The 54,353-nt window shown below is 44.6% G+C and carries 28 protein-coding genes and 1 tRNA gene; 18 read left to right on the forward strand and 11 right to left on the reverse strand.

Annotated features, from left to right (window positions below; genetic code table 11):
- The 4 genes from ACIQ6T_RS06560 to ACIQ6T_RS06575 form a co-directional block, all read right to left on the reverse strand.
- Positions 1-24,415 (reverse strand): cadherin-like domain-containing protein (locus tag ACIQ6T_RS06560; RefSeq protein ID WP_395785111.1); only part of this gene is annotated, 24,415 nt, incomplete at its 3' end.
- Between the two features lie 133 nt (positions 24,416-24,548).
- Complete coding sequence (locus ACIQ6T_RS06565) at positions 24,549-25,721, reverse strand: helix-turn-helix domain-containing protein (protein WP_395785112.1); 1,173 nt, start codon at positions 25,719-25,721, stop codon at positions 24,549-24,551.
- A gap of 88 nt (positions 25,722-25,809) precedes the next feature.
- Entirely contained in the window at positions 25,810-26,985 is a 1,176-nt protein-coding gene (locus tag ACIQ6T_RS06570; protein WP_395785113.1) for a helix-turn-helix domain-containing protein, read from the reverse strand.
- Between the two features lie 206 nt (positions 26,986-27,191).
- A complete protein-coding gene (locus ACIQ6T_RS06575) occupies positions 27,192-27,407 on the reverse strand; it encodes a hypothetical protein (protein ID WP_395785114.1) in 216 nt (71 codons plus the stop codon).
- Positions 27,408-27,688: 281 nt separating this feature from the next.
- Between ACIQ6T_RS06575 and mscL the strand changes: the two genes are divergently transcribed.
- Positions 27,689-28,069: a large conductance mechanosensitive channel protein MscL gene (gene mscL, locus ACIQ6T_RS06580; protein WP_395785115.1), complete on the forward strand. Its 381-nt coding sequence runs from the start codon at positions 27,689-27,691 to the stop codon at positions 28,067-28,069.
- Here mscL and ACIQ6T_RS06585 read toward each other — a convergent pair.
- From ACIQ6T_RS06585 to ACIQ6T_RS06595, 3 genes are read right to left on the reverse strand one after another with little or no spacing between them, the layout of a single operon-like run.
- A complete protein-coding gene (locus tag ACIQ6T_RS06585) occupies positions 28,066-29,568 on the reverse strand; it encodes a GH3 auxin-responsive promoter family protein (protein WP_395785116.1) in 1,503 nt (500 codons plus the stop codon). The two genes, mscL and ACIQ6T_RS06585, sit on opposite strands and share 4 nt — an antisense overlap.
- 5 nt (positions 29,569-29,573) lie before the next feature.
- Entirely contained in the window at positions 29,574-30,260 is a 687-nt protein-coding gene (locus ACIQ6T_RS06590; protein WP_395785117.1) for a tetratricopeptide repeat protein, read from the reverse strand.
- A gap of 11 nt (positions 30,261-30,271) precedes the next feature.
- Positions 30,272-31,687: a DEAD/DEAH box helicase gene (locus tag ACIQ6T_RS06595; protein WP_395785118.1), complete on the reverse strand. Its 1,416-nt coding sequence runs from the start codon at positions 31,685-31,687 to the stop codon at positions 30,272-30,274.
- A gap of 93 nt (positions 31,688-31,780) precedes the next feature.
- Here ACIQ6T_RS06595 and ACIQ6T_RS06600 point away from each other — a divergent pair, with 93 nt between their 5' ends.
- The 3 genes from ACIQ6T_RS06600 to ACIQ6T_RS06610 are packed head-to-tail and all read left to right on the forward strand — an operon-like array spanning position 31,781 to position 34,804.
- The gene (locus ACIQ6T_RS06600; protein WP_395785119.1) at positions 31,781-32,971 is read left to right on the forward strand and encodes a chloride channel protein; all 1,191 of its coding nucleotides are present in this window, start codon (positions 31,781-31,783) and stop codon (positions 32,969-32,971) included.
- The gene (locus ACIQ6T_RS06605) at positions 32,971-34,161 is read left to right on the forward strand and encodes a M14 family zinc carboxypeptidase (protein ID WP_395785120.1); all 1,191 of its coding nucleotides are present in this window, start codon (positions 32,971-32,973) and stop codon (positions 34,159-34,161) included. The genes ACIQ6T_RS06600 and ACIQ6T_RS06605 overlap by 1 nt, the downstream gene beginning before the upstream one ends.
- Positions 34,162-34,168: 7 nt before the next feature.
- Positions 34,169-34,804 (forward strand): NeuD/PglB/VioB family sugar acetyltransferase, encoded by a 636-nt coding sequence (locus tag ACIQ6T_RS06610; protein WP_395785121.1) that lies wholly within the window; start codon positions 34,169-34,171, stop codon positions 34,802-34,804.
- On the opposite strand, the gene ACIQ6T_RS06615 is transcribed toward ACIQ6T_RS06610, so the two are convergent.
- Together ACIQ6T_RS06615 and lipB are read right to left on the reverse strand one after the other, a co-directional pair.
- Complete coding sequence (locus ACIQ6T_RS06615) at positions 34,799-35,560, reverse strand: 3'-5' exonuclease (protein ID WP_395785122.1); 762 nt, start codon at positions 35,558-35,560, stop codon at positions 34,799-34,801. The genes ACIQ6T_RS06610 and ACIQ6T_RS06615 overlap by 6 nt on opposite strands.
- Positions 35,529-36,263 carry a lipoyl(octanoyl) transferase LipB gene (gene lipB, locus ACIQ6T_RS06620; protein ID WP_395785123.1) on the reverse strand — a complete coding sequence of 245 codons (735 nt, stop codon included), beginning with the start codon at positions 36,261-36,263 and terminating at the stop codon, positions 35,529-35,531. Before lipB ends, ACIQ6T_RS06615 begins: the two co-directional genes overlap by 32 nt.
- A gap of 70 nt (positions 36,264-36,333) precedes the next feature.
- Between lipB and ACIQ6T_RS06625 the strand changes: the two genes are divergently transcribed.
- The 10 genes from ACIQ6T_RS06625 (at position 36,334) to ACIQ6T_RS06670 (ending at position 48,333) form a co-directional block, all read left to right on the forward strand.
- Positions 36,334-36,687 carry a YraN family protein gene (locus ACIQ6T_RS06625; protein WP_395785124.1) on the forward strand — a complete coding sequence of 118 codons (354 nt, stop codon included), beginning with the start codon at positions 36,334-36,336 and terminating at the stop codon, positions 36,685-36,687.
- Between the two features lie 22 nt (positions 36,688-36,709).
- A complete protein-coding gene (gene ybeY, locus ACIQ6T_RS06630) occupies positions 36,710-37,123 on the forward strand; it encodes an rRNA maturation RNase YbeY (RefSeq protein ID WP_395785125.1) in 414 nt (137 codons plus the stop codon).
- A gap of 64 nt (positions 37,124-37,187) precedes the next feature.
- Entirely contained in the window at positions 37,188-39,047 is a 1,860-nt protein-coding gene (gene mnmG / locus ACIQ6T_RS06635; protein ID WP_395785138.1) for a tRNA uridine-5-carboxymethylaminomethyl(34) synthesis enzyme MnmG, read from the forward strand.
- Between the two features lies 1 nt (position 39,048).
- Positions 39,049-39,933 carry a class I SAM-dependent methyltransferase gene (locus ACIQ6T_RS06640; protein ID WP_395785126.1) on the forward strand — a complete coding sequence of 295 codons (885 nt, stop codon included), beginning with the start codon at positions 39,049-39,051 and terminating at the stop codon, positions 39,931-39,933.
- Positions 39,926-41,557, forward strand: a complete 1,632-nt coding sequence (locus tag ACIQ6T_RS06645; protein ID WP_395785127.1) for an Ig-like domain-containing domain — start codon at positions 39,926-39,928, stop codon at positions 41,555-41,557. The genes ACIQ6T_RS06640 and ACIQ6T_RS06645 overlap by 8 nt, the downstream gene beginning before the upstream one ends.
- Before the next feature lie 482 nt (positions 41,558-42,039).
- Positions 42,040-43,818 (forward strand): AMP-dependent synthetase/ligase, encoded by a 1,779-nt coding sequence (locus tag ACIQ6T_RS06650; RefSeq protein ID WP_395785128.1) that lies wholly within the window; start codon positions 42,040-42,042, stop codon positions 43,816-43,818.
- A gap of 96 nt (positions 43,819-43,914) precedes the next feature.
- Complete coding sequence (gene gmd / locus ACIQ6T_RS06655; RefSeq protein ID WP_395785129.1) at positions 43,915-44,988, forward strand: GDP-mannose 4,6-dehydratase; 1,074 nt, start codon at positions 43,915-43,917, stop codon at positions 44,986-44,988.
- A 2-nt stretch (positions 44,989-44,990) separates the two neighbouring features.
- Positions 44,991-46,244, forward strand: coding sequence for a nucleotide sugar dehydrogenase (locus ACIQ6T_RS06660; RefSeq protein WP_395785130.1), 1,254 nt, complete (start codon positions 44,991-44,993; stop codon positions 46,242-46,244).
- Between the two features lie 3 nt (positions 46,245-46,247).
- Positions 46,248-46,730 carry a UpxY family transcription antiterminator gene (locus ACIQ6T_RS06665; protein ID WP_395785131.1) on the forward strand — a complete coding sequence of 161 codons (483 nt, stop codon included), beginning with the start codon at positions 46,248-46,250 and terminating at the stop codon, positions 46,728-46,730.
- Positions 46,731-46,890: 160 nt separating this feature from the next.
- Positions 46,891-48,333 carry a capsule assembly Wzi family protein gene (locus ACIQ6T_RS06670; RefSeq protein WP_395785132.1) on the forward strand — a complete coding sequence of 481 codons (1,443 nt, stop codon included), beginning with the start codon at positions 46,891-46,893 and terminating at the stop codon, positions 48,331-48,333.
- Position 48,334: 1 nt separating this feature from the next.
- Here ACIQ6T_RS06670 and ACIQ6T_RS06675 read toward each other — a convergent pair whose 3' ends face one another.
- Positions 48,335-49,570, reverse strand: coding sequence for a nucleoside recognition domain-containing protein (locus tag ACIQ6T_RS06675; protein ID WP_395785133.1), 1,236 nt, complete (start codon positions 49,568-49,570; stop codon positions 48,335-48,337).
- 46 nt (positions 49,571-49,616) lie between these two features.
- Between ACIQ6T_RS06675 and ACIQ6T_RS06680 the strand changes: the two genes are divergently transcribed.
- The 4 genes from ACIQ6T_RS06680 to ACIQ6T_RS06695 all read left to right on the forward strand — a co-directional run bounded on the left by ACIQ6T_RS06680 (position 49,617) and on the right by ACIQ6T_RS06695 (position 53,473).
- Entirely contained in the window at positions 49,617-50,285 is a 669-nt protein-coding gene (locus ACIQ6T_RS06680; protein ID WP_395785134.1) for a M15 family metallopeptidase, read from the forward strand.
- A gap of 92 nt (positions 50,286-50,377) precedes the next feature.
- Positions 50,378-51,832 (forward strand): TolC family protein, encoded by a 1,455-nt coding sequence (locus ACIQ6T_RS06685; RefSeq protein ID WP_395785135.1) that lies wholly within the window; start codon positions 50,378-50,380, stop codon positions 51,830-51,832.
- A 111-nt stretch (positions 51,833-51,943) separates the two neighbouring features.
- Positions 51,944-53,323, forward strand: coding sequence for an efflux RND transporter periplasmic adaptor subunit (locus ACIQ6T_RS06690; protein ID WP_395785136.1), 1,380 nt, complete (start codon positions 51,944-51,946; stop codon positions 53,321-53,323).
- 76 nt (positions 53,324-53,399) lie between these two features.
- A tRNA-Asn gene (locus tag ACIQ6T_RS06695) sits at positions 53,400-53,473 on the forward strand.
- 155 nt (positions 53,474-53,628) lie between these two features.
- Here the strand turns inward: ACIQ6T_RS06695 and ACIQ6T_RS06700 are convergent.
- The gene (locus ACIQ6T_RS06700) at positions 53,629-54,309 is read right to left on the reverse strand and encodes an ATP-binding cassette domain-containing protein (RefSeq protein ID WP_395785137.1); all 681 of its coding nucleotides are present in this window, start codon (positions 54,307-54,309) and stop codon (positions 53,629-53,631) included.
- Positions 54,310-54,353 lie beyond the last annotated feature (44 nt).

The raw sequence follows: 54,353 nt of genomic DNA on the forward strand, positions 1-54,353 counted from the left end.
CGCAATCTCCCAACCCATTTCCATTCATATCGATATTCGCACAATCCACGATTCCATCTGAATTCACGTCCGTTGCTGCGCGGAATTTAGAATTCCCTTCGGCACTATCTACAATACCGTCTCCATCAGAATCTTTATCTAAATAATTTGGAATACCATCGCCATCCATATCGCCGATGTACTCCCGTTTATCGGTGATACCATCATTATCAGAATCTAAGTCCAAATAATCCGCATCGCCATCGCCGTCTGAATCGCGATTTTTCTCATAGCTATCATTAATGCCATCGCCATCTGAATCCTCATCCAAGTAATTTGGAATACCATCCCCGTCAAAATCTTGACAGGTCGGACCGCCACCAAAGCACTCAAAACTATTCGAAATGCCATCATAATCGCAATCCGCGTTTTGGAAGAATTTGTATTGTGGCGTACTTATCGCTGGTACGGAACCCACTAATCCACCCACGCAGAAATCCAATGGACTTGGATCCGTTCCGTTTGGATTTCCGTCGCCATCGCAGTCGTAATTCAACCAAACCGAAGTCGCATTTGCGATCACTTGGCTGGCTGGATTGTAGCTACACCCACTCGTTGGATCTGTGCCATCTGTCCGTTCAACTGCATTCGTAACGCCATCACCGTCGCAGTCGGCGGCCAACCAAGCCGCGGAAGGAACCAGTTTTTGATTCGCGGAATTTAAGCTACATGCATCGGTTGGGTCGGTGCCATCGATCGCCTCTTGCCCATTGCTAACGCCGTCACCGTCGCAATCCGCGGCAGGATTGGATGGGTCGCAAACTTCAATGGTCACAGTTGCTGTGGCACAAACATTCGTTACCGTATTACAAACTTGATAGATCAGCGTCACCGTTCCGCCTTCAGAAGGGGCTGGAACATACGTCATCACACCAGTCAACGCATTGAAGGTAGCCGTTCCTGCTGCTGTTCCGCCTGCTGCACGCGTGATGCTGATCGATGCGCCAGGTAAGTAATCATCATTGGTCAAGATGTTGCCTGAAATGATTCCGGTCGAACTCGACTGAAGCGCATCGTTTTTGGCAACAGGTGTCAATTTATTTGGATCCGTTGCATTTGGATTTCCGTCACCGTCGCAGTCGGCGGCGAGCCAAGCTGCGGAAGGTGTCAATGTCTGATGTGCGATCACAAACGCACACGGATCCGTTGGGCTTGTCCCATCTGCGCGTTCCATGGCATCGGATACGCCATCCCCGTCCGAATCTAAATCGCGGAAATCTGGAATACCATCGCCATCCGCATCTGTTACGGTTGATCCGGTACCTTGTTCATTGGCATCTAAAATTCCATCCCCATCGGAGTCCACATCGCGGTAATCCGGAAGTCCGTCGCCGTCCGTATCCACCGTTCCTTCTATCGCATCACGCAATCCATCGTTATCTGAATCGAGATCTTTGTAGTCAGGAGTCCCGTCGCCATCCGTATCGCGCGTGGTTTCAATTCGGTCGGTGATGCCATCGCCGTCGGAATCCGTATCGCGGTAATTTGGTATGCCGTCACCGTCGGTATCAATATTTCCTTCCACGTTATCTGGAATGCCATCATTATCGGCATCTGTCTCGCGGTAGTCTGGAATATTGTCGCCATCGGTGTCGCGTGGTACGTTGCCGTTTGGTCCTCTTTCAACGCTATCCAAAAGTCCATCACCATCGGAATCTGTATCGTATGGATCTAGGCCGCCGGTGCCGTCGGTGTTAGGTGCGGTATATCCGCCATTTGCGTCAACTGGAATTCCAGTCGCATCTACGGATCCATCCACCAAACCATCGCCATTGAAATCAAGGCCGTTGGCTTCGCGGACATCTTTGATGCCATCACCATCTGAATCAAGGTCATAGCGGTTCGGTGTCCCATCGCCATCGGTATCGCAGTTAAGTGAGGCAGGGGAACAAGCCGCATTTTCCACACTGTCTAAAATACCATCGTTATCTACATCTAAGTCCGACGTGTCTAATACGCCATCGTTATCAAAGTCTAACGGACAGCCTGCTAAGGAAGCAGAACCAGGTGTTAGCCGACAAATATCAGCGCCGTCCAGTACGCTATCCTCATCCGAATCCGTATCTCGGAAATCGGGCAATCCATCTCTGTCAGTGTCCACTGGCGTTGCGCCCGATCCTTTTTCGTTAGCATCCGTCACGCCATCCCCATCGGAATCTACATCGAGGTAATCTGGATTTGCATCGCCATCTGTATTCGTTACTCCTTCAATTTGATCCGAAATACCATCACCATCAGAATCTGGATCGAGGTAATTTGGAATGGTATCTCCATCAGGATCACCACGCAATTCGGTAGCGTCCGGAATCCCATCCGCATCGGAATCGATATCACGGAAGTTTGGAATGCCATCGCCGTCGGTATCTACAGTTCCTTCAATCGCGTCTGTGATGCCGTCACCGTCGGAATCTAAGTCTTTATAATCCGGCGTGTTGTCATTATCGGTATCAATGGTCCCCTCGATACGATCTGAAATACCATCGCCGTCGGAATCTGGGTCTAGGTAATCTGGCAACGCATCGTTATCGGTATTGACTGTTCCTTCGATGGCGTCAGTGATACCATCGCCATCCGAATCTAGATCTCGGAAGTTGGCAATACCATCGCCATCCGCATCGGCACTGCCTTCTGTCGCATCTGGAATACCGTCTGCATCAGAATCCAGATCTAGGTAATCCGGAATCGCGTCTCCATCTGTATCGCGGGTTCCTTCGATTAAATCGGAGATGCCGTCGCCGTCTGAATCTGGGTCGCGGTAGTTTGGTCTACCATCGGTATCTGTATCCACCACACCTTCAATTCGGTCCAATATACCATCGTTGTCGGCGTCAACATCCCTGTAATCTGGAATGGTGTCGCCATCCGTATCCACTGCGCTAAGCACGGTCGCGGAATCTACTTTGCCGTCGTCATTTGCATCGGTACCATTGGCTTCAATGACATCTTTTATACCGTCGCCATCTGAATCCAAATCAAGGTAATCTGCCGTTCCATCTCCATCCGAATCGCGAGTTCCTTCCACCGAATCTGGAAGTCCATCGCCGTCAGAATCAAGATCCAAGTAGTTCGGCGTGCCGTCGCCATCGCTGTCGGTTAATCCCTCGATGCGGTCAGAAATTCCGTCGCCGTCTGAGTCCGTATCGTAAGGATTTGAGCCACCCGTATTATCTGTATTTGGTGGCGTTAATCCGGTACCTGCAGTTGCAGGAATTCCACTGGTATCCACTGCTCCATCCGCTTCTCCATCCGCATTTGCATCCGTTCCGCCAGCTTCAATAACGTCTGAAATACCATCGTTATCGGAGTCGCGATCGAGGCGATTTGGAATGCCATCGCCGTCCGTATCGCACGAGGCAGATACCGGATTACACGCCGCATTTTCCACGCTATCTAAAATACCATCATTGTCATCATCTAGGTCGTTGACATCATCGTATGTATCCGCATCAAAGTCGGCCGGACAACCCGTCGGGCTAGCTCCCACCACCAACGGACATTGGTCGGTCGCGTCTAGCACCCCGTCGCCATCACTATCTAAATCTAAATAATTTGCTGATCCATCCCCATCGGTATCTGCCGTACCTTCCGCAGCATCTGGTTTGCCGTCGCCGTCGGAATCGGTATCGCGGAAGTTGGGAATGCCATCGCCATCGGTGTCAATGTTTCCTTCCGTGATATCCGGAATGCCATCATTATCCGAGTCTAAATCACGGTAATCGGGTACGCCATCGCCATCCGTATCCACGGTACCTTCGATCGCGTCAGAAATTCCATCATTGTCGGAATCTGTATCTCTGTAATCCGGGGTGCCGTCGCTATCTGTGTCAACTGGCCGACTAGGGTCAATCCCTTTTTCCGTGGCATCTGGTATGCCGTCAGCGTCGGAATCGAGGTCGCGGAAATCAGCAATCGTATCGCCGTCCGTGTCGATGTTTCCTTCCACGCTATCGGGAAGACCGTCACCGTCGGAGTCTAAATCCTTGTAATCAGGTGTGCCATCGCGGTCCGTGTCAACAGTTCCTTCAATCGCGTCAGAAATGCCGTCGCCATCGGAGTCCAAATCTAGGTAGTTTGGCGTGCCATCGCCATCGGTATCTGTGGTTCCTTCGATTGCATCAGAAATGCCATCGCCATCTGAATCTACATCACGGTAATTTGGTAAGCCATCCCCATCGGTATTCGTTGCCCCTTCAATGGCATCTGAAATGCCATCAGCATCGGAATCCAAATCTAAATAATCAGGAGTGGTATCGCCGTCCGTATCCCGGGTCCCCTCGGTCGCATCATCAATGCCGTCGCCGTCTGAATCTAAATCACGGTAGTTTGGCGTTCCGTCACCGTCGGTATCCACGGTCCCTTCGGTTGCATCCGGAATCCCGTCGCCGTCTGAATCCAGGTCGCGGTAATTGGGTGTCCCATCGCCATCTATATCAGTAGTTCCTTCCACGGCATCTGAAATTCCGTCACCATCTGAATCGGTATCGTATGGATTCGATGCGCCGGTTCCATCGGTATTGGGTGGTGTTAATCCTGTATTTGCTGCCGCTGGAATACCTTGCGCATTCACGCCACCCGTAATTTTGCCGCCCGTATGCGTTCCTCCGGCCTCCTCGGCATCAAAAATACCATCACCATCAGAATCCAAATCTAGGTAATTAGGTGTACCGTCACCATCGGTATCGCATAGCGAAACAGATCCGCCACAAACTGCATTTTCTACGGAGTCTAAAATTCCATCATTGTCGGAATCCAAATCTTTGTAATCTGGAATGCCATCGCCATCCGTATCTGGGGCTGCGCCACTTCCTTTTTCAATCGCATCTGGAATGCCGTCGCCATCTGTATCGAAGGTTACGGTTAAGGTAAGTCGGCCAACATCCGTGCCGCCAACCCCATCACTCAGCGTATAATCGATGGCAGGTAACGTTCCGGCATAATCGAGTACAGGTGTAAATGAATAGGTTCCGTCTGCGTTGATCACCACCGTTCCGATATTCGCTAAAGTAGCCGTGGTTCCGGCTGGATACACAGTCCCATTAATCGTAAAATTCGTGACGCTTAACGTTGCATTTTCGACATCGGTATCGTTCAAAATGACGGACCCCGTTTTGATTTCATTGACCTCGGAGGTAACGGCATCATCCGTTGCCACCGGTGCATCATTCACCGCTGAAACAACCAAATCAATTGACCCGTCGGTTGTTACCGTGCCATCTGAAACGGTATAGAAAATTGGTGGCACGATACCATTGTAATTTGCTAACGGGGTAAATGTGTAGGTTCCGTTGGCATTTACGACGATGGTACCAACACCCGCCATGGTCGCTGTTTGGCCCGCATTGAAGCTGACACCGCCCACCTTAAAGCTCGTAATGCTGATCGGATCTCTCTCCGGATCGGAGTCGTTGGCCAATAAATTTCCACTCACCGGCGTGTCTTCTGGCGTGGTGATGGTTTCGCTAACGACAACTGGTGCGTCGTTTGTGCTTTGGATCGTAATGGTCAAGGTGCTACTTGAGACTCCGCCGGTACCATCGGTAGCGGTATAGCCGACCACAGGAACTGCGCCGCTATATCCGGTCGCGCCCGTGAACGAATAGCTACCGTCTGCGCTCATCACAAACGTACCCACATTTGCGATGGTGACGATGGATCCTGGCGTATACACCGTTCCGTTAATTGTGAATTGGGTCACTGCCAAAGTTCCCGCTTCTGGGTCGGAGTCGTTGGTCAAAACGTTCCCCGTATCGTTCGTTGCTTCGAGTACTAATTTTGCATCAACGGCCAACAAAGGCGGATCATTGACTGGTGTTACCGCCAAATTCAACTCGGCCGTATCCGTTGCCCCACTTGCATCCGCTGCGGTATAAGTTATCGTAGGAACTGGTCCATTGTAATTCGGAGCTGGCGTAAATGTGAATGAGCCGTCGGTATTGATCACCAAACTACCTTTTCCTGTTATGGTGTAGGCTTGGCCAACGGTGAATGGACCTGTCTCACCCGCAATACTAAATTGGGTTACAGTAATCGGATTCCCGTCTGGATCGGAATCGTTTGTTAATACATTGCCGGTAATTGGCGTGTCTTCTGGCGTAGAGATGTTGTCGTCATTCACGGCGATTGGTCCATCATTTACGGCCGTAACTGTAAAGTTCAACGCGCCTATATCCGTTCCACCCGCACCATCGGTGATGGTATATTCGATCGCAGGCACGCTACCATTGTAATTGGCAAATGGCGTAAACGTATAGGTTCCATCGGCATTTAATCGGAGTGTTCCCACATTCGGGATGGTCGCTGTGCTTCCTGCAGGATAGGAGGTGGTGCCAATTTTAAAGGAAACAACTGTGATCGTATCCGCTAAATTCACATCTGTATCATTGGTCAAGACGCTTCCCGAAGTCGGTGTGTCTTCATTCAAGGTTACCGGATCATCGACTGCGACAGGGTCTGCGTTGCCCGGGTCTACGGTAATGCGGAGCTGGCCGATGTCGGACAATGTACCATCGCTCACCGTGTAATCAATCGCAGGGACTGAACCTGAATACGTGGAAAGTGGGGTGAAGGTATAGGTCCCGTTTGTATTGATAACGATAGTTCCTACGCCTGTAATCGTTTGTACGGTCGACCCTGCTGAATAGGTGGTTCCATTTACCGTGAAGTTGGTAATGCTTAGCGTCGTATTACTGTCAGGGTCGGAATCGTTCGTGATTACGTTCCCTGAGGCAACTGCATTTTTTGAAATGGTATTCAAGTCGTCTGTCGCAACCGGTGCCTCGTTTACATCCGTCACAGTCATGATGAAGGTTCCGGTGTCGGTAGCTCCATTGCCATCCGAAACGGTATACGTGACGGTTGGCACCGTGCCCACATAACTCGCAATCGGCGTGAAGGTATACGCTCCGTCGGCATTAATAACGAGCGTTCCTACCCCCGGAATGGTGGCGGTTGTTCCGGCTGGATAGGTGGTGCCGTTGATGCTGAATTGCGTTAAGGTCAACGTATTTCCGTCGGCATCTGTATCTGCCCCCGTTAAAATATCGCCTGATTTAGCACTTCCTTGTGGCGTGGTGTCGGTATCGTCGCTGGCTACCGGCGCGTCATTAACGGGAGTAATACTCAAGCTGAGGGTCGCAGTGCTCGTATCGGATCCGTCAGAAAGGGTATACGTTACGACCGGAACGGTTCCGTTATAATTGGCAACTGGCGTAAATGTGTACGTACCGTCGGTATTAATGATGAGGGCACCCACACCTGAAATAGTGGCTGTTTGGCCTGCATTGAAGGTTCCGCTAACCCCATCTACGGTAAATTGCGTAATGCTTAACGTGGTGCTTTCCGGATCGGTATCGTTAGTTATCACATTACCTGTGATATTAGCATCCTCGGGTCCCGACTTCACATCGTTGACGGCCAACGGCGCATCGTTCACCGCAGTAATTGTAATGCTTAGTTGGCCCGTTGCCGTTGCCCCCGCGCTATCAGTTATTAAGTACGATATAGCCGGAACGGTTCCGTTGTAGTTAGCCAAAGGCGTGAAGGTATAGGTTCCGTTCGTGTTGACCACAAGCGTTCCAACATTTGGAATCGTGGCAGTTGTCCCAGCCGGAAAAGTATACGTAGTGCTACCCAAAACAAAGCTGAATTGCGTAACGCTTAGGTCTCTCAAAGGGAAATTGGTATCTGGATCCGTATCGTTGGACAACACATTTCCAGTAACAGGATTGTCTTCGTTGGCTGTTCCCGTATCATTGTTGGCAACTGGCGGTTGGTCAACTGGCGAGACATATATCGTTAATGTCGCCGTATCCGTTCCACCTTTTCCGTCGCTTAATGTATAGGTAACAATAGGAGCTGTTCCGCGGAAAGCGGCTTCCGGAACGAAGGTATAATTTCCGGTTGAGTTGATGGTATAGGTTCCAATTCCTGTAATTGTATAGGGCGTTCCTAAGACAAATGTCCCTGATGATTGTCCGGCAATGGTAAAGCCAGAAACCGTGAGGGCATCACGGTCGACATCGGTGTCATTTGTTAAAAGTTCCCCTGAGGCCGTCGCACCTTGGAGTATGGTAATTTCATCATTCGCCGCTTCTGGCGCATCGTTGACATTGGTAACCGTAATGGTTAACGTAGCGGTGGTGGTTAGGCCACTCGGGTCTTTGGCGGTGTAGGTAATCGGCGGAGCCGTGCCTACATAGTTATCGATTGGCGAGAAGGTATAGGTTCCATCTGCGCGCAGGATAATCGTTCCTACGCCCGGAATCGTTTGCGCGGTTGTACTTGCGGCATAACTAATTCCGTTCACCGTGAATTGCGTTATAGTTAATGCGTCACCATCTGGATCGGTATCGTTTCCGAATACAGTTGTTCCGTTTAAAACTGTAAACTCAGGTGTCGTGGCGGTATCATTTACGGCTGTTGGCGCGTCATTGACTGGCGTAACTGTTAAACTTAATGTTGCCGTGCTGGTTGCTGATCCATCACTTAGGGTATACGTCGCGACTGGAACGGTGCCGTTATAATTCGCGACTGGTGTAAAGGTGTACGTTCCATCGGAATTAATCACCAAGGTACCCACACCTGAAATAGTGGCTGTTTGGCCTGCATTGAACGTTCCACTAACCCCATTTACGGTAAATTGCGTGATGCTTAATGCGCTACCTTCCGTGTCACTATCGTTATCCTTAACATTGCCTGTTATATTGGCATCTTCGGGGCCCGACTTCGCATCGTTCACAGCTGCCGGCGCATCATTCACTGGGGTTATTGAAATCGTCAATGTTCCGGTGTCGCTACCGCCTTCTCCATCGGAGATGGTATACGTAATCACTGGAACGGCACCCGCATAATTTGCGATTGGCGTAAAGGTATATGTTCCGTTTGCGTTCAAGGCCAAAGTCCCGACGCCCGTGATCGTTTGCGCTGCCGTACCTGCAGGATAGGTAAAGGTGGTTCCGCCCAAGACAAAACTGAATTGCGTAACAATGAGATCCGTCAAAGGTGAGTCCACATCCGTGTCATTTGTCAATACGCTACCCGTAGCCGGGGTGTCTTCATTGGTCGTTTTGACATCGTCCACGGCAACCGGATTTTCATTTGGAATCGGGGTGACGTTGATGTCAATTAAACCCGTATCTGTCAGCGTTCCATCGGTAACGGTATAAATCACATCCGGCGCCGCGCCGAAATATCCACTCACTGGCGTGAACGTGAACGTACCGTTTAAATTCACCACAATCGTCCCCACACCTGGAATCAATCTGGACGTTCCAGCAGGGTAGTCAACCCCAGAAATAGTGTATTTTACAACGCTAAGCGCATTATTTTCAGGATCTGAGTCATTGGTCAATACATTGCCTGAAATCGGAGCGTCTTGTTGGGTCGTGACAATATCATCCGCTGCCAGCGGCGCTTCATTCACATCAGCCACCGAAATCGTCATCGTACCATTTATCGATGATCCGTTACCATCACTAACGGTGTAGCCAATAACTGGAACGGCGCCTGAATAGCTGGCAATTGGGGTAAAGGTATAGGTTCCGTTTGCGTTTACGACAATGGTTCCTTTACCTGGAATAGTCACCAAGTCACCTGGGTTGTAAGTCACCCCGGACACGGTAAATTGGATAATGCTGAGGGTGTTTCCGTCCGGGTCGTTGTCGTTTGATAAGACACTTCCGGTGGCCGTGCTACCTTGGTTAATCGAAATGGTTTCGTTCACCACGACTGGGGCATCGTTAACGCCTGTTACGGTAATCGCCAAATCTCCCGAATCCGAACCATTATTAGCATCCGTAGCCGTGTAACTGATGGTTGGCACACTGCCAAAATAATTGGCCACTGGGGTAAATGTATACGTTCCATTCGCACGGATGACGATTGTACCGACGCCGGAAATGGTAGCCGTTGTGCCGGCTGGGTAATCAACGCCGCCAACTTTAAAGGTATTGACGGTCAATGCAGTACCGCCGGAACCCGTATCATTTGTCAATACAGATGCGTTGATCGGTGTGTCTTCTGTGGTTGTCGCGATGTCATCCGTGATCGTAGGCGTGTTGTTCATGATCAGGCGCGCAGCGGCAGAAGTTACATTTCCGCAGACGAAGTCAGACTGTACGATGTTCAATCGATACTGATAATCCTTCATCAAAATAGTCACGGCACTCAAGGTAAGCGTGGCGGTCGTCGCACCTGAATAGGTCGCGTTGTTCGTGATGTTCGTCCAGGTTCCACCCCCGTTTGTACTTAGCTGCCACTGGTAGCTCGTCGTTCCTGTTCCTGCGGTCACCGTAGCTGCAAATCTAAGATTTACGGCACCAGGTGTGGTGGTGACGCTGATCGGTTGGACGCTAATGACTGAAGCGCGGCCAACAGTTAGTACGTTGGCACTTGTGCTCGTATAATTCGCACCGGTCACTTTACCCGTTGCATCTACCGTTGGTGGATTCCCGTTCCCAAAATAGCCGTTACCATCTGTGCCCGCAGCGGTTGAAGTCGCGTAGGCTTCGTTCGCATCCGCACAACCATCGCCGTCGGAATCGAGGTCTAATTTATTTGGTATACCATCTCCATCTGTATCCAATGCTTCGTTAATTGAAGGTGGCTTACTAGTACACAAATAACCAGAGCCAGCCTCTATCACCATTAATGATAAATCAGTCGCCCTATCATTTGTATGAGCTATGGCTATTGTATGAGTAGTCGAAGTCGCAACAAATGATAATGTAACCGTTTTTTGAGTTTCTTGAAGCAATTGATCCGGCGCTTGTGAAACCTGTGTTCCATCTCTTAATAAGACAAACCTTGCAGCTGTTGGTGTTGTCGCGGACCAACTCATCGCACCTAGTACCCCCGGACTATGCGTGATAGCCCCTCTGAATGACATATAATAAGTTGTTCCAACTGTTAAACAATTAAGTGTTTGTTGAAAAGATTCTCCGTAAGGGGCCCAACCACCTTGTCCACCACTTCCATTTTTACTCATTCCATAAATGAAGAAGGTATTTGCGGTAGCAGCAGGAAATAAGGTCCTAGAAGGTGTGGCTTGTCCATAACTTATTTGCCAATTTCCTTGATTAATATCTACAGAGCCTCCATTTGCAAAAGTAGTCCATCCTGTAGGTGGTCTACTTGTTGCAGAAGTTGAAGCTGATAAAGAGGCGTTGGTTACACAAGCTGGAGATAACGCACAACCAAAAGGGCCGTTTTCAATACTATCTAACACCCCATCATTATCATCATCCAGATCATCCACATCTGCCACGCCATCAAAATCCGAATCTAAACATGCCTTAATGGTCGCATCGATTGCCCGTGCGTATTGGTATGTTCGCGCATACAGCCCACTTCCAGGCGTTGTTTCAATGGAATCGGCAAAACCATTCGTACCATAGGTGCCTGAAACGGTTGACTCTGTCAGTGTTGAAACTGTTTTTGCCTCGACGGCATCGAAACAGCCATCGCCGTCGGAGTCTAAATCGCGTATGTTAGGAACACCGTCGCCATCGGTATCACATACGGGAGCAAGAGGTAAATTTGAGAAGGTCCACGTGGCTGTATTTCCCGCATAAGCTGGAGATGTTAGATACGAATTTGTTGTGTTATAGGCACTGGAAACGTTTTGCTGATCCCATCTACCGGTCAACATAAATCCGCCCGTATTGGTTGAATTATTATCTATCACATAGGTATTGACCCCATTGGTAAGTAGCATGGCATCCGCAAATACATAGGTTGCGGACGTTGACGCGGTAGGCGTCATTCGAACAGTAACAGTGTTGCCAAAACTTGGTTGAATGTTGGTCGCAACTAATTTCCAATTTGAAATGGAGTTGAATGAAAAGGAATTCGGAGCCACCCCATTTGTCCGTTGGTCTAACAAGACATCTTGACTGCTTAAGCCCGTAATATTCACAGGTACATTGGATGCAAGAGACGAAGCAGGGTAATTATACGTATACAAGGTATAGACAGGCGAAGCGCATTCTACGGTATCCAACACGCCATCGTTGTCATCATCTAAATCATACACATCGATTACCCCATCTGAATCTGTGTCTATACATGCTCTTGCGTTCGCACTTAAGGCAAAGTCGTAACTATAGGTGCCTTTGTAGACGCCAGATCCTGCTGTGGTTTCTAATCCATCCGCAAAACCATTCGCACCCCAAGATGCCGGAATAGTTGTGGCTGTCAGTTTATCACCACTTGCTACTCCAGAGGTAGAAACCGCCGTTGTCCCAGCCTCCACGGCATCACTACATCCATCGCCATCCGAATCTGTATCTCGACTATTTATAATTCCATCTCCATCTGTATCACACGTAGTAGACGATTGTGTTCCAATAAATACATTGTCAACCCCGAAATCATCACTCGTAGCCGTGAAACCAAAACTTAAGGTATTCGAATTACCTAGCGCTGATTTTGGCACCTTGACAATAATTCGGGTTGTTGGCACCATATTTGAGACAATATTTACACTTGAAATATTGACTGAGGCTCCATTTTTGCCAATAATACTGGCAGTAGTTCCCCCACTTGGATTACTTAAAGTGGCGTATATCGTGTTATTTAAAATCACATCTAAAGATGCTGTATTGGGACTTGTTATATCCCAGCCATATCCATTCGTATTAACGTCAAAAATAATGTCGACCGTACTTACTTCGGCACTAATACCAGGCCTACCAAAAGTTTGCGTAAGCAAATCATTCGATACATTTTCAGCAGAATTCCATAGAAATCCAGGAGCATAATGCGCCCAGTTAGCACTCCCCGTCCAACCCGTTTTATTTGTATCGAATGTGCCGTTTACTAAAATATTCGTAACGTTAGACGGACATTCTACTAAATCGAGTACTCCGTCATTATCATCATCTATGTCTTCTAAATCTGGAACCCCATCTGAATCGGTATCTCGACAAGTACTTACGGTCGCATCGGTTGCAAATGAATAATTGTACGTTCCATTATATACCCCTGATTCGGTGGCTATTTCTATCCCATTTGCAAATCCATTATTTCCATAAGGAGCTGGAATCACCCTGGTTGTTAATCTATCTGCACTTGCTACGCCTGAGCCCGCTAGCGTGGTTACGCCAGCCTCCACGGCATCGCCGCAACTATCACCGTCTGAGTCCAAGTCCAATCGATTGGGTGTTCCGTCGCGGTCAGTATCTAAATCAGTACAAGTGAAGTCGGCAGGACGAGTCGCATCTGTTAAAACAATATCCCTTAAGGAAGATGCTCGCCAAGAGCTCAGCGCAAGTTTATAATCTGAAGCAACTCCTTGGAAAGCTTTTTGAGTAACACCATTCAAGGCGGCCGTTACAAAACCAGTACTTGAAATATCAATACTAAATACATCTGTTGCCGTAATTCCACCAGCACTAAAATCCCAGGCAGTTGTAAAGTATCCGTAAACACTCGTATTTTGATTATAAAACTTGTAACCCCCGTCATAAGGATCCGTTGGCGTTTGTGTTTTGGTTACAGGTAACAATCCAAACATCTCATATCCGGTGGTGGAAACATTTTTAAACTTTAGGGAAATCGGAAGTTTAAGATTCTCATTCGAGTAGGATGATCTCCAATAGTCCCCGCCGGCTGTTGTTAAGCTATTAGCTGTTTTAGCCGTGATGGAACTTCCATTAAAGGTTAAGGTATTTAAATCAATTCCACTAGCTATGCAATTCGTTTGTTCAATGGTATCTAGTATACCGTCGTTATCATCATCGATATCCAACAAATCCCCTAAGCCGTCATTATCCGAATCTAAACATGCGTTTAATGAAGATGATATCGCAAATTTATAGACATAGGTTCCCTTGTAAATACCGTTATCGGTTAAGGTTTCTAGCACATCGGCAAATCCGTTCGTTCCATACGGAGCCGGCAATTCTCCCGCAGTCGAGGTTGTAGGCGTTGACGTTCCAGCTTCTTTGGCATCATTACATCCATCCCCATCGGAATCTAAATCTTGGTGATTGAATTTGGTATCGTTATCCGTATCCGTAGTACAAATTGCTTTCGGGTACAGGCTTGACTGATAGCTTGTTGGCAAGACAAGACTCAATTCGGTCACACCACCATAATAGGAAACGCCCGCCACACCGATGATGCGATAAAGACTATACCCGACCGTTGGGTTAAGCGTATTCGAAACGGTAAATGATCCCGTGTTTTGCGTCGAACTAACGGTAGCAGATAAATCAGCCCAGGTAGCTCCATTGTCTAGGCTTCCTTGTAATTTAAAGGTATTCGTTGTGCCGTTCGAGATGGGCCAACTAACCAAATCCATTTTTACTCCACTAATGGTAATCGGACCTACGACATTCGGGGTGATTCTAAAGATTTCTTTATTCACCCAGTTGATGCTATGATTGAATGCCGAAAAGGTACTTACGTTATTATCTAGGGCTCTACTTGGAATGTTGTTATTATAAATATCAATCTCGGAAGTCAGGCTAAATGGAATGGTGGCCTCAACGGTTGAAGAAAAACAGGTTGGCGATTCGATGGCATCCAAAATTCCATCGTTATCATCGTCTACGTCATAGATATCTTTTACGCCATCAGTATCCGTGTCGGAACAGACGTTGAATACGGCGTTATCCGCATAATAGTACGTGTAAACCCCGGTATATTGCCCGTTGCCATTTGTCTGAAGGGCCTCCGCGAATCCATTGGTGCCCATCGTCGTGGTATGTACAAAATTCGCTGTTTGGTTCGTTGTCGTTCCCGATTCAAATGCATCACTACATCCATCGCCATCACTGTCTAAATCTAAATGATTCGGGAGTAAGTCGCCATCAGAACGGCCCGTTAAGCAAGTCGGTTTTGGATTCGCACTCGGAGAGGTCGCCGCCAAATTAAATCTTGCCTCATTTACACCCCCGTAACCACTCGATCCCGCCACACCTAAAATTCGGAAATACTTGAATTTCGTAGCAGCTGCAAGCGAATTCGTAATCGTAAAAGTTCCTGTGGTGGCTGAAGAAAATGTTGGCTGTGATAAATCAGTCCAAGTTAGATTATCGCCTGAACCTTGCAATTTGAACGTACTTGTGCTCGCGCTGGATAAAGCCCAACTAACCAAATCAAAGCTCATTCCTGAAATGGCGATGTAATGCTTCGCTGTAAATTTGAAGATTTCTTTACCAACCCAATCTAGATTTGGAGTGAATGCGGAAGGGGTAGTCCCTACGCCGTCGATTGAATTCACAAGATCATATCCTGTTGTATACCGCGGTAAATCACTACTAACCGACCCGGGATTTCTCAATTCATCTGCCGTGAAGAAGCACGTAGGTGATTCCGTGGCATCTAAAATACCATCATTATCATCATCGATGTCAACTAAATCAGGAACCAAATCTCCATCTGAATCGACACAACTCTTGTAGCTTGCATTCGTCACGAAGTCATAGGTATAAACCCCATTATACACGTTACTTTCAGCAGCCGTTTTTTCTAGCGTATTGAAAAAACCATTGGCACCAAAATCTGCCGTGTTATCTGCGCTCGTAAATTTAAAATTAGCTGTTGTAAGTGTAGTCGTACCTGCTTCGAATGCATCACTACACCCATCGCCGTCGGAATCCAAATCTAAATGATTGGGAACAACATCCCCATCGGATCGACCGGTTAAACAGGTTGGTTTGGTGTATTGGCTTTGCACAAAACTGCTCGGAATATTAAATCTAATTTCTCTTACTCCCCCATAAAAGGATACCCCAGCCACACCAATCACGCGATAATATCTAAATTTAGATGAGGCCGAAATGGTGTTTGGTAAAGTAAATGTACCTGAGGCAGCTGTTGATGACTGAGCTGTAGACAGATCGGTCCAAGTGGTATTATCGCCTGAACCTTGCAGTTTAAATGTACTTCCTGAAGACGAAAGCGCCCAAGAGACTAGGTCAAAATCCAAGCCTGCAATCGCAATTGGCAAAAGGGATTCTACTTTAAATAGCTCCTTACCTACCCAATTTTGATTGGGGTCAAAAGCAGATATAGTAGACGCGTTTCCATCGATTGCGTTGCGAATTACATTCGTTGAATAAGGCAATAATTGGGTAGAAATAGCAATCGGTCTCTCCAATTCAACCGCGGTATAAAAGCACGTTGGCGATTCGACTGCGTCTAACACGCCATCATTATCATCATCGATATCTATCAAATCCCCTACGCCATCTTCATCGGTGTCTAGACACCCATTTAAGGTAGCCGATAAGGCATTGGGGTTATAATTAGACATGTATCTAATGACACCTGATTCGTTGGAAGTTTCCACCACATCGGCTAAACCATTGGCCCCATAATTTCCTGCAGATCCCGCAATGGCGTTCGGTAAATTCGTGGTAGAGGTCACTGCGCCATTGGACCCATTTTTAACATCACCAGCTAATAGTGTTCCGTTAACGCCCGCTTCTTTTGCATCCGGACATCCATCACCGTCGGAATCCAAATCCAAGCGGTTTACAATGCCATCGTTGTCGGTATCTAAATAAGCCAGACATTCCGAAAATACAGCCAAACCAGCGGTAGAGGTTCCTTCCATTCTCCATGTCAATTCGACAATTCCTTTAGTAGTAGCGCCTGGAATATTTTTAAAGTGGATTATCCCCCAAGATTGTTGCGTGCTAGGTATTAGCGGTTGGAAATAAGGTGTGCCTTCTGAAAATGGTGCCCCATAATTTTTAGTAAAATTACCTGTGAAGTTTTCTATGTTATTGGGCTGGGGCGTCCAGATTGCAGCGGCTGGGGCAAAAGAGGTTAAGGTATTAAAATCAACTTTATTTATAATCGTACCGTCACTCAATTTTACACTGAAATCACCAATACGATCATCTTGATTGATAGATGCAAAATTCAAAGCAATATCTTGAACAGGAGAAGCAAAAGTCAAGGTATATCCTGGCTGAGCTTCAGAAAACGATAAGTTCATCCATGATGGAAATGCACCATTAGGGCCACCAACACCCGTTGCTGTACCATTAATATTTTTAAGCGTTACAGCAGCAGGCCCTGCACAAGTTGCTTGTTCCGTTGTGTCTAAAACTCCATCATTATCATCATCTATATCTACGATATCAACAAAACCATCTCCATCCGTATCGGTACACGCTAATACAGTTCGATCAACGACATAATCATACGTATATGTGCCATTAAAAATTCCATTATCTGCGACTGTTTCAAGGGCGTCCAATAATCCATTCGTCCCGACCCCTGCAGTAGGATGTACAAAGCTGGCCGTTGTTCTATCCGAAGTTGTTCCTGCCTCAAAGGCATCCGAGCAACCATCTGCGTCAGAGTCTACATCTAAGTGGTTATTTTTCCCATCGCCATCTGGATCATTTCCGCAGCTAACTTTCGTATAGTTAGATGCTTGGTATTTTGCCAAATTGACATCAAAATACACTTCTGAGGCGATTCCTGAAGAGACATTTGCTGCAGTGACCCCATAAATACGGTAATACTTATAAGCAGCGGGATTATTGGTTAATGTGAATTTATTTGAGTTAGGTAAGGTAAGTACGCCAACAGCTGTAACGTTCGAAGCATTAACCGGCGGCGTGATTGCGGCGGTTAAATCAGTCCAAACACTATTATTAAATGACCCTTGTACTTTTACACTTGACGTTCCCGTGAAAATCTGGGTCGCTGATGTTTTTTGAATATAGATTGCATCCAATTGTGTTGGATGAGATAATTCTATTTTTAGTAACGCTTTATTTTCTTGTGATTGTGTAGGTGAAGATATAAATTCAACGGCTGCCGTAGACCCAATTCCATTCACTAAAGCTGCTAAATTAGTATTGGGTGTCGCTAGGTTCAAATCTGAACTAACTGTTGCAAACAAGGATTTATTGCTGCTGTTCCATTCATTCGATTGAAAGAAACAACCTGGGGATTCAATCGCATCTAAAACGCCATCGTTGTCATCGTCAATATCATTTACATCTTTTACGCCATCCCCGTCTGAATCTGTACACGCATTGATGGTGTTTGTTATTGCATAACTAGTGTAAGTAGAAGTATAATTAACCGTTCCTGCCGTTGTACCTTCGTAATCATTTAACAAACCATTGGTATTACCATCCGTGCCCGTTGGGTAAACCGTTGTACTCGTTGCTGTTGTTGAACTTCCCGCCTCAATCGCGTCACTACACCCATCTCCATCAGAATCTAGGTCTTGATGGTTCAACTTTCCATCTGAATCGGTATCATTTGTACAAGCAGACTTGGGATTTACGCTAGGTTGATAGGTCGGCAAGGTTTCAAAATATACTTCGTTCGCGTATCCATTTGCATTTACTCCTCCACCAGAAGCCCAATAAATTCGGTAATACAGGTATTTTCCACTATTTGACGTGACTGAAAATGTATTCGCATTAATCGTACCGGCAACGCCAGGCACCGACGTAACTGCTGCATATCCTGTTCCTAAATTGGTCCACGCCGCATTGTCATTCGACCCTTGTAATTCAATTATCGTTCCTGTATTAAAATGCGTATTCGCATTTACATATCCGAGATAAATGGTTTTCAATTCAACAGGCGTTGGCATTTTAAATGCATATACCGTTCTAGCTGCGGTAGTGGAGGCGTTAAAATTAACGGCATAACTTGCGCCGCCCGTACCATTGTCTCCGTCAACTAATTTATTCAGGCTTTTATAGGTCGCACTCATAGCTAGACCCGTGGTTACCTCAACGTCATTGCGGGCGCCAAATAACCATTCGCTTGCCGTGAAGAAACAATTTGGGGATTCAATCGCATCCAATACGCCATCGTTGTCATCGTCAATGTCCGAAACATCCGGGATATTATCCCCATCTAAATCCGCGCAGGCTGCATAGTTTTTAGACGTAGCAAAGGAGTAGTTATAGGTTCCATTATATAGTCCACTTTCTGAAGCAGTTTCCACTACATTCGCAAATCCATTAGGACCAAAAGTCGCTGAAGCCGAGGAGACTGTATTAATAACCGCGTTCTGAATTGTCGATGTGGTTGTTCCAGAAGTGATCGTTGCGCCAACTAGATTTACGGCCTGCCCTGAGGTTAATAAAGCAGTAGATATTCCGGCTTCTAATGCATCCGCACAACCGTCGCCATCGGAGTCTAAATCCAGGCGGTTAGGAACTCCATCGCCATCAGTATCCATGTCTATAGGACCGCAAAACGCCCTAAATTCGCTCAAAAACATATTATAGGCCGCATTAACGTTTTGGCCATCCGTACTTACTTGGTTAAGGCTGTTTCCGTTGATATCATACCACCCATTCAGGAAGTTTAATTTTAATTTCGTAACATTTTTAAACGTACGTGGGAAATTAAATAACTGTGCGCCTGGTTGTGACCCACTTCCATTAGGTTGGGCCGTTGTGTAAACGCCGGTTGTAAATACTTGACCGTTATTAAAGGTGATATCGACCGTAAAATCTTTGGGCGGTGCATCACCCCCTCCATAGTTAAAGGCATCTGGTGCCCACAAAACTACTCCACCTAAATTGGCCCGCGCAGCTAATGTATATTCAATAAATCCAGAGGTAAACGGTTCCTTTAATAACCATGCATCAGATAGCGTCGAAGGTGCTGTTACCGTTGCAGAAAGACCTGAACCCGTAAAACCGGAACCATCTATGGTTAAACTCGCCGTGTTTCCGCCATATACCGGACTAGAGGTGGCAGAGACCGGAGTAATCAAAACGTTGCTTCCACAATCCTGTGATTCATCCAAATCTAATATTCCATCATTATCATCGTCCAGGTCATTGACATCACCCACGCCATCGCTATCCGAATCCAAACACCCGTTAAGTATCGCGTCTACAGCAAAGGAGCCATAATTTGAGGCATAATTAATTGTTCCGGCGGTTGCTCCCTCTTTTGTATCAATTAGTCCATTGTTATTCGCATCATTCGTTGGACTCACAAAGGAGAATTGGAAGTTGGCCGTCGTCCTATCCGTCGTCGCCCCTGCTTCCAATGCATCGCTACAGCCATCGGCATCTGAATCCGTATCTAAATGATTCAATTTCCCATCTGCATCGGTATCGGTGGTACAAGAGACTTTCGGATTTAAGCTGGCTTGATAGGTTGGCGGGGTTTCAAAATACACTTCATTCGCATAACCCGTATTATTAATACCACCTCCGGAAACCCAATAAATTCGATAATGCAGGTACCTTCCAGAATTTTGCGTTACGGTAAATGTATTCGCATTAATGGTTCCTACTAAACCGGGAACGGCAGTGACGAAATTATATCCATTGCCTAAAGTGGTCCAATTGGTATTATCATTTGACGCTTCTAAGCGTAAAACTGTATTCGCATTAAAATGGGTGTTCGCATTTATATAGCCAAGATATATGGTTTTCAACTCCACCGGCATGGGCATGGTAAACGAATAAACTGGTCGGGCGGCCGTTGACGTGGCATTAAAAATAACGGCATAGCTTGCTGCTCCTGTACCGTTGTCTCCATCTACTAAATCATTTGGACGATTGTAGGAGGCGTTTACGGATAATGGTGTCGAAACGCGAATACTTGGTCGCACACCTGATAGCCATTCACCTGACGAATAAAAACAAAATGGGGATTCTGTGGCATCTAGAACGCCATCATTATCATCATCAATATCTGAAACGTCTTTGATTCCATCTCCATCGGTATCCGCACAAACAGTATAACTATTAGTCAGCGCATAGAGACTATAATTATTCACGTAATTAATTACGCCGTTATCTGTAAATGTTTCAACGCCGTTTGCCAGTCCATTTGATCCATAAGGGCCTGCCGCAATCGCACCAGCTATCGTATTCGTAGAGGTTACAGCTCCGCTAATTCCATTTTTTATAGAGCCGGAATTTAAGGTGCCTGACACGCCTGTTTCTGTGGCATCAGGACAGCCATCGCCATCCGAATCCAAGTCTAACTGATTTGGAATTCCATCGCCGTCGAAATCACAGTTTGTACTTACAACACCAAAGTCTCCTGTAATATAGGTTTGTCCAATAACTTGTTGTGCAATTTCAAACGTATTGGTGGTAGTTGTATTGAGTGTAATTGTATTAAAAGCACCAGTTCTCAAGCGCATTTCTTCTAGATTACCGTTAGAAGTTTTACTACCAAATACTTTTACCGCGCCAAATTTATCAATGTAAACGCGAATAAGTGGTTTTGATTGACTTCCAACAATCCCCCATACACTTCCGTAATCAGTACCATCTAAAAACTCGAAAACAGAGTTGGTTGTAACAGGTGGATAAAATTCTAATTCTGCAGGAGTAACTAAGTGTGTACCATTGATTTTTATATTGAAAGAATTATCCAAGGTCCATACATTAACTACCAATCCTTCTGGAGCTGCAGGGAAAGTTTGAGAAGCAGAGGTGCCATTTGTAACGGTATAAGCAATGGGTGAATAGGACAGATTATTGATATCAAATGGTGGACATTCTGTAGCATCCAAAACCCCATCGTTGTCATCATCGATATCGTTGATATCTGTTATGCCATCCCCATCAGTATCCAAACAAGCACTAAATGATGCATCGATCGCGTAAGCATACGAATACGTGCCTTTGTATATCCCTGACCCACTGCCTGTCTCCAGGCCATTTGCAAAGCCATTCGCATCATAGGGTGCAGGAATTACACTTGTTGATATTTTAGCAGCGTTTGCAACTCCAGAGGTTGAAATGAAGGTAGTGCCTGCTTCTACTGCATCTGGGCAAGTATCTCCATCGGAATCAAGATCCAATCGATTGGAAAGCCCATCTCCATCCGTATTGAGATCTAGGCACGTGACCTCCCTAAAATAGACTTCTTGCGACCAATTGGCTTGCCCCGTTACATTAATTGCAAAAATTCGATAGTTAAAATAGCCTTTATAGTTACCAGGCATACTAAATTTGATAGAATTAGTAGTCGCTAAATCTGGGGCCGTATTCGCAATTACTTGTGAGCTGACAATATCCTCCCAAGTAATGCCATTGTTTGAACCTTGAATTTTATAGGTTCCCCCTGCTACAAAGGGGGTTTGACTTGTATTATTCGCAAGCTCAATTAAGTTTAATACTTTAAGCGCAGGGAAATTAAATTGTAGAAGCGTTTTATTGGTAATGGAGGTAACACTAGGATACAACTGTTGAAAAAGTGAACCATCTAGTAAAGCATTCAATTGAGTAGCAGGTGCATTTTGAAAGGTCCATGCAATTTCAGAACTTACAGTAATGCCTGATTTACTCATGGATGTACCGGTACACGTTTGTTCTACATAGTCCAATACCCCATCGTTGTCATCATCAATGTCTGCAAAATCAGGAGCAGCATCCCCGTCTGAATCCAAACAGGATGTAAATGTCAATGAACTGATGTTATTGGTAAAATTGCACTCGTAAATAGGAGTGTTTGATTTAAAATTGGTCGACCAAGTACTTAAATTAAAGGGTGTTGCACTGGTTCCATTATCGTTCACCACCGCAAAAATCCGAGAACCTCCTGTTACCAATTGTGCACGAATCGATACAGTTGCCGTTGCACCTACTGCGATCGCTGAAGTGGTTTGAAAGGTACCTATCAAATTAGCCGGTCCACTTGTTGGGTCTGCATCGTAAAGTGAAACAAAGGTTCCCGCTGGCAACACTACTGCACCCGTATTGCTAATGGTTGCAGCCACAGTCATCGCAGGACAAACACCTGTAATTGAATTAACGGTAATGGTTGCATCGGGCGAATACGTAAATCCACTAGGCACACTATTCCCTGTAGCATCTGAATATTGCAACTGCGCTTCATTGTTATTGTACGCAATAGTGCTCGCTGCATTAATTTCAGTTGCAGGAATCGTCAAATTCGAATTGATATTGACAATACGGTAGTTGCGCTGGTTCCAGTAACTAGGTGCACCTTTCCAAGAAGAAGTTGCCGGATCACTACCGAAAACCTGTAGCATATTGTTACCCGTAACTGCAATTTCTGCTTGACCGTCATTATTCAAATCAGCCACAATTGGGTATTCACCCCAGGTTGCTGAAGCAACTGGAGCAGAAGCGTAATTAACTGGTGTGGCAAGGTTGCCATTGATAATCCGCAACGTGGACTGATCACGGTATACAATTTCCCGTATTCCATTCCCATCAAAGTCAAATGCAGTAATACCCGTAGAACCTGACATGTCATTGGTGCCAAAAAACCAAATGTGTTGGGTTGTTGTGCCAGCATTAGAATTATAGTTTAAATTATAGGCTGTTACGGCACCCGAACTTGCACCTGACGAGTTGATAATAACTGCTTCTGGCAAATCTGTGTCTTTGCCGCCCGTTGTTTTATCATTGTACACATTGGCAATTAAAGGTAAACCTCTAACTCCATAATTAAAATATGGCGGCACTCTTTTAAAAAGTAAGGTATTCGCTAAGGTGGTTCCGTTGGGATCCCACATCACTACAAAAGTGGATCCATTGTAAACAATGTCTAATTTCCCATCCCCATTCATATCGCCAACTGCCGTGGGGCCGTTATCATTTGCCGCAATTCCTGAACCAGAAACAGTACTCAAATCCTTTAACAAGGTCATCGTGCCCGCTGCAAGATTAAAGCCGTACACTCTTGATCCAAAAACTAACTCTTTACCAGGATTGGTAGAAAGGATGTCAACAACAATCACATCGATAGGAGTACCTGTTGAACCAAATGTTTGACTGGAATAATTTAAAGGCAAGCCTGCTACTCTTTTAACTAATGCACCATTGACAATTCCAAAAACATCCGAACCGATCACGATTTCGGCTGTGCCATCTTCGTCAATATCTACTATATAGGGTGTTGCTGATTTTGTAATTTGGTTAACAAGGTTACCATTATCGTATTGTGAAGCTGTCGTGGACTTGAATAAAAAATTGGTTTCAGTTCCCCCTGTACTAGCAAAAATATAAACAAAGCCAGAAGCATTCACCATTACTACTTCAGGCGCAGAAGATGCATTTCCTATGATATTCGCAATAGCAGGTTGAACAGAACGCTCGTTGGTGGTGGCAATGACAAAGTCTTTCGTGCCGGTAGTTGCATTGGATCCATCGCCCTTGTAAACGTAATACCCTGAATTATCACTAGCAGGAACAAGAATTTCTGAGATACCATCATTATTTAGGTCTGCCGCCGTGGGCGTTCCTCCATTCCAAATCACCGCATTGGATTGGAATTTTTGAATCATTCCCCAAGAAGATGCTGGAGTTGGGTTGTAAGGAACCACGCAAGGAGTTTGCGCATACAAACGTGAACTAAAACTTAAATTTAGAACAATAAAAAACAAGACTTGCGCAAGCGCAAAACCAAACGTTTTTGAGTGAACGTTCTTCATACAGGGCAAACATTTTAAAACTAAGATGTGCGCTCAGACGCCCTTAAATGAGGAATCCGGCAAACAAATAAATAAAAATGAAGCTTGGAAATGTGTCAAGAAAAATGCTCCTGACAGAAATTGGACGAATGAATTAACCTATTTTGGAGTTGAAATACTCCTTAGGTGTACAGCCTTTGGCCTTGCGAAAAGCCGTGTAAAAACTTTGGCGCGAACCAAAACCCGATGCCTCCGCAATGGCTTCAATGGATGATTTTGCTAAGAAGTCGGGGTTGGCCAACTGCTCCTCGATGTAGGCAATTCGGTAATTATTCAGGAAGTCCCGGAACGAGATATTGTGTTTTAACTTAATGGCGTGGCCAATCATCCGATGCGGATGTCCCGTTAAGGATCCCAACAATTCAGCAGATAGTTGGGAATTCAAAAACACCTCCGTCGTCTTAAAATACTCTTCGACCTTGTCGGCAAGGGCCAACAGCCGCTCATCTTCCTTCTCCGCCCGAACAATTTCCTGCTCTGTTTTAGGCTCCGGCTCTTGTCCTTTTAGCTGCTCGGCTAAAATTTGAACATCCAATAATTTGGGATTAACGGCTAGGTAGAACAGGTGAAAAACAAATTCCGCAATCAATAAATAATCAATGGGAATAAAGGATGCCTTGCCAATATCTGTATAAATGAACGTGTACCAAATGTAATAAATCGTACTAATGCGAAAAATGAAAACACCGATAATCCAATAATGAAAAATCCCCTTTCGGAATAAAATCTGATTTTCTTTTGCCCGACGAAAACGTATATAATAATACACCATCGCGACATAGAAAATCAGATACATCGCAAACTTCGCATAAACATGGCAAATAGGATCAAACCACATAAATCGCTCACTGAAAGCAAAATAGTCTCCTTGCCCTAACATCCATTTGATCTCTTCGATCTTGGTTTGCTTCGAACTCAGATAAAATGGCGCATTTTCAACTACTTGAATCAGAAATGGAATGAAAAAAAATAGATGCTTTACGTTGAACTTAGCCCGCGGGTGAAGCAAATACCACATAAACATAAAGTTTAGGGGTGGAAATGTATAGAAGAGAGGAGCTAAGGTTCTAAAGAAATAGGGCGTTTCGATGATATTTTCTGGCAATAGAAAATAAGCTGCAACCATTAAATACCCGAGCAACAAAAACTGAACAGCAAGTACTTTGGCGACAACAAGATTACCTTTTCGAAATAAAAAGTTCAGTCCAAAAAGCACACAAAGTGAGCTTACTAGGGAAAACGCATACAATGAGCCAACACTCGACATTTTAGAACAAACAAAGATTAAACATCAAATAACAAAAGTTGGACAAATCGCTTTGTAACAAAATTTGCCTAATACAAAAGTTGGACACCTAAGTATCCTTTTCTTTGGTGGCAAAAAACAACGCGGGAGTCGTGCCGTGGAGTCGGTTAACGGCATTATGCAGGCCTTGTCGCGAGCCAAAACCTCCGGACTCTGCAAGCAATTCAAGCGAATAGGCCTGCCAGGTTTCATTTAACTTTCGTTTGTCAACCAGATATTCTATACGCCACGTATTTATAAAATCAGGGAAGCTAAGACCATATACATACGAGATCGCTCGAGCGAGTTCGCGTACGGAAATTTGGAGACGCTTAGCAAGTTGCTCTTGCACTAATTGTGAGTTTAGAAAGATCGGATCTTCTTCAAAAAGTTGCTCAAGTTTGGCAGAGATGTGTTGGTAATTCTGAAGCCTTTGAGGATTCTCGCCAGACTCAGGTATTCGATCAGCTTTGTTTAGTCGGTGCACTAAAGCAGTAAACTGAGCACCATCTAGCAATTTGGGAATAAAGAAGACGATGGCGAGGTTAAAGCAACCATCTAGGGTCATCAATAAGTCCGCGTACGAAAATTTTAAGTTATTAAAGCTGATTTTACCAACTACATAGGATATGGTGAAGATTAAAGACAAAATGCGAAGAGCGGAATCTGCTATCAGCCAGTTAAGAATTAATTTATTCTTTTGAAGGTAGGCTTTTGATTTTGAGGCCATGAATTTAATAAGCAAAAAAATCCCAGTTAAAGCATACCCAGTCAAAGAGCAAAGTTTAAGGACAGTAATGATATTGAGCGGAATTATGCCGGCATGACTTTTGTAGCTCACAAAGGATTGAGATTGCAATAGGTGTTGGATTTCTTCCAATTTATTTTCCACAGGACCAAAATAAAATGGGAATAATTCGAGGGCATGTAAAACAAAAGGCAAAAAGTGAAATAGATGCCAGCGCGTAAAGGCTTTATTGGGTGTTAGGGTATAGCGTAAGAAAAGAAAAGCTAAGGGACCAAATAGAAAATACAAGGGGGATAAGACACGAAAAAGGTGTGGATATAAGGTTATTCGCCCATCTGTGGCGAAATACGATATAAAAATTCGGATGCCAAAAGTGATAAAATAGAGTCCGAGAAACTTGGTCGCGGCATGGCCCTTTCGACTAACTAAGTTGATACCAAAAATCCACAGCAAGGTGGAAAGGGCAAAATAGTAAAAAAGTTCGACCGTATTAAGCAAAATTGTTTCAGTTTGAGCCGAATATAGAATGAATTATGATGTAAAAAATTGTGATTTTACAACATTTGGACAAAATGCTTATTCTTGACTATGAAATTTTACATGATGATCGAACGCGCTAGAAGTTAAACGCTCGTTTGATTAAACAAAAAACCCGAGTGATATGATCACTCGGGTTTCTAATACTCCTTGTTCTAAAATACATTTTATGTAGCCATGATTCGGGTAAAATCCCCCAAGTCGAAAAATAACTCGTCGGACGTTTTAAAACGTTCCCAACGGGGTTCAAACAGTTGGTATTCGTCGTCTGTCTGAACGCGTGTCAACAAGATTTTCCGACCATCAAGCAGGACTAACGATATCGACGTTCTACCTGAAAGTGGATCATGTGTGATTTCCTCAGATTGAATCTGTTTTCTCATTAAAAAGGTCACGCGACTTTGCTCACGTATGCGATAACATTTCATTTCGAAATAAATATCTAACACACAAAGAAATATATTGCCGATTAATAGATGTGTAAACTATTTCGCAAGGGACAGAAATTTGACAAGGAATGTAGAGACGCGATACCTCGCGTCTTAAAAAACAAATAAAATAGACGCGAAGTATCGCGTCTCTACATTTTGGAATACGGCTACTACCCTTCGGACTGACGACTAGTGACTAGCGACTGATGACAGATTTCCCTACCTTTGCCCCTATGTCCTGGATAAAAGAATTTAAAGCCTTCGCCATTAAAGGAAATGTCATCGAACTTTCCGTGGCCGTCGTGATCGGAGCAGCGTTTTCGAGCATCATTAATTCACTCGTAGAAGATATTATTACGCCTCTTATTTTAGCCCCAGCGACGCATGCGGCGGGCGTTGCCGACATTGATAAATTATCCTGGGGTGCGGTGAAATATGGCAAATCTTTGGCCGCAACCATCCAGTTTTTCATGATTGCCTTCGTATTGTTTTTAGCGATTAAGGGGATTAATAAATTGAAAATCACCGACGAACCTAAGGATGAGAACCTGAGTTCCACCGACAAATTGCTGACCGAAATTCGGGATCAACTCAAGAAACAAGGGAAAAATTAATTCGCCGCAAAAGCGCGTAAACCAGCCGCAATGGTCCGGTCATTCGATAACCGAGGGACCTTGTTTTGACCGCCCAACTTACCCTGCGATTTCATATAATCAATGAATGCATTCGGCGCCAAAATCGTCAATTCCAATCCGCGCAACACCTTGCCCGTAATCAAATCTTGGTAGTAAATATTTTGCGCACGCATAGAGGCCTCTAAAATGGCTTGAAATCCAGCTTTGTCTGGTAAGGGGCCGGATAGTTCCACCAACCACTCATGGTGCGGCAAATCACCTTTTTCGGGGTTTACTTGTGGGGCGACGGTGAACTCCACCAACTGCACATCTGGGAACGCTTTGCGCGCCTCAGCCATCGAACGTTCCACTTCTTCCGCAATCACATGCTCCCCAAATGCCGAAATAAAATGCTTAATTCTTCCCGTCACCACAATGCGGAATGGATCCAAGGACACAAATTTAACCGTGTCACCAATCGAATAAGACCACAAACCTGCGTTCGTAGACATCAATAACGCATAATTTACGCCCACCTGAACCTCCGCTAATGAGAGTCGCTTCGGCGTTGCGGTGAAATAGGTTTCCGTGGGAACAAACTCATAAAAAATTCCGCCATCCACGTTGAGCAATAAGCCTTCCTCACCAGTCGAATCCTGAAATGCGATGAATCCCTCCGATGCCGGATAGGTTTCCACCACATCTATATCCCGTCCAATCGACTCCATAATTTTTTGTCGGTACGGTTCAAAATTCACCCCTCCCGTCACAAACAACTGAAAATCAGGAAATAATTCGCCTATTTTTTGGCCCGACTGCGCCTCCAAGCGATCAAAATACATCTGTACCCAAGGCGGAATTCCGGATATCAATCCCATCCGTTGGTCTATCGTCTCCCCCACAATCGCAGTCAATTTCTCCTCCCAATCTTCAATGCAATTCGTCGCATACGTTGGCAATTGATTCCCACGCAAATACCCTGGAACGTGGTGATTTACAATACCTGAAAGCCGGCCCGTTCGTATCCCGTTTTTCGTTTCTAATTCCGGAGAACCGGATAAAAAAATCAATTTTTGGTCCAAAAAGGCCGCATTTCCGGAGTAGTGTACGTAATGCAATAAGGCATCACGCGCCCCAGCAATATGAAAAGGCATGGATTCATTCGAAATAGGTATGTATTTCGCACCCGAGGTCGTGCCCGATGTCTTCGCAAAATACGCCGGTTTGCCAGGCCATAAAATGTCCGGCGAACCTAAGACCATCTCGTCGATGTAAGTTTTTAAATCTTCGTATTCTGCGATGGGAACACGGATTTTGTACTCTAAATAATTGCGGATTTTGTCAAATTCGTAAGCCTGACCAAAGATTGTTTTTTCGGCTTTCTTTAGATTTTCTTTCAACCAATTTTCCTGAATTTGAACCGCCTGGGCATGCGAACGCTGATGCTGTTTCACGATGCGCTTGGCAAATGGTTTCGCGAAAAATGACCGAATTCCCATAGATTCTACTTAAATATACCCTCCGGATCAGGCATTTTTTCAGCTAATAATTGGCCTAAACTAATGTCCAATTGTGAAATATCTAGCTTTCTTGACGTATGCAAATACGTCCACGCTTCCGCATAACGTTCCTGTAAATACGCCACTTGCGCGCGCTTCATCCACGCCATCCCATATCCGGGTTGTTGGCGCAACGCAATCGCCAAATGGCCCTCTACCCCATCCAACGTTCCACATTCCATTTGCTTCAAATAACAACTCAATTGGACCACCGCTAAGTCGACACGTAAAATCGCCTGCGCCGTATCCAAGCTCAATCCTTTTTCTAAAAATTCAATGGCTTTGGGGAAATCATTGCGCTGAAAGGTGATGACCCCGAGGCCCCAGTAGGCGTCCACCGACTGGTCATTCAATGCATGCAATAAATTAAAGCGGTACGTTGCTGTATCTAATTTTCCGGCTCCAACATACTCCCAAGCGCGTTCCACGAAGAAATCGCTGGCCTCTTTCCGCGAGCCAAAACTCGCATCACAGGACTCCACAAATTGGGTTAATTCCGTTTGGTCTTTTTGGGAAAGGGCTTTCTGGCCGTAAAGAGGTAAATATTTAGCCTCTTTGGCTAAAGAGTCTAGCGCCGCCGAATGTGCCGCAAAGCTAGCTAAAAGCAATAGTATCAGGTATCGTGTCTTCATGAAATGCAAATCTACCGTTTCTTTTTATTTGTCGTACCACCCGGACGAAATTTGGCATTTTTTCCTGGTCGGTTATTGCGCGGTGCCGGCTTGGCATCAAGCTTCGCGCCCCCCTTCGGTCCAGCCTTCGTCACAGCCTTCCGCGTAGGAACTTTTTTTCCACTCGCACGTGCTTTGATAATCCATTTTTTCTCATGGAATGCCCCTTTGAAATCCGGATCCTCGCGTTTTCGCTGATCATCCACCGCACGCAACATATCTTGCTGCTCTAAAAAAGGCGTATCCTCAATGAGTATTCCTTCGGGCAATGGGGCAATCTCTATTTTCTGTTGGATGATTTCCTCAATCTTGGACCAGTGATATTGCTCGGCCAACGTGATAAACGTAATCGACTCTCCCACCTGTTCCGCACGACCTGTCCGACCAATACGGTGCACATAATCCTCATAAATCAGGGGTACATCAAAGTTGATGACATGCGACACCTTCGGAATATCAATGCCGCGCGACGCCACATCCGTCGTCACCAATACCTTTATCGAACCCTCCCGAAATTGCTGCATCGCATTGATCCGCGTATTTTGCCCTTTATTCGAGTGAATCACCCGAACCTGATCCTCTGGTAAAACTTTACGAGTTAGGTATTTTTCTACTTGGTTTACGGCGTCCTTGCTCCGACAAAATATCATAACGCGCTCAAAATGAGGTTGTTGTATGAAATATTCCAAGGCGTTAATTTTGGTTTTCAAGTTTTCCGCTTGATACACAAATTGCGTTACTTGGCTAGCCGGTGTCGCCTGAGGCGTCACTTCGATCCGTAATGGAAACTCCAAAAATTCATGGGATAAGTTCTCCACTTTATCCGGAAAGGTTGCCGAAAACAATCCATTCTGGCGCTTTTTATAGGGGATCTTTTCTAAGATTTCGCGGATCTGCGGCATGAATCCCATGTCCATCATTTTATCCGCCTCATCCAAAATCAAGAACTTCAACTCCTTAACGACAATTACATCCTTGCGATATAATTCTAAAAACCTTCCTGGCGTCGAAACCAAAATATCAACCCCCGCCTCTAAAGTTTGAATCTGCGTCTTTGGCCCTAATCCACCATAAAGTGCCAATAAACGTAAGTCGGTGAACTGCGCCAAACCCACCATCACTTCATGGATTTGCATGACCAATTCGCGCGTAGGGGCTAAAATAAGGGCCCGCGGGTTTTTACCTTGGGCATATTTAATGCGCATCAACAAAGGCAAGGCGTAGGCTGCCGTTTTTCCTGTTCCCGTCTGCGCGATGCCTAAAACATCATGCCCCTGCAACATCATTGGAATCGCCTGTTCCTGAATAGGAGTGGCTGAGGTGTAGCCCACGGCCTCGCAAGCGCGCTGCAATTGTGGGTTTAAGCCAAGTGATGCAAAATCAGTCATAAAGGGAATTCAATTCGTCCAGGCAAGCTGAACTTGACCGCACAAAGGTAGGCAAAATAAAATTCCCTACCTTTGAAACAAATTTTTGCTTCTATGCAGTCAATTTGGGTCAAACGCCTCCTGATCGGAATCTTGCTTTCCTTCGCTACGGGAAGTTTGGCCTCTTTGTTTTTATGGGGCTTGGAGGTGATTACTTCGCTGCGCCAACCCATGTGGCTATTTGGATTACCGCTCTTGGGTTTACTATTTTACGTCGTTCGCACCAGCTCTTGGGCGCAAATAAATACCAACCAATTTATCGCTTCGCCTGTAGTGACAACGTCACCTGTAGCAACTCCATTTATTTTAGTTGCCACTTGGGTCAGTCACATCGTAGGCGCATCAGTCGGGCGTGAAGGAACGGCCATCATGATGGGCGGAAACTTGTCGGCCTATCTAAGTGAAAAATTTCAAGTATCCCCAGAAGAAAAATCCATCTGGCTCCGCGCCGGAATGAGTGCCGGATTCGCTGCTGTTTTTGGAACGCCACTAGCCGGCTGTTTTTTTGGACTCGAAGTAGGGAAGGTTGGCAAAATACAATGGCCATCCTTTTTTGCATGCATTGCCCTCGCATTTGCGGCCAATTTTGTCAGTCTCCACGTGTGGGGCACAAAACACGTTTTATATCCCCTTGTTTTTTTGCCACCTATTTCTGCCTTATTTTGGGCCAAATTAGCGTTTATTGGCCTCTTTTTAGGCCTAATTGGGTTAATCTATACGCGCTTAGAATCGATTATTTTTTCTGTGTACGGTAAATTGCCCATACAGCCAGCTCTGAAAGGGATTCTCGCGGGCTTAATTTTACTCGGCCTATTTCAAATTTCTGTTTTTTCAGAATCGATCGGATTGAGTTCTGAATTTTTACTCCGGCCATTTTCCGACACGTTTGATGGCTGGGAATTTGCGCCCACGAAATTATTCACGACGGCGCTGAGTCTAGGTCTCGGGTTTAAAGGGGGAGAGGCGACGCCTTTATTTTTAATTGGCTCCCATGCAGCGGCAGGTTTATCGGCCTACATTAATTTTCCGACTCCCTTACTAGCCGCCATCGGATTTACTTCACTTTACTGTGGCTTAGCCAAAACACCAATCACCGGACTGTTACTGGGTAGTGAATTATTCGGACCTCAGGCTTGGTTCTGTTATCTATTTGTAACCCTGCTGGTCATATATTTCTCAGGAAAAGAAGGCATATTTAAAGTTCAGCCTTGGGCTGATTATTTACCCAAACCCCCATATCGCTAATGTTTGACTACTTCTATGATCAGCATCCAAATTACCAGGAACCCACGTTAACCAAGCGTAGATTCGCAGCTAGCACCTGGGAAAATCTAGTAGCGGGCTGGTCGGCATCACCCCATTTTACCGTCACACAAATCGGACAAACGACCGAATCTAGACCAATTCATGAGGTGCGTTTTGGATCTGGCCCGATACCTGTTATCGCCTGGTCACAAATGCACGGGGATGAGGCAACGGCTACCATGGCTTTAGCAGATATCTTCCGCTTTTTATCCCAAGATTCCAAAGAGTCAACCGAAATCAGGGAAAAATTGCATCAGAAAATAAGTTTGTATGTCATTCCACGCTTAAATGCAGATGGGGCAGCTCGATGGACCCGCGAGACAGCTTTAGGCATTGATATGAATCGCGATGCGCAAGCACAAAATAGTGTGGAAGCTCGGCTTTTATCTTCTTGGGCCGACAGCAAAAAACCATTATTTGCGTTTAATTTACATGATCAAAATCGGCTTTATTCAGTAGGAAATACCGCACATCAAACACACATTGCTTTCTTGGCAACCGCTGGAGATGAGGCAGGAACATGGACACCCTCGCGTACGCGGGCAGCACAATTGGCCAACCGCCTAACGCGATTCACGCAAAAATATTTACCCAATAAAGTGGCCAAGTGGACAGATGAATTTAATGGCCGCGCATTTGGAGATACATTTCAATCGCGCGGATATGGATTGTTGCTAGTTGAAGCAGGTGGGGCAGGATGGGATCTAGAGAAACAATCCTTGCGCCGCATGAATGCAGCGATCTTGCTAGACGCCTTGGTCAGCATTGCAGATGAAACCTATTTGGAGGAATCGACGGACCTATATGCGAATCTAGCGACCAATGAGCGCCAAATTTTTGACATCAAAATCAACCAAGCGCCACTCGATGTGGAAGGAAAATACCGCGCAGATATCGGGATTAATTTAGTTGAAACAGCGCTGCCATCAGATGAAATTGCCTATTCCTGGAGCATCGAGGAAATCGGAGATTTAAGCTACATGCACGCTTTGCATCAAGTGGATGGTTCAGTTTGGGATTTGCCTACAGGACAAGATGTCTCTTTGGGAGCCCAAATATCCTCCTTAATCTACACAGCAAACAATTCAATTACCTTTGATTTGAGTACCTTTACAGCCAAAATAAAATAGAACACACATGACTTCATTGCCAGTAATCATTATCGGAGTTAACCCATTCGCCCTAGAAGTGGCACACATTTTTCAGAAAAACGAAGTGGTCGTTTATGGATTTCTAGATGATGATATCAAAAAGAAAGACACCATGATCGGCGAAATTCCAGTGCTAGGAACTACGGAAGATGATGCATATTGGGGGCTGATCGGCAAGTCTTGTTCTGTTTTTGTGGCACTTGAAAACCCAACGGAACGCAAGAAAATGATCGAATTGATTGAGGAAGATCGCGGCACCAAACCCGTACACGCAATCCATCCAAGTGCTCAAATTGCGGATGTAAAGAGCTTAGCTTATGGATTGTTTATAGGCGCATCATCCATCATTTCTCCCGAAAGTAAACTAGGTGACCATGTAATCATCGGTGCTGGATCTATTGTAGAAACGGGAGCTATCATCGAATCTTACGTACAAATTGGCGCAGGATCTGTCATCGGAAAAGAAGCACAAATTGATAAAAATGCATTTGTAGGTATTCACTCCACCATCGTAGGTAGCGTGAAAATAGGCAAAGGAGCGACTGTTGGCGCAGGTAGTGTTGTAATAGAAAATATTCCAGCAAGCAAACGAGCTTTCGGAAATCCGGCTAAAATACTATAGTTTTTCGATGTGTTGTGGCTCAACTAACTCCATGAAATGAAAGCGGAGATAGAGCTGAGCCACAACAATCACATCTTCCATACAGTACGCCGTAATCCGCGGTAAATCCTGATCTTGATAATATACCGCATGTACGCGATCGCCAGATAAATCACTTTTGGCACCTGGAATTCCCAACAAATCAGCTAATAATTCAAGCGACGTAAACGAACGACGATCGCCAAATTTCCACATCTCCATCGTATCCTGATGAATGATTTCCCATGGTTTTTTACCTTGTAATTGCAGAGCTCGCGGAATCTCTAAACCATTCACCATCATCCGCCGACACAAATAGGGAAAGTCAAACTCCTTTCCATTGTGCGCGACAAGCGTCAATTCCTTCGACTTATAGGTCTTGTCCACAAATGCTGCAAACTCAGCCAACAGCACCTTCTCATCTGAATGCGCGATTGTCTTCACTTTCAGCGCTAATTCTTTCTGTTTGTTCACATACAAGAAACCCATCCCAATCACAATAATCTTACCGAATTCTGCATACAAGGCTGCGCGTTCTACATACAATTCCTCGGCAGATAAATTATTCGGATTCACTAAATTCTTCGCCTTTTTTACCCAAAATTCTTTTCGAGCTTCCGATAATTGGGAAAAATCCGCGGATTCCGATACTGTTTCAATATCTAGAAATAACGTATTCTTAAAATTCATGCGCGTATCCATAGATCTAGGCTTTTGGTAATGTTTCACGTGAAACATCCTGGGGGTGAAACTGAAATAAGTCTTGCAGATGCGCTAAAACTTTGGGCTTGACTTCTTCTAGGCTGATCTCGCGGCCTAATTCTTGGCTCAATGAGGTTACGCCTTTGGTGGCAATACCGCAGGGAACAATGTGGCTAAAATAGGAGAGGTCGGGCTGTACGTTAAACGCAAAGCCATGCATGCTAATCCAACGAGATGCTTTCACGCCAAAGGCACAGATCTTACGACTGTCCGCTGCTTCGGGATTAATCCAAACGCCCGTTAACCCCTCGATTCGGCCAGCATTTAATCCATAATCAGCACAGGTGCGCATGATAGCTTCTTCGAGCATGCGCAGGTATAAATGTATATCCGTAAAGAAGTTTTCGAGGTCAAAAATCGGATAGCCCACTAATTGCCCTGGTCCATGATACGTAATATCACCGCCGCGATTCGTCTTGTAAAACGTAGCACCGATGGTGTGCAGAAAAGATTCTTGCATCAACAAATGCGCGGCGTCACCACTTTTGCCAAGCGTATATACATGCGGATGTTCGCAGAATAATAGGTAATTGTCCGTTGGCTTAAGTGCATCTTCTGCTTGATTTCGATTGCCTAATTTAACTGCCGCTGTGTGTGCCATTAACTGTTCTTGCAGATCCCAGGCCTCCTGATAGGGGGTCAGCTGTAAATCAACAAACTGGACATTTTTATTCTGCATGCACATTATCAGTTTTGGCGGTTGCGCAATGTCTATAATTGGCAACCTTAGGGCCAGCAAATATACAAGAATGGCCAAACATTTACAGCAAGGAAAAAGAGCAGAATTGGCGGCAGCGCGTTTTCTCCAACAAAGTGGTTATGGCATCCGAGAAAGAAACTATCGAAACGGAAAAGCTGAAGTAGACCTGATTGTTCAACGCGGAGTATTTCTCGTATTTGTTGAAATAAAATCACTGCGAAACACAAGGCATGGATACCCCGAAGAGCGCATCGGAAGAACTAAAACTACCCTTTTTCATCAGGCAGCCGCTAGCTACCAAGAGGAGGAAAACTGGGAAAAAGAAATCCGCTTCGACAGCATTGCGATTACTTTTTTTCCACAAGCGATTAAAATAGAGCATTTCGAGGATGCTTTTTCGTAAATTCGCGGTTTAATATGCGAAGATGATTAGTTTCCATACAGAAGAATTAGCGTTCCAGCTGCCCGAAAAGCTTAAGCACAAGCAATGGCTTAAGGCAGTGGCTGCAGAAGAAGGGAAAAAAATAGGCGAACTAAACTATGTGTTTTGCTCCGACGAATACCTGCTTAAGATCAATCAGGATTATTTGCAGCACGACACATTGACCGATATTGTCACCTTTGATAATTCAGAAAGTCCGAATCTAATTGAAGGAGATATCTTTATTTCACACGAACGCGTACTTGAAAATGGGGCAAAATTGAATACGGCCGACAGCGAATTGCAACGCGTCATGGTGCACGGTTTGCTTCACTTGTGTGGATATAAAGACAAGGCAAAGGCCGACAAATCCTTAATGACCGAGAAGGAAGATTACTATTTAGCCAAACGAAATTAACACGTTCCACGTGAAACGCGATGAGTCGAAAACAGAAATCGTTCCACGTGAAACAAAAAAAGATATGCAAAATTCATACGATGTAATCGTGGTAGGGGCGGGACATGCAGGCTGTGAGGCTGCGCATGCGGCTGCCCAAATGGGGTCCAAAGTTTTATTGGTCACGATGAACATGCAGACCATTGCCCAGATGTCTTGCAACCCAGCGATGGGTGGTGTGGCGAAGGGACAGATTGTTCGTGAGATCGATGCGCTAGGTGGGATGTCTGGAATTATTTCGGATAAGACGATGATCCAATTTCGGATGTTGAATCGTTCGAAAGGTCCTGCCATGTGGTCGCCAAGATGCCAGTCGGACCGAGCGAAGTTCGCCGAGGAATGGCGCTGGGCGCTGGAGCGGAATTTGAATGTTGATTTTTGGCAGGATTCTGTGGAAGAGCTGATTGTTGAAAATCAAGAAGTGAGGGGGGTGGTTACGCGGATGGGGATGAAGTATTTTGCGCCCACTGTTGTGCTGACAAATGGAACATTTTTAAATGGCTTGATTCACATTGGCGAGAAGAATTTTGGTGGAGGTCGCATGGCTGAACCCATGGCCAAAGGGATTACCGAACAGTTAGTTGCGCTTGGCTTTGAGTCTGGCCGTATGAAGACGGGAACGCCACCGCGCGTGGATGGCCGAAGTTTAGATTACAGTAAAATGGAAGAGCAGAAGGGGGACGAAATCCCAACAAGCTTTTCGTATATGACCAAAAATCCGATACAAGAACAACGGTCTTGTTGGATTACACACACCAACGAAAAAGTACACGAGGTCTTGCGCAAAGGCTTTGATCGCTCACCCATGTTTGCGGGAAGAATCAAAGGCTTAGGTCCGCGCTACTGTCCATCCGTAGAAGACAAAATCAATCGCTTTGCAGATAAAGATTCGCATCAAATTTTCGTAGAACCCGAAGGCTGGAATACCGTAGAAATTTATGTCAATGGATTTTCAACGTCTTTGCCTGAAGACATACAATTTGAGGCAATTCGTTTAATACCGGGATTTGAAAACGCTAAAATGTTCCGTCCAGGTTATGCGATTGAATACGACTATTTTCCGCCAACCCAGTTGACCCCAACCCTTGAAACAAAGCTAGTCAAAGGCTTATACTTTGCTGGCCAAATTAATGGAACAACGGGATATGAAGAAGCTGCTTGTCAGGGATTGATGGCGGGGATTAATGCGCACCAACAAGCTCACAATTTGGCGCCGTTTACCTTGAGTAGATCGGAGGCGTACATCGGGGTGTTGATCGACGACTTGATTAATAAAGGGACCGATGAGCCGTACCGCATGTTCACCTCGCGCGCTGAATTTAGAACGCTGTTGCGCCAAGATAATGCGGATGAGCGCTTGACGGAAAAAGGATTTGGATTAGGTCTGGCGACACAAGAAAGGCTTGATACATTTTTGACAAAAAAACAACAGGTTGCGGAGTTAACGCAGTGCATCCAACAAACCAAAGTGCGGCCTGCGGAAATTAACGATTGGCTTACAGAACAAGGGACGGCAACGTTAAAAGAAGGTGCGCCTATCGTTAATTTATTAAGGCGGTCAGACTTAAGTTTTGCGCAAATATTAACGCATGCCATTGGACAAGATATTAAAGCCCGCTTTAGTCAAGAGGTCATTGAACAAGTAGAGATCGTTGTGAAATACGAAAGCTATATTGAGAAAGAGCGCCTGATGGTTGGCAAAATGAAGAGCATGGAAAACCTAGCCATCCCAGCACAATTCGACTACGATAAAATTAAAACGTTGTCGACCGAATCGCGAATTAAGTTAAAGTCCATTCGCCCACAAACGATTGGTCAGGCGAGTCGGATCTCGGGGGTGTCGGCTGCCGACGTATCCATTTTATTATTATTTATGGGGCGCTAATATGGAAACACTACAACATTGCCCGGCATGTGGGTCAACTAATTTTGAGAAACAATTTGAAGCCAAAGATTATACGGTTTCGCAAAATAGTTTTGGTATAATGGCTTGCTCGGATTGCGGATTGAATTTCACGAACCCGCGACCGAAGTCAGATGAGGCTGGATACTTTTACAAGTCGGACACCTACATTTCACATAGCGATACCCAACAAGGTTTAGTTAATAAGCTTTACCATGCAGTTCGTAATATCACCTTGAAACAAAAGGCGGGATGGATTCAAGCGGACCAAAAGGGAAACAAAAATCTATTAGACATAGGCTGCGGAAACGGCCACTTTTTAAAGACCTGTCAGGATGCGGGCTGGAACATTACAGGCATGGAGCTCGATCCGGAAACGGCGGCACGTGCAGCGGCGCTGGTTCAAGATAAAATCTACCCTAATTTGGCTGCGATCCCGAAGGACAAACAATTTGAGCTAATCACCTTGTGGCACGTGCTCGAACATGTATATGAATTAGATGCCTATTTTGAGTTTTTCAAAAAGCGCATTTCAGCAGATGGAAAATTGCTTTTGGCCTTGCCTAATTCCAAGAGTTTTGATGCGGGATATTTTAAGAAATATTGGGCGGCCTATGATGTGCCGCGACATATTTATCATTTCAATCCAGAGACGATTCAATTTGTGGCCATCAAGCATGGCTTTAAACTCGTGAAACAGCGCGGTCAAATCTTTGATAGTTTTTATATTGCCTTGTTAAGTAACCAATACCGTTCGGGAAGTAAACGCTTGATTCATTCCTTCCTATTGGGATTATGGTCAAACATATTGGCCTGTACAAAAACCGGAAATTACTCCAGTAATGTTTATATTTTCAAACATGTTTAATTATCTAAAAAGATCGTTGGCGCTTTTCATTCTAGTGGGCGGGGCTTCCCTGGCCCTGCTTCAAGGATGTGCGCAAATGGCGAGTCCTCCTGGGGGGAAAAAAGATACATTGGCGCCCAAAGTAATTCAATCGATTCCGCTCAACAAAAGCAAGAATTTTCAAGGCAAAAAACTGGACCTTAATTTCAATGAATACATTGCAGTTAAGAATTTAAATCAAGAATTGCTTATCACCCCAAACATTGGAACATACGAAACCCGTATCCGTCCGACGGGCTTGAGCATCCTGTTAGATAGTGCCTTAAAGCCAAATACGACCTATACCTTTAATTTCAGAAATGCGATTGAAGATATGTCGGAGCGCAACATTGGCAAAAACATTAAGCTCGTTTTTAGTACATCAGACCTAATTGATTCCTTACAGATTTCAGGGCGTGTTCGGAATTTACAGACGAATAAAAAATTAGAGAATATTCTAATTGGGCTTTATCCGTATAGTGATACGCTGAGCATTGATAAAAATAAGCCCTATTATTTTACAAAGACGGATACGTCGGGAATTTACCAACTAGAAAATGTGGCTGCCGGGAAGTATTACATGGCCGCATTTCTGGATTTGAATAACAACCTGCTTTATAATTCCAATAAGGAGGTGGTTGATTTCATCACCGAACCTTTTATTGATCTACAATCGAATCAAACCCGCGATTTCCAAATGGCACTACAAAATTTAGATCCATTAAAAGTCGCGAAAACAACGACTACCGCAAAAACGTCTCTTGTTGAATTTAACCGCGGCTTAGCTAGTGTAACACTAATTAAATGTCCCTTAACCTATCAAATTGAGCAAAATCGAGGTATTCGATTCTACTCGGGAAACGTGGAACGTAAAGACACACTAGTATTTCAGGGCCAATTAATGGATTCACTAGGGCGCGAAATTACGCACACATTTCGGGTCAAATTTCGTGTGCCGACGAAAAGGGAAAAGCCAAGTAAGGTGCTCTACAAATTCGATGTTTTTCCTTCAATTGGAAAATTTATTAGCCCGAATGACTCCATTCGTATTCGCTTGCAAAAACCGGTTGTTGGCTTTGACTCCAAATTGATTTATTTTGAAACGGGGGATGACGAGCGTAGCTACCTTCCGGACGAGGGCTTTCGTTGGAATTCCGTTGGCAATGAATTAACTATTCGAAAAGACTATTTACCCATCCGTTCTAAATTTTCATTAGCTATATCCAAAAAGGCTTTTGTGTCAGTCGAACAAGATTCGTCGGATACATATAAACAAGCGTATGAAATGCAGGATTTAGAGAATTATGGCAGTATTTCGGGAGCACTAAATCCGGCGGCCGCAAATACTTCTTATGTTGTTCAATTGATTCATCCGGAGACAAAAGAAATTATCTATGAAACCAAAACGATGAAGAATTTTGTGTTTCCGTATGTGGAGCCTTCCACCTATGAAATGCGTGCAATTGAAGATCTCAACCAGAACGGCCGCTGGGATATTGGTAATTTTAAAACGCGCATAAAGCCTGAGGCCATTTTTTTCTTTCCAACAAAGATCAAAATTAAAGCCAATTTCCAGTTGACAGACCTGTGGATAAGTACCCAATAACCACACATTTTATCCACAATTCATCCGCACCAGTGTGGATAAAAAAGATAAAGGCTTCTAGATTGTGGACAAGTAGGCAATTGTCCACACAAAAAAATAAGTTATCTACACAGAGATCTCCAAGTATCTAGCTACTAATCAATTACTTAGACTAGTTATCCACTTATCCACAGAGAACAATAAAGAAGAACAAAAAAGAGATACTTAAAATATTTCTTTCTTTTTATTTTACATGTGGATAATGTATTCTCAAAATGACTTTATGCTGAATGGTATCTAATTAATTCTAATTTAACTTTTCATTATATTTTAAATATATAAATGGTTAAAATAACATTATTTGTATGGCATAGATGTGGATAACTTGTGGATAACGTTGATTTTTGGAATGAAACAATTCTGTGCAAAAAAATACAGCATAAGTTCTATTTGGCTCAAACTGATTGCTTAACTTTGAGTCAAACAGTAAGTTGAAAAAACCTATGATACAGCACGAACACTTCACTCGGGTATTTGATTTATTACCTCAATACCAACAACTACACAAATCAGACTTATTTAATTTAAAGCGGGATGGCGAGTGGCGCCATTTTAGTTCAACGGAGATGTTGGACATTATTCATGAAACTGCTTTAGGTTTATTAGCTCTCAAAATTAAACCAGGCGATAAAGTGGCCATCATTTCGGGAAATCGGCCGGAGTGGAACTTCATCGATTTTGCGATTCAAATTATAGGCGCCGTTTCGGTACCAATGTACCCCACAATTACGGTAGAGGATTATGCTTTCATTTTTGAGAATGCGGAAGTGGGATTTATTTTTGTCGAGGGCGAAGATTTATATTTAAAATCGAAAGAAGCTTCGAAGGGAAATAAGAAGATTAAAGAAATATACACGTTTGATCCTGTTGAGGGGGCTTCCATGTGGACAGAGGTAAAGGAAATGGGCGAAGGAAAAGATCGGTCTGTTTTACAGCCATTGATGGATGCAGTCAAACCATCCGATCTACTTACGTTGATTTATACGTCGGGAACGACCGGTCGGCCTAAAGGCGTCATGTTAACGCATCATAATATCGTATCTAATGTTAAGTCATTAGATCGCGGTCAGTTTTTCGAATTACGTGCGAGTGATAAGGCATTAAGTTTTTTACCGCTGTGTCATATTTATGAGCGGACAGATATTTACATGTACATGTTTTATGGCGTTTCGGTTTACTATGCAGAGAGCATGGAAACGATCGCGGATAACATTCGTGAAGTGAAGCCTGCTATGTTTGCCACGGTTCCACGTTTGCTAGAGAAGGTATATGACAAGATTTACGCCAAAGGCAACGAGTTAACGGGTATTAAGCGGAAGTTATTCTTTGGGGCCATTGATTTTGGTTTACAATATGACCCTATGGAAAAACTAGGTTTCGTGGATTCCATTAAATATGCGGTTTATAATAAATTGATTTTTTCAAAATGGAGAGAAGCATTAGGCGGGAATGTCCGTTTAATCGCTTCGGGTTCTGCCGCGTTGCAACCGCGTTTATCGCGCGTTTTCTGGGCAGCAGGTGTACCTATTTCTGAGGGGTATGGTTTGACGGAAACATCGCCAGTTATTTCGGTTTCATTTATTAATCCCCCTGATTTTAAAGTAGGTTGTGTGGGAACGGTTATCGATTGCATGGAACTAAAGATTGCCGAAGACGGAGAAATTTGTGTGCGTGGCGACTCGGTTATGCCAGGTTATTATAAAAACCCCGAAGCAACGGCCGAAGCAATCGATCCAGAAGGCTGGTTTCATACCGGCGATATTGGGATGATGGTTGACGGTAAGTACTTAAAAATCACCGATCGTAAAAAGGAGATTTTCAAAACGTCAGGCGGTAAATACGTCGCGCCACAATTGGTCGAAAATAAATTAAAGGAGTCGATTTTCATCGAGCAATGTATGGTGGTGGGCGAAGGTCAGAAATTCCCGTCCGCGTTGGTTATTCCTGAGTTTATAGCCTTGGCTGCTTGGTGTAAACAACAAGGTATTGAGGCGGGAAGTCCAGCGGAGATGATTGCTAATGCGAAGGTCATCAACAAAATGGACGAGGAAGTGCAGTCGGCCATGGCGTCTGTCGCCAAGTATGAGCAGGTGAAAAAATTCGTTTTGTTGCCGCGTTTATTTACGATTCAGGACGGAGAAATTACGCCGACCTTGAAGTTAAAGCGCAAGCAAATTTACGCGAAACACGAAAAAGAAATTTTGGCATTGTATATAAGTTAAAACCCATTTAATAAAAATTGGGGGAAGCTCTGCCAAAATTTTCGTAATTTTGAAGCTTGTATTTACAGGCCCGAAAGGTCATTTATTTAATTCAGTATGTCACAGAACAAGAAAGTTGCGTTAGTTACCGGGATTACCGGACAGGATGGTGCTTATTTAGCCGAGTTATTATTGAGTAAAGGATATGTGGTGCACGGCATCAAACGCAGAAGCTCTTTGATCAATACGCAACGCATTGATCATTTATATGCGGATCCACATGTGGCGTCCAACTTCCATTTGCATTATGGTGATTTAAGTGATTCGACGAATATCATCCGCATTATTCAGGATGTGCAGCCGGATGAGATTTATAATTTAGGTGCGATGTCCCACGTAAAAGTATCGTTTGACGAGCCAGAGTACACGGCACAGGTGGACGGAATCGGGACTTTGCGTATTTTAGAAGCGGTTCGTTTATTGGGCTTAATAAAGAAAACCAAAATTTACCAAGCATCTACGTCTGAGCTTTACGGCTTAGTGCAAGAGGTTCCCCAATCAGAAAAAACACCGTTTTATCCTCGTTCGCCGTATGCGGTGGCGAAGATGTATGGTTTCTGGATTACGGTCAACTACCGTGAGGCGTATGACATGTTTGCCGTGAATGGAATTTTGTTTAATCACGAATCGCCTTTACGTGGCGAGACGTTTGTAACGCGTAAAATTACCCGGGGTGTTTCGCAAATTGCGTTAGGCCAATTGGACAAAATATATTTAGGAAATTTAGATGCGAAGCGTGACTGGGGCCATGCCAAAGATTACGTCGAAGCGATGTGGTTAATCTTACAACAAGAAAAGCCAGAGGATTTTGTGATTGCAACAGGAATTACAACGACTGTGCGCGATTTCATTAAAATGGCCTTTTCGGAGGTTGGGATCGAGGTTGCATTCAGCGGCGAAGGCGTAAACGAAGTGGCGAAAATTGCGAAGTGCAACAACCCATTATATCAAGTAGCCGTTGGAACCGAAGTTGTGGCGGTAGACCCGCGTTATTTCCGCCCTACGGAAGTGGAGCTTTTGATTGGAGACCCAACGAAAGCGAAGGAGAAATTAGGCTGGAAATTGAAGTATGACTTGCCGGCTTTGGTGAAGGATATGATGCAGTCTGACGTGAAATTATTTACGAAGTAAAAATGAATCCATCCATTGCGATTATTGGTTTGGGCTACGTGGGGTTCCCGTTGGCAGTGGAGTTTGGAAAGCTATATCCAACGCTTGGATTTGATATTGATGCGTCACGCATAGCCGAGTTAAACCGAGGTTATGACCGTACGCAAGAAGTAAGCGATGCGCAGTTAAAGGCTTCGACCCAACTCTGGTTTTCGTCGGAGCGCGGCGATCTAGCTTCATGCAATACGTTTATTGTCACGGTTCCTACACCGATTGACCACTTCAAAAAACCCGACTTAAGCCCCTTATTAAAGGCCTCCGAGATGATCGGAAAGGCGCTGAAAAAAGGCGATGTGGTTATTTATGAATCGACTGTTTATCCGGGTTGTACTGAGGAAGACTGTGTGCCGGTGCTTGAAAAACACTCGGGATTGACATTTAATGTGGACTTTTTCTGTGGGTATTCGCCTGAGCGAATTAATCCGGGCGACAAGGTAAACACCTTGACGAAAATCAAAAAAGTAACGTCAGGTTCTACACCTGAAATTGCGGAGTGGGTGGATCAATTGTATCGATCGATTATTATCGCAGGTACGCACAAGGCGTCTTCGATAAAAGTAGCCGAGGCGAGTAAGGCGATTGAAAATGCCCAACGTGACGTGAATATTTCGTTTGTGAATGAGCTTGCGCTGATCTTTGATCGCATGGGCATTGATACCACCGAAGTACTCGAGGCGGCTGGTACCAAATGGAATTTCTTGAATTTTAAACCCGGTTTAGTAGGCGGTCATTGCATTGGTGTGGATCCATATTATTTATTGCACAAATCGGAAAGTTTGGGTTATTATCCGCAGGTTATTTTATCTGGCCGACGGGTAAATGACAACATGGGTATTTTTGTGGCGAATAAGTTGGTGAAATTATTGATTCAAAAAGGTAAGAAAATAGGTGGTGCGCGGACATTGATGTTGGGCATAACTTTCAAGGAAAATTGCCCTGACATACGCAACTCCCGCGTGGTGGATATTTACCATGAATTGCGCGATTTTGGCATGGAAGTGGACGTCTATGATCCGTGGGCGAATGCGGCTGAGGTGAAGCATGAGCATGGCATTGATTTGGTTTCCGAGCCGGGTTCGGGTTATGATGCCATTGTTTTGACGGTTGCCCATCACGAGTTTTTGAATTTACCTTATGCCCAATTAAAGCAGGCAGACGGCATTATTTTCGATATCAAATCGGTTCTCGATAAATCTTTAGTAGACGCTAGATTATAAGCTATGGCATGGTTTGCGGTATATACGAAATCTCGTATGGAGAAGAAGGTGGCTTTACGTTTGCAGGAGGCGGGTATTGAAGCCTATTGTCCGGTAAGCAAAAAGCGCAAGCAGTGGTCGGACCGTAAAAAATGGGTCGAGGAGCCACTATTTCGTTCCTATGTTTTTGTAAACATTGATTTAGCCAAACAGAGTCCAATTGTCCGTCGGACGCTTGGGGTGGTCAATTTTTTATATTGGTTGGGCAAGCCGGCTGTCATTCAGGACGCGGAGATTTTGGCGATCCAACAGTTTTTATCGGATCATTTGGAGGTTGAGTCTATAGGGAATTCGGTTCAAGTGGGTGATTTTATCACCATTGATACAGGTGCCCTGAAAGGCCAAACCGCTAAAGTTGTGGGCATTAAAAACAAACACGAGGTGCGGTTGAGGATTGATAGTTTGGGGTATGAGCTGGTGGCGAAGATAGATAATAGTGGTCAGTAGCCAGTGGACAGTAGTCAGCGAGTAGCTTTAATATTTTTTCAGGATTATATAAGGTGTGTATTTATCAAATACTGTCCACTGACTACTGACCACTGGCTACTTACGACTGATTTCTTTCTTATCTCTTCTTTTCGTATTTTGCAGCCCAAACCCAGATTCTATGCGTTTTCGCGCGATCATTCTTTTTAGTTTAGTGGCTTTACGTCTTTTGGGGCAAGAAAATACGGCACCTACGATTCTAGTGGGTGGCGGCGTTACAAGTGGTTCATATACTCCTTTTTGGTTGCGCGCGAATCAGTATGGCGCTGTTCCTACGGAAGAAAGCTATGGTACGGTTGGGTTTGAAACGCGCGGAAAAGTGGTGTTGAGTAAGCGGGCCGACTGGAGTTATGGGGTTGCAGCGCGGGTTAATTTGGCCGAAACAAAAGCGGATCCGATGATTCAGGAAGCATATGTGACGGGACGCTATGGTATATTCGAAATGCAGCTTGGACGCAAGCGCCAATTGCAAGGTTTAATGGACTCGACACTTAGCTCAGGGTCATATATCTGGTCGGGGAACGCCCTGCCGATGCCATCGATCAATTTAGTTGTCAAAAATTTCTGGGCACCTGCGTTTTTGAAGGATGTCGTAGGCTTTAAAGGAAACTATTCCCACGGCTGGTTTGAGAATAGTCGGGCCGATGTACGCGACTTTTATTTGCATCAAAAATCATTTTATGGCCGCTTAGGAAAGCCTAATTGGATGTTTAAATTCTACGGTGGATTCAACCATCAAGTTCAGTGGGGCGGCGTTTTGAAGTATGCAGATCCCTATAATATTTCAGCAAAAAATGGCCGCATTGCCACAGGCACCAAGGAATATTTATACATGATTACGGGCCAAAGCATTAACCGCGTCAAGGAAGGCGGAGATACCGCAACGTATGGTGTTAATGATGGTTGGAATCGCTTAGGTAACCATTTGGGTACCGTTGATTTGGGTATGGAAGTGGAGCTTTCTGTTGGAAAACTATTCATGTATCGTCAATCCATTTATGAAGATGGATCGCTGTATTATTTAAACAACATCACCGACGGGTTACATGGAATCTCGTATGCGGGTTCGTCCAAAAAAGGTATCGTAAGAGTTGTTGTGGAGTATTTAAATACGGCATCTCAAGGCGGAAATGTGTTTACTAACTCCAGTGTTTTGCGGGGTTTTGACAACTATCTGAATAATGGAGTATACAATTCAGGCTGGACCTATTTCGGTAAGGGCATGGGAACGCCGATGTTGACCTTAGATTCAGAGACAGATTTATCGCCCACGAAGAATGTGTCATATGACAATAACCGCGTAGAGGCGTATTATATTGGTATTGAAGGTTTGTTTGGGCAGAATTCGGTGACTTTCCGCGGTTCAATGTCGAATGCGATTGGTTATTTTGGTAGCGAATTCGTTCCCGTAAAACGGCAATATGCTGTTGGCCTTTTTTGGTCGCGCCCAATCCAAGTCATGGGCCAAGAGGCTTTCTTGAAAGCGAACCTAGGTTTTGATACCGGATCATGGAAGAAAGACGTGGTAGGCGGCAATGTTACGTTGGCCTTACCGCTTCCGTAAACTATCCAAAGAACAAGTAACTCACCATAATCGCCGTGACGATTCCCACAAAATCTGCGGCTAATCCAGCCCAAAGCGTGTAGCGAATATTCCGCACCTGTACGGATCCAAAGTAAAGTGCGACAACATACAAGACTGTTTCGGCTGAACCTTGGAATACGCAAGAGAGGCGGCCAACAAACGAATCCGATCCGAAGGTTTTCATCGTGTCAATCATCATGGCGCGCGAACCACTGCCGCTAATCGGATGCAATAAGGCGGTAGGCATTGCGTCTACCCAACGGTTGTCGATGCCCGACATGTCCACTAGATATTTGATTCCATCCACAATAAAGCCTAAAACGCCCGAATTTCGTAAGCATGAAATGGCCACCAACATCCCCACGAGGTAGGGAATGATTTTGACGGAGGTTTCGAAACCGCCTTTGGCACCCTCGACAAACGTCCCGAAAATATCAATTTTCTTGCGCATGGCAGCGGCGATGAATGCGAAGATTAACAAGAATAAAATGCCGTTCGAAATCACTTTGGATTGCATTTCGATGGCCTCTTTGGGAAGGCTGCTAAAGTACCATAAGATACCGCCTAAGAGTCCGGTTATTCCAGCTAGCCAGGTCAGGAGTACGGGTTCGAATAGGTTGATTTTTTGTTTTATGGCTACGATGATTAGTCCGGTTATTGTGGTGGCATAGGTTGCCATTAGGCATGGAATAAAGATATCGGAGGCATCTTGGGCTCCGTAGATAGCGCGTTGCGCCATGATGCTCAAGGGAATTAAAACGGGTCCTGCGGAATGCAAGACGAGGAACATGATTTGTGCGTTCGAAGCGGTCTCTTTTACGGGATTAATTTCCTGTAAACTTTGCATGGCCTTCAGGCCAAAAGGCGTCGCTGCGTTATCTAGCCCCAGTAAATTGGCCGAAAAATTCATAATCATTTGACCGTGAACGGGATGATCTTTGGGGATTTCTGGGAAGAGGCGGGTAAAGAAAGGACCGATTCGGCGCGCAAGAAATTGAATGGCTCCGGCGCGTTCGCCCACTTGTAAAATACCCATGAAAAAGGTCATGACGCCGGCGAGTGGAAGTGCGATTTTCATTACGGCGATTTCGGCAGAATCAAACATGCCATCGACAAGGATTTTGAATATATCGGTATTGCCAAAAAAGACGAATTGAATAAGCGCAACAACAAATGCTACACCAAAGAATAGAAACCAAATCCAATTTAATGCCATAGGGTCGAGGAAATTTGGCTAAATTTAGGGAAAATCTTTGGTTCTTATGCGTCTATTCTGGGTTCTATGCTTGTTGTCGGTTCGTGTATTTGGTCAAAATCCTTGCTCATTTGAGCAGGAAATGCAAAAGCAAGGTTTGCTTGAAGTTCGGGCACATATTCCGGAGGTGCTGGTGGAATTAAAATATGCGACGACTGATAATTTTATGGGCAAGGACGTATACGGATGTCTAAAACGGGCCTTTTTGCAGCCAGAGGTGGTTACGAAATTAAAACGCGCGCAAGCGCACTTATCCAAAGCCCATCCAGGGTATCGCTTGTTGATTTACGATGCGGCGCGTCCGCTGTCTAAGCAGTGGGAATTGTGGAATACCTTAACGAAATATCCCCCAAGTGAGCGGCAAAAATATGTGGCGGATCCGCGCGAACACTCCATTCATAACTATGGTTCGGCGATTGATTTAACTGTCGCTGATGTGTCAGGTAAACCACTTGACATGGGTACGCCGTATGATTTTTTTGGTGAGTTAGCGTATCCTTCGCGTGAAAAGGAGCTTTTGGCTTCTGGTAAATTAAGCCAAAGGGCGTATCAAAATCGGCTTATCTTGCGAGATGCTATGGTATCTGCGGGGTTTATGCGGATTGAATTTGAGTGGTGGCATTTCAATGCTTTTTCTAGAAGTGAGGCGAAGCGGCGCTACCAGGTGGTGCGGTAAATATTCGGTTTATCCGTAGCTCTTGCCGTTTATCCAAAAATCACTTTTTGCCAAAAAGCTTTTAGCTAAATTTGCAAACTTAATTGAAATAGATGCGTACTAGAAAATACATCATGCTTGCTTCGGTGTTGCTTGGATCCTTTGGGGGATTTGCGCAAACTGCGATTCAAGGAAATGCACAGGTGGTGCACTTGTCGTTGACACAAGCGGTTGAGATCGCGTTGTTGCATAATTTAAATGTTAAATCGTTTGAGATTAGTTTGAAGAATGCGGAGCTGACGTATCAGCAATCGCGATTTAATCAATTGCCTTCGTTGGGCGGAAATGTTAATCAGGCAGCCAGTTTTGGTCGTTCGTTAAATCCATTTACGAACGGATTTGATTCGCGGAACATCAACTATAATAATGTCGGCTTGAATTCAAACCTGACGCTATTTAATGGCGGGGCACTCAAAAATACGATTGCTCAAAATGAGTTTACGCTGAAGGCGACTCAGGAGGATTTGGCATCGATTCGGGAGAACATTTCGTTGCAGGTGGTACTGGCGTATTTGGCTATTTTAAACGCCGAAGATCAGTTGGCGATCGCTAATACCCAATCTCAAATCACCAAATTACAAATAGAGCGTACGCAAAAATTAGTAAATGCGGGATCCTTATCGATCACGAGTTTATTGGATTTGAAGGCACAATTGGCGAATGAGGAATCAAATGTCGTTTCGTTTCAAAGTACGTTGGACATTAATAAATTAACGCTATTGCAGTTATTAAATGACTCGAGTATTCAGGCGTTTGATTTGGCGCGCATTCAGGTTCCGGTACCTTCTTCGAAGGGGTATGAGGTTCCGCTGAATGACATATATGCGAAAGCGGTAACGTTACAGCCTTTGGTTCGTGCCGCTGATTTTCGGGTGCAGAGTGCATCGCGCAGTGTTTCGGTGGCGAAAGCATTTCGATTGCCTATATTATCATTAAATGGAAGCTGGTCGGCGAATCAATCGAACGCGTTGCGCACGGTGGAATTGTTGGGCACGCAGACTGTTAATTTAGGTTCGGTATCGATTGGGGGGCAGTCGTATCCCGTATCTACGGTACAGCCAAAATTTGGCTCTGGGGCTACGGTGGGATATTTTGATCAGTTGAATAATACCCAAAACAAGGTCGTTTCGTTGAATTTGAATATTCCAATTTTTGCCAAGTATGCGAATCGGACGCGGGTTTTGCAGGCGGGCTTACAGCAGCGGAATGCGGAGATTGAGGCGGATCGGGCGCGTTTGACATTGCGTCAAAACATTGAGCAGGCGTATGTGAATATGTTGAATGCGGCGAAGCGGTATGAAGCGGGTGCTGTTCAGGTTGCGGCTTTAGAGGAAAGTTTTCGTGCGTCTGAGAGCAGGTTTTCTGCGGGAACGATTGATTTTGTGAATTACAATTTACAGAAGACGAATTTGGATAAGGCGCGCTTGAGTTTGGTACAGGTTAAATATGACTATGTATTCCGGACGAAGATTTTAGATTTTTATCAAGGAAAAAGTTTAACATTTTAGACGTTACTGTAGAGACGCGATACTTCGCGTCTAGTTACGAATAGATTATAATTTAACTAAAGACGCGAGGTGTCGCGTCTCTACAATTTGGAGTGAATAACAAGTAAGCATATGAAAGGTAAAAAAACATGGTATATCATCGGAGCTGCGGTGGTGTTAATTTTCGGGGGCTTGGGTCTTGCGAAGAAGATGGAGTGGATTGGTAAGGTAGAGCCTACGGAGGTAGAGTTTGCGCAGGTGGTGCGGGGGACAATTGTGGAGAAGGTTTCTGCATCGGGAAAAATTCAGCCGGAGGTTGAGGTGAAGGTTTCTCCGGATGTATCGGGTGAGATTGTCTCATTGAATGTTGCGGAGGGAGATTCGGTGGTTGCTGGTCAGGAAATATTGAAAATTCGTCCTGATAATTATGTGTCTTTATTGGCGCGTGCGGAAGCGCAAGTAAATGCACAGAAAGCGGGTTCGGAGCAGAGCAAGGCGGTATTGGCGCAGAGTGAGGCGCGTTTAAGTAAGGCAAAGATTGACTTTGATCGGAATGATCGTTTGCATAGGGACAAGGTGATTTCGGATTCAGATTTCGATCAGTTCCAGTCGGCCTATTTAGTTGCCAAACAAGATTTAGAAGCGGCGAAAGCGAATGTGAAGGCGGCTAATTTTAATGTTAAATCGGCAGAAGCGGCATTTAAAGAGGCTAAAACCAATTTGACAAAAACTACAATTTACGCACCACAGAGTGGGATTATTTCGAAGCTGAATGTGGAGCTTGGTGAGCGTGTGGTAGGAACTTCACAGATGGCGGGAACGGAGATGTTGCGTATTGCGAATTTGAATAACATGGAGGTTCGGGTTAATGTGAATGAGAATGACATTACGCGGGTGAGTTTGGGCGATACGGTGATGATTGACGTGGATGCATTTTCGTCTTCTGATCGCAAGTTTATGGGTGTCGTTTATGAGGTAGCTAGTTCGGCAAACTCGTCGGGAACGGCTGCTTCGGTATCGAATGATGCGGTGACGGAGTTTGAGGTTAAGATTCGTGTCTTACGTAGTTCGTATGCGGATTTGATTCAAGGTAAATTATCGTATCCGTTGAAGCCGGGAATGACGGCATCTGTAGAGATTTTAACGAATCGTAAGTCTAATATTTTGACGGTACCATTGGCATCTGTAACGACTCGTGAGCTTGGTGCTGAGAAAAAGTTGGAAGGCGAAAAGCCTTCAGATGGTGGTGCGGCAGTAACGACTCAGAACGATGTTAATACGGCTCGTAAACGCAAGGAAAACATCCGAGAGGTGGTGTTTGTCGAGGAAAAAGGCAAGGTGAAGCAAGTTGAGGTGAAGACGGGTATTTCGGATTTTGAGCAGATTGAAATTGTTTCGGGGTTGAAGGAAGGCCAACAGATCATTTCGGGTCCTTATGCGACGGTAGCTAAGAAGCTGAATGCGGGAGACTTAGTGAAGAAGAAGGAAGAAAAGAAGAAGGCCGACAAATAAAATCAAAAAAAACAGGGGGCTACCTTGCATATATTGATTTAGCCCCCTATTTTTGCAGTCCCAATAGGAACAGTATTCCTTCTTAGCTCAGTTGGTTAGAGCACATGACTGTTAATCATGGGGTCCCTGGTTCGAGCCCAGGAGAGGGAGCACAAATCAAAAAGAGGTCATTTCGACCTCTTTTTTTGTTTAAAAACCACTCTATCTTTCTTAAAATAGACATTTTTTGTGATTGCAACTTTTTATACTTTTTAATCATAGGTTTAAGATAAAGTTGCAACCCAAAGTCATTTTTAGCTTAGATTTTAATGAAGGCCTAATTTTTCAATTCTATTTCCAACGGTCATTTGTTTCATTTCCGTTTCTAGCGATTGAAAGTCTTCTCTTTGAACTGATTTTACAATACTTCCTTCACTTAGCAAATTGATTTCGTCGCACGTATCACTTAGGGTGGAGAAAATATGAGATGATATAATAACAGTCTTTCCAAGCTTTTTTAAGGTATGAATAATCTCTGTTAAGAGGATGTTACTTTCTATGTCAACTCCGTTAAAAGGCTCGTCAAGTATAAAGTATTCATTACGCTGCAATAAAATGGCTGTTAATGCTAACTTCTTCTTCATTCCTGTTGAATATGTCGTTGCATATTGGTTTAATGGTAAGTCAAAGATGTTTCTATTTTCAATATCATTTATAGGCATCTTCCTCGCATTACAAAGCAATTGGATATACTCTTTCCCTGTAATTTTTTCAAAAAAGAACGGCTCTGTAAGTAATAAGCCAAGATGATTTTTTAGTGGATTGTGGCTAGAATTTATAATTCCGTCATACTTTTCTAATCCTGCTATACACCGAAATAGAGATGTTTTTCCAGCCCCATTTTTACCTACAATCCCATAAACTTTTCCTTCATCAAATTCGATATTGATATTTTTTAGAATAGTATGATTTCCATAACTCATCGTTAAATCTTGAATTGTTATCATTTCAATATGTTTTTAAGACGTTTTTCGGCTTTATAAAATAAGAT

It is taken from the genome of Aquirufa sp., assembly GCF_044377215.1.
GTDB lineage: Bacteria > Bacteroidota > Bacteroidia > Cytophagales > Spirosomataceae > Aquirufa.

Bases quoted from the DNA above. Each gene is read 5' to 3' on its own strand.
- ACIQ6T_RS06565 (WP_395785112.1), bottom strand. From the start codon at position 25,721: ATGTCGAGTGTTGGCTCATTGTATGCGTTTTCCCTAGTAAGCTCACTT.
- ACIQ6T_RS06575 (WP_395785114.1), bottom strand. From the start codon at position 27,407: ATGAGAAAACAGATTCAATCTGAGGAAATCACACATGATCCACTTTCA.
- mscL (WP_395785115.1), top strand. From the start codon at position 27,689: ATGTCCTGGATAAAAGAATTTAAAGCCTTCGCCATTAAAGGAAATGTC.
- ACIQ6T_RS06585 (WP_395785116.1), bottom strand. From the start codon at position 29,568: ATGGGAATTCGGTCATTTTTCGCGAAACCATTTGCCAAGCGCATCGTG.
- ACIQ6T_RS06590 (WP_395785117.1), bottom strand. From the start codon at position 30,260: ATGAAGACACGATACCTGATACTATTGCTTTTAGCTAGCTTTGCGGCA.
- ACIQ6T_RS06595 (WP_395785118.1), bottom strand. From the start codon at position 31,687: ATGACTGATTTTGCATCACTTGGCTTAAACCCACAATTGCAGCGCGCT.
- ACIQ6T_RS06600 (WP_395785119.1), top strand. From the start codon at position 31,781: ATGCAGTCAATTTGGGTCAAACGCCTCCTGATCGGAATCTTGCTTTCC.
- ACIQ6T_RS06605 (WP_395785120.1), top strand. From the start codon at position 32,971: ATGTTTGACTACTTCTATGATCAGCATCCAAATTACCAGGAACCCACG.
- ACIQ6T_RS06610 (WP_395785121.1), top strand. From the start codon at position 34,169: ATGACTTCATTGCCAGTAATCATTATCGGAGTTAACCCATTCGCCCTA.
- ACIQ6T_RS06615 (WP_395785122.1), bottom strand. From the start codon at position 35,560: ATGTTTCACGTGAAACATTACCAAAAGCCTAGATCTATGGATACGCGC.
- lipB (WP_395785123.1), bottom strand. From the start codon at position 36,263: ATGCAGAATAAAAATGTCCAGTTTGTTGATTTACAGCTGACCCCCTAT.
- ACIQ6T_RS06625 (WP_395785124.1), top strand. From the start codon at position 36,334: ATGGCCAAACATTTACAGCAAGGAAAAAGAGCAGAATTGGCGGCAGCG.
- ybeY (WP_395785125.1), top strand. From the start codon at position 36,710: ATGATTAGTTTCCATACAGAAGAATTAGCGTTCCAGCTGCCCGAAAAG.
- mnmG (WP_395785138.1), top strand. From the start codon at position 37,188: ATGCAAAATTCATACGATGTAATCGTGGTAGGGGCGGGACATGCAGGC.
- ACIQ6T_RS06640 (WP_395785126.1), top strand. From the start codon at position 39,049: ATGGAAACACTACAACATTGCCCGGCATGTGGGTCAACTAATTTTGAG.
- ACIQ6T_RS06645 (WP_395785127.1), top strand. From the start codon at position 39,926: ATGTTTAATTATCTAAAAAGATCGTTGGCGCTTTTCATTCTAGTGGGC.
- ACIQ6T_RS06650 (WP_395785128.1), top strand. From the start codon at position 42,040: ATGATACAGCACGAACACTTCACTCGGGTATTTGATTTATTACCTCAA.
- gmd (WP_395785129.1), top strand. From the start codon at position 43,915: ATGTCACAGAACAAGAAAGTTGCGTTAGTTACCGGGATTACCGGACAG.
- ACIQ6T_RS06660 (WP_395785130.1), top strand. From the start codon at position 44,991: ATGAATCCATCCATTGCGATTATTGGTTTGGGCTACGTGGGGTTCCCG.
- ACIQ6T_RS06665 (WP_395785131.1), top strand. From the start codon at position 46,248: ATGGCATGGTTTGCGGTATATACGAAATCTCGTATGGAGAAGAAGGTG.
- ACIQ6T_RS06670 (WP_395785132.1), top strand. From the start codon at position 46,891: ATGCGTTTTCGCGCGATCATTCTTTTTAGTTTAGTGGCTTTACGTCTT.
- ACIQ6T_RS06675 (WP_395785133.1), bottom strand. From the start codon at position 49,570: ATGGCATTAAATTGGATTTGGTTTCTATTCTTTGGTGTAGCATTTGTT.
- ACIQ6T_RS06680 (WP_395785134.1), top strand. From the start codon at position 49,617: ATGCGTCTATTCTGGGTTCTATGCTTGTTGTCGGTTCGTGTATTTGGT.
- ACIQ6T_RS06685 (WP_395785135.1), top strand. From the start codon at position 50,378: ATGCGTACTAGAAAATACATCATGCTTGCTTCGGTGTTGCTTGGATCC.
- ACIQ6T_RS06690 (WP_395785136.1), top strand. From the start codon at position 51,944: ATGAAAGGTAAAAAAACATGGTATATCATCGGAGCTGCGGTGGTGTTA.
- ACIQ6T_RS06700 (WP_395785137.1), bottom strand. From the start codon at position 54,309: ATGATAACAATTCAAGATTTAACGATGAGTTATGGAAATCATACTATT.